The following is a 57,287-nucleotide window of genomic DNA, read 5'->3' as shown; positions in this document are numbered from 1 at the left end:
GGCAGCGGCACCTATCTCAAGCAGAAACTGGTGCCGTTCGGCGAGTACGTACCGCTGCAGGATCTGCTGCGCGGCCTGATCGCCTTCTTCGACCTGCCGATGTCCGACTTCGCCCGCGGCGAATCCGGCCAACCACTGTTGCAGGCGAAGGGCCTGCAGATCGCGCCATACATCTGCTACGAGGTGGTCTACCCGGAGTTCGCCGCAGGGCTCGCGGCGCAGAGCGATCTGCTGCTGACGGTGAGCAACGATGCCTGGTTCGGCCGCTCCATCGGTCCGCTGCAACACCTGCAGATGGCGCAGATGCGCGCTCTGGAAGCCGGGCGCTGGATGATCCGCGCGACGAACAACGGCATCACCGTGCTGATCGACCCCTACGGGCAGATCACCGAGCAGATTCCGCAGTTCGAACAGGCCGTGCTGTATGGCGAGGTAACTCCGATGCAGGGGCTGACGCCGTATCTACGCTGGCGCTCCTGGCCGCTGATCGCGGTATGCGTGCTGTTGCTCGGCTGGGCGCTGGTGAGGCGCGAGGCATAGTCCGATAGCTTTTTCGAAGGCAGGGCGCCGGCGTCGGGCCGCTGCCAGCCGGTGCCTCGCTCACGCCAGGCCAAGCAAACGTCACAAGCGTCAGTCGGCCGCAGAGCGGTAAACCAGCGGATAGACTGCCATCCCGACCACTTCGTTGAGCAGCAGGCCGTTCTGCCAGAAGGCCTTGGATTCCGGCAGCCATCCATTGAGCGGACGCGCGCTGTGCCCGCTCATGAAGCCCACCGGCGCAGCGATCACCTCGATCCCGTTCTGCTCGAAACACCAGCGCGAGCGCGGCATGTGCGAGGCGGATGTCACCAGCACCACCCGCTCGATGCCAGCGGCACGCAGCATCTCGGCGCTGTAAACCGCGTTTGCCCAGGTTGTCCGGCTACGCTCCTCGAGCCAGCGCGTGGCGACACCAAAGTCGCGCTGCAACACCTCCGCACCGAGCATCGCCTCGCTGGGTGGCTGGCCATAGTGCAAGCCACCGCTGGTGAGAATCGGCAACTCCGTCACCTTGGCCAGGCGAGCGGCATAGCGCAGGCGCTCCAGTGCGGTGTAGCCGGGCTGATCGCCGCCCCATGCCGGATCGTGCTGCTCGCGCCCGGCCCCCAGCACCACGATGGCGCCGGCCTGCTCCGGCAATTGCGCCCACTGCGACTCGATCAGCGCCGGCTCGCGCTCGACCAGTCGCGCTGTCCACTCGACGACCACCGGCAGACTCATCAACCAGAGCCCGACCAGCCCGACACCAAAGCACAGCGCCGCGAGCCTTGGCGCACGTCGGCGTAACCACCAGCCGAGCAGCAGCAGGAGCAGCAGCCCGCCCGGCGGCAAGAGCATCTGCTTGAAGAAATAGCGAATCGGCATCCGACCTCCGCGACAAAGGCAGACACTCTAGCCGCAGCCGCGGCGTTTGTCGGCCATCGCAGCGGTCAATGTCGCGGATAGGTATGCAGACGCTGCCGTGCGCGTAGCAGTTGAGACCCGCACACATGACAGGCAGCGGGTCCGGCGCCCTCCGGCCAGCTCACCTCGGCGTTACACAGCGCGCAACTGAGAGTCTGTTGCAATGCCAGCGGCGCATGACGGCCGTGCGTAGCATGCCGCGGCCGAGCACTGCGTACAGCCGGTCGCAACGCCTGACGTGACAGATGAGCCTGCTCCTCGGCGGCGGCATGCCAACCGGAAAGCCACTGTGAATCACGCTGCAGATACGCACGGATCAGCTCGAATTCCGCCGGCGTCAAACCGCGCACTTCCAGCTCGCCAGCACCGTCCGCATCAGCGGACGTAGCACGTTCGGCCTCCTGCAGGGCCGAGCTCAGTCGCTGCAACACCCTTGCATAAAGACTACTGTCCTCAGATCGTGGCTCTCGGTCCATCAACCTCACCTCACATTCGTCCCGCCCCTGGATCAAGCGTAGCTCAGCCTGACGCGCTCAAGCCGCGCACGACGGACGGAGCTCTGGAGCAGCGGCAAATGGGGTTTCCCTAGGCCGCGGGGGGTCATGTATGCTACGGCGCTTCCATGCCTCCGCCCGCAGCCCGCCGGGTCGCGTTAGCGCCAGGTCCGCCGGATCTGCCAACGTGCCCGCGACAACGCATTCGCGGAGAGCCAGCCACCATCCCAACGCCAGTAGCCATGCACGAACAGTATCAGCCCCGCGAAATCGAAGCCGCCGCGCAATCCCATTGGGACGCGCAGAAATCCTTTGAAGTGAGCGAACAGCCAGGCAAGGACACCTTCTATTGCCTGTCGATGTTCCCCTACCCCAGCGGCAAGCTGCACATGGGTCACGTGCGCAACTACACCATCGGCGACGTGATCGCGCGCTATCAGCGCATGCAGGGCAAGAATGTCCTGCAACCCATGGGCTGGGACGCGTTCGGCATGCCGGCGGAAAACGCCGCGATGAAGAATCAGGTGGCACCGGCGAAGTGGACCTACGAAAACATCGCCTACATGAAGGCCCAGCTGAAAAGCCTCGGCCTGGCGGTCGACTGGACGCGTGAAGTCACCACCTGCAAGCCGGATTACTACCGCTGGGAGCAGTGGCTGTTTACCCGCCTGTACGAAAAGGGCGTGATCTACCGCAAGAACGGCACCGTCAACTGGGACCCGGTCGACCAGACCGTACTGGCCAACGAGCAGGTCATCGACGGCCGTGGCTGGCGTTCCGGCGCGTTGATCGAGAAGCGCGAAATCCCGATGTACTACTTCAAGATCACCGCCTACGCGGATGAGCTGCTGGAGAGCCTGGACGAACTGGATGGCTGGCCGGAACAGGTCAAGACCATGCAGCGCAACTGGATCGGCAAGTCGCGCGGCATGGAGATCAGCTTCCCCTACGACGTGGCTAGCATCGGCAGCGAAGGCGTGATGAAGGTCTTCACCACCCGTCCCGATACGCTGATGGGTGCAACTTACGTCGCGGTGGCCGCCGAGCACCCGCTGGCCACGCTCGCCGCGCAGAACAATCCCGAGCTGCAGGCCTTCATCGATGAATGCAAGCGTGGCGGCGTCGCCGAAGCCGACATCGCCACCCAGGTGAAGAAGGGCCTCGCCACTTCACTGCGCGTGCAGCATCCGCTGACTGGCGAGTTGCTGCCGGTGTGGGTCGCCAACTACGTGCTGATGAACTACGGCGAAGGTGCGGTCATGGCCGTCCCGGCGCACGACGAGCGCGACTTCGAGTTCGCCAGTAAGTACGACCTGCCGATCAAGCCGGTGGTACGCACCAGCGCCGGCGACCAGACCCCGGCACCCTGGCAGGACGCCTACGGCGAACACGGCGAGCTGATCAATTCAGACATCTTCGACGGCCTCGACTTCGACGGCGCGTTCGATGCCATCGAAGTGGCGCTGCAGAAGAAAGGCCTCGGCCAGGCACGCACCCAATTCCGCCTGCGCGACTGGGGCATCAGCCGTCAGCGCTACTGGGGCTGCCCGATCCCGATCATCCACTGCGACAGCTGCGGCGACGCCGCGGTCCCCGAAGACCAGCTGCCGGTCGTGCTGCCGGAAGACGTGGTACCGGACGGCGCCGGCAGCCCGCTGGCGCGCATGCCGGAGTTCTACGAATGCAGCTGCCCGAAGTGCGGCGCGCCGGCCAAGCGTGAAACCGACACCATGGACACCTTCGTCGAGTCGTCCTGGTATTTCGCCCGCTACGCCAGCCCGAACTACGAACAGGGCATGGTCGACCCGGCCGCGGCCAACCACTGGCTGCCGGTGGATCAGTATATCGGCGGCATCGAGCACGCCATCCTGCACCTGCTCTACGCGCGCTTCTTCCACAAGCTGATGCGTGACGAAGGCCTGGTCAGCTCCAACGAGCCGTTCAAGAATCTGCTGACCCAGGGCATGGTGGTCGCCGACACCTACTACCGCACCCTGGAAAACGGCGGCAAGGACTGGTTCAACCCGGCCGACGTGATCGTCGAGCGTGACGCCAAGGCCAAGATCATCGGCGCGAAGCTGGCCAGCGATGGTCTGCCGGTCGAAATCGGCGGCACCGAGAAGATGTCCAAGTCGAAGAACAACGGCGTCGACCCGCAGGCCATGATCGATGCATACGGCGCAGATACCTGCCGCCTATTCATGATGTTCGCCTCGCCGCCGGACATGAGCCTGGAGTGGTCCGACTCCGGCGTCGAGGGCGCCAGCCGCTTCCTGCGTCGCGTCTGGCGTCTGGCTCATGCACATGTCAGCGCTGGCGTCGCAGGCACGCTGGACACCGCCAGCCTGAGCGACGAGCAGAAGGCCGTACGCCGCGCGATCCATCTCGCCATCAAGCAGGCCAGCGTCGATGTCGGCCAGCATCACAAATTCAACACCGCCATCGCCCAGGTGATGACGCTGATGAACGCGCTGGAGAAAGCCGCGACCGCCAGCGAGCAGGATCGCGCGCTGTTGCAGGAGGGCCTGGAAACGGTCGCCCTGCTGCTCGCACCGATCACACCGCACATCTCTCACGAACTCTGGCAGCGACTCGGCAAACAGGGCGCGATCATTGACGCGCAATGGCCGAAGGTCGACGAGTCCGCCCTGGTGCAGGACAGCCTGACTCTGGTGGTACAGGTCAACGGCAAGCTGCGCGGGCAGATCGAAGTACCGGCCGCGGCAAGCCGCGAGGAGGTCGAGGCTGCTGCCCGTGGCAATGAGAACGTGCTGCGCTTCACCGAGGGCCTGACGATCCGCAAGGTCATCGTGGTGCCGGGCAAGCTGGTCAACATCGTCGCTAACTGATTCGGCCCCGGCGCATGCGCCGGGCCTGCAAGGGGATAACAAGATGAACAAACGGAATCTGGTGGTGCTGGGCCTGACACTGCTGCTGAGCGCTTGCGGCTTCCAGCTGCGCGGCACCGGTGACGTGGAGTTCGGTCTCAAGGAGATCGACCTGCAGGCCCGCAACAGCTACGGCGAAACGGTGCAACAGCTCGAAGGCCTGCTCAAGAGCAATGGCGTGCGGGTTTACCCGGGCGCCAAGTACAGCCTGAACCTTGCCCGCGAGCAGACCCGCCAGCGCACCGCCAGCTACACCAGCTCGGCACGCAGCGCCGAGTATGAGCTGACCAGCACCCTCGATTACGAATTCCTCGGCCCGCAGAACATGCTGCTGCTCGAGGACAGCATCGAAGTGCAGAAGGTCTACGTGCACGACAGCAACAACCTGATCGGCTCGTCCCAGGAAGGTGATCAGCTGCGCCAGGAAATGCGCCGCGAGCTGCTGCAGCAGCTGACCCTGCGTATCCAGCGCATCACCCCGGCGCAGCTCGACCGCCTGCAACAGGAAGCCGAAGCCAAGGCCCGCGCCGAGGCTGAAGCCATGGAAGCTGCCCGTCGTGCCCAGGACGCGCAGCCGCAACAGTCGCCCATCCAGCTGCCCATCCAGTAACAGGTAACGGGGGCCTCAAGGCCCCCGTCTTCGCACCATGAAGCTTTCTCCCGCTCAGCTCGGCAAACACCTGCAAGGCCCGCTGGCGCCCGTGTACGTCGTCTGTGGCGACGAGCACCTGCTGTGCCAGGAAGCCTGCGATGCGATCCGCGCAGCGACCCGAGCGCAGGGCTTCAGTGAGCGTCAGGTCTTTCACGTGGAGACCGGCTTCGACTGGAGCCAGCTGATCGAAGCCGGTGCGAGTCTTTCGCTGTTCGCCGAGAAGCGCCTGCTCGAACTGCGCATCCCCAACGGCAAGCCCGGTGACAAGGGTGCCGCGGCGCTGCTGGAATATCTGGCCCGCCCCGCCGAGGACACCGTGCTGCTGGTCAGTCTGCCCAAGCTCGACGGCAGCACCCAGAAGACCAAGTGGGCCAAGGCGCTGATCGATGGCAAGGACGTGCAGTTCCTGCAGATCTGGCCAGTGGATGCCGCGCAGCTGCCGCAGTGGATACGTCAGCGGCTGGCCCAGGCGGGCCTGTCCGCGGACCAGGAAGCCGTCGAGCTGATCAGCGCCCGGGTCGAAGGTAACCTGTTGGCCGCGGCGCAGGAAATCGAAAAGCTCAAGCTGCTGGCCGAAGCCGGACAGGTCACCGCGGAAACCGTCCAGGCCGCGGTGGCTGATAGCGCCCGTTACGATGTATTCGGCCTGATCGACGCAGCCCTGCACGGCCAGGCGGCCCATGCGCTGCACATGCTGGAGGGCCTGCGCGGTGAGGGCGTCGAGGCGCCGGTGATCCTCTGGGCGCTGGCCCGCGAACTGCGCCTGCTGGCCAATATTGCGCAACAATATGCCCAGGGCACTCCGCTCGAGCGTGCCTTCAGCCAGGCCCGCCCGCCGGTCTGGGATAAGCGTCGCCCGCTGGTTTCCAAAGCACTGCAAAGGCATGACGCGGCCGGCTGGAACCAGTTGCTGAGAGACGCGCAACGCATCGACGAGCAGATCAAGGGCCAGGCCGCCGGGGATCCCTGGATCGGTCTGGCGGACATTTGCCTGCAACTGAGTGGCCGCCGGATCGGTACCTGACAAGCGAATCGCGGAGAGCGAATTCACGCCGCGGCGCACTGGACATTTTTTGTACAAGGCCTATGATTCCCTCGCCCGATAGCGGGCCATTTGAGGGAGTCGAAAAATGAGCACACGCAAGAAACGGCCGAACAAGGCCAAGCACCTGGTTGCGCAACCCCTGTTCCGCCTCCGCCAGGAAACGCCGAAAAAAGGCAAAGGCAGCTACCGCCGCGAAGCCTCCCAGTCCACCAACTGGGAGGCTTCGGTCCTTCTGGCAGCCTGAAAACCCAACACCGCCAAAGCGTGATAATGTCTGCGGCCGACGACACGTTTCGAGAGCGGTGCATGTATCACACCTTCGTTCCCGTTCTGCTGCTACGTACCCTGGTTGCCGCTTCGGCGATGAGCCTGGTCGTTGCCTGTGCAGCCGAACCCCTCGCGCAGTCCACTCTGGTCAGCAACGTCCCCGCCGCCAGCCAGCCTAGCGACGCCACCATCGCCGATGTCCGTTCGGAAGCCACTCACCTGAGCTTCAGCCAGTGGCGCGAGCAGTTCCGCGCTGAAGCCCTTGCGGCCGGTATCTCCGCCGCGACCTTCGACCAGGCCTTCGCCGGCGTCCAGCCCGATCCAGCGGTGATCGAGGCGGACCGTAGCCAGCCCGAGTTCACCCGGCCCGTCTGGCAGTACCTGGAAGGCGCCATTTCGCCACAGCGCGTGCGCAGCGGCCGCCGCTTGCTTAGCGAGCACGCCACCACACTGGATCAGATCGAGGCCCGCTACGGCGTCGATCGCGAAACCCTGGTTGCCGTCTGGGGACTGGAAAGCAGCTTCGGCCAGATCATGGGCGACAAATCGGTGATTCGTTCCCTTGCGACCCTCGCCCACGAGGGTCGCCGTCCGGCATTCGCCAAGAGTCAGCTGATTGCAGCGCTGGACATCCTCCAGCACGGCGACGTCGCGCCACAGCGCATGCGCGGCTCCTGGGCTGGTGCCATGGGGCAGACGCAGTTCATTCCGACCACTTACAACACCCATGCCGTGGATTTCGATGGCGACGGCAAGCGCGATATCTGGAATAGCTCGGCAGACGCCCTTGCCTCCGCCGCGCATTACCTTCAGGCATCCGGCTGGAAACAGGGTAAGGCCTGGGGCTTCGAGGTAGAGCTACCCGAAGGGTTCGACTACGCCTTGGCCGACACCGAGATTCGCAAGCCGCTGGCCGAATGGCGCCGCCTCGGCCTGCGCAACCTGCCCGGCGACCAGGAAGAAGCCAGCGCCAGCCTGCTGCTGCCTGCCGGCCATCGTGGCCCGGCATTCCTCATCATGGACAATTTCCGCGCCATCCTGCGCTACAACAACTCCTCGGCATATGCCCTGGCGATCGGCCTGCTGGCAGAGAATTTCCAGGGCAAAGGCGAGGTCGCGGGCAGCTGGCCACGCGGCGAACAGCCACTCAGCCGCTCCGAGCGCCTTGAACTGCAAGAACGTCTAGTCGCTCAGGGCTTCGACCCGGGCACCCCGGACGGCATCATTGGCGCCAATACCCGCAAGGCTATCCGCGGCTTCCAGCAACGCCTGGGTTGGCCGGCCGATGGCCATCCCACTCAGGAGCTGCTCGGGCGACTGCGCGCCCACAACTGATCGAGTTGGGCTTGGCGCCATACACAAAAGCCCCGGCAGACTGCCGGGGCTTTTTTTTATCCCTGCAACAGGGTCAGTGTTTGATGGCTACTTCGTAGAGGTAGTCCGGCAGCGGGTCGATGATTACCTGCTGCCCTTGATAGTGGGCCTTCACTGCCTCGCGCGCGACCACGCCATGTGGCACGCGCTGATCACCACCAAGGCGCTGGCGTGCGCGGTAGTCGATCACGCAGCCGTCGGTCTCGACCCAGAAGTGCGGTGAAACCACCTTACCGTCCAGTTCGACCTGCCCCAACATCGCTCGGTATGGAATGTGCTGCTTGGCCAGCCGCGTCACCACCAAGCGGCTCATCGCGTCGCACTCGACCTTCGCGGCATCCAGATCGTCAAGCAAGTCCTTCAATTGGGGTTCGTTCATCTGCAGTGGCCCTCGGTTGGCCTCATGGTGTAAACGAACGCCACTATAGACCAAAGTCTAATGCGGCGTAATGCCGCAATTTTCTTGCCAACCGCTTGGCAGTTCCCGCGCCATGCGCTTTCGCAAGGCGCATGGCGGACGGAAAAGAAAAAACCGCGCAGACAGCCTGGACTGTCTGCGCGGTCTTCAAGAGCCGCAATAACTTTACGGTTTCAGTCTTTTTTGGCTCCGTGCGCCTGCTGATCGGCATGGTACGACGAGCGCACCAGCGGACCTGAGGCGATGTTCTTGAAGCCCATCTTCATCCCCTCTTCGGCAAACCAGGCGAAGGTGTCGGGATGAACGAAGCGCTGCACCGGGAGGTGGTTACGCGAAGGCTGCAGGTACTGACCCAGGGTCAGCATGTCGATATCGTGCTCGCGCATGCGGTGCATGACCTCGATGACCTCCTCGTCGGTCTCGCCGAGGCCGAGCATCAGTCCCGACTTGGTCGGCACGCCCGGCACGCGCTGCTTGAACTTCTCCAGAAGATCCAGTGACCACTCGAAATCCGAGCCCGGCCGCGACGACTTGTATAGCCGCGGTACGGTCTCCAGATTGTGGTTGAACACATCCGGCGGCTCGCTGGCGGTGATATCCAAAGCGATATCCATGCGCCCACGGTAGTCGGGCACCAGGGTTTCCAGCTGGATCGACGGCGACAGCTTGCGAATCTCGCGCAGGCAATCGGCAAAGTGCTGGGCGCCACCGTCGCGCAGATCGTCGCGATCCACCGAGGTGATGACCACGTACTTCAGGCGCATGTCGGCGATGGCCTGGGCCAGGTTCTTCGGCTCATCCGGGTCCAGCGCATTCGGCCGGCCGTGGCCGACGTCGCAGAACGGGCAGCGACGGGTGCAGATGTCGCCCATGATCATGAAGGTCGCGGTTCCGCTGGAGAAGCACTCGCCCAGGTTGGGGCAGGAGGCTTCCTCGCAGACGCTGTGCAGTTTGTGCTTGCGCAGGGTCTGCTTGATCTGGTCGACCTCCGGGGAAACCGGAATGCGCACGCGAATCCAGTCCGGCTTCTTCGGCAGCTCATCGGTGGGGATGATCTTCACCGGAATCCGCGCAACCTTCTCGGCACCACGCAGTTTGACGCCAGCCTCTACCTTGGCCGGGCGCTTGCCTGCCGTTTCTACACTACTCATATGCTTCGATTCCGCCCGCGAGGGTCTTCTGTTGCGCGTATCCGAGCTGCCGGACCAGATGACCACGCAGTCGATCGGCCACTTCAGAGATGTCGATCGGCCCGATCAGGTCACGCAGCTGGGTCATGGGCAGCCCTGCATAACCGCAGGGGTTGATGCGCCGGAAAGGTTCGAGATCCATGTCCACGTTCAGCGCCAGGCCGTGGAAGGAACGGCCATTGCGAATGCGCAGGCCCAGAGACGCGATCTTCGCACCGTTGACGTAAACGCCCGGCGCATCCGCTTTGGCAGCCGCCTCGATGCCATAGCTGGCGAGCAGATCGATCAGGCTCTGCTCGATACGACTCACCAGCTCGCGCACACCGATACCGAGTCGGCGCACATCGAGCAACAGATAACCAACCAGTTGGCCGGGCCCGTGATAGGTCACCTGACCGCCTCGATCCACCTGCACTACCGGAATTTCGCCAGGGAACAGCAGGTGCTCGGCCTTACCGGCCTGGCCCTGAGTGAATACGGGCGGGTGCTGCAGCAGCCAGATTTCGTCGCCACTGTCTGCATCGCGCGTGTTGGTGAAGTGCTGCATGGCCTGCCAGGCAGTCCGGTACTCGATCTGGCCGAGCTCACGCACGCCCACTTCGAGGGTCATCACAGCACCATGTGAACACGGCCAGTGGCGCGCAGGTCGACGTGAATGGCCTGCAGCTGCTCTACGCCGGTGGCGGTGATCAGCACCTGCAGCGAAAGGAATCGCCCGTTGCGGCTGTCGCGGGTGACGACGGTGGTTTCGTCGAAATCCGGCGCGTGGCGCTGGATGACTTCGATCACGACCTCACGGAAGCCTTCGCCAGCGTCGCCGATCACCTTGATCGGGTAGCGCTCGCAGGGGAAGTCAATCTTGGGTGCTGCGACATCTTGGTTATCGGTCATGGGCGTAACGGACTCGTGATCCGCACGTGCGCCGCGGCGGGATCAGCCGCGGTGCACTCGCGCGTGGTCAGTTGAACAGGCTGTAGAAGAAGAGGCGAATGCTATCCCAAAACCGGCGGAACAGCCCACCCTCTTCGATGGTTTCCAGCGCCACCAGATCGGTGCTGCGGACGACCTTGTCCTCCAGCTTGACCTCGACCTTGCCGATGACGTCACCCTGCTGGATCGGTGCGGTGAGTGTGCCGTTGAAGCTCATGACCGCTTGCAGCTTCTCTGCCTGACCACGCGGCAGGGTCATGGTCAGGTCCTGTGCCAGGCCCGCCTTAAGCTTGTCCTGCTGGCCTTTCCACACCTGCGCCTGAGCCAGCTCGGTGCCCTTCTGGTAGAAGGTGCGGGTCTCGAAGAAGCGGAAGCCATAGGTCAGCAGCTTCTGGGTCTCTGCCGCGCGGGCCTGCTCGCTGTCGGTACCGAACACCACCGAGATCAGGCGCATGTTGTCACGCACGGCAGAGGCCACCAGGCAGTAGCCGGCCTCTTCGGTATGACCGGTTTTCAGGCCGTCGACGGTCTTGTCGCGCCACAGCAACAGGTTGCGGTTGGGCTGCTTGATGTTGTTCCAGAAGAACTCTTTCTGCGCGTAGATGGCGTAGTGCGCCGGGTCTTCGTAGATGATCGCGCGAGCCAGCTTGGCCATGTCGTTGGCCGAGGAATAATGATCCGGGTCCGGCAGGCCGGTGGCATTCATGAAATGGCTGTTGGTCATGCCCAGGCGCTGAGCCGTGCTGTTCATCAGGTCGGCAAAGGCCTCTTCGCTGCCGGCGATGTGCTCGGCCATGGCGACGCTGGCGTCGTTGCCCGACTGAATGATGATGCCATGCAGCAGATCGTCGACCGAGACCTGCGTGTTGACCTGGATGAACATCCGCGAGCCGCCGGTACGCCAGGCCTTCTCGCTCACCGTGACCATGTCGCTGTCGCTGATCTGACCCTTCTGGATTTCCAGGGTGGCGATGTAGGCGGTCATCAGCTTGGTCAGGCTCGCTGGCGGCAGGCGCTCGTCACCGTTGTGCTCGACCAGTACCTCGCCGCTGGCCGCGTCCATCAGCATGTAGGACTTGGCCGCCAGCTGCGGGGCGGACGGTACGATCTGCGCTGCCCAGACGGTCGGGGTGACCGTCAGCACTGCCAGGACTATGAAGCGTTGCACGAGGCTGGTGATGTTCATCCGAATCTCAAATTAGTCAGGTAAAACGAAGGCAAGGTTTGCAGCGATCAGTCAGCGGCAACGCGCCGCGGCTGTCCGAGGTTGGCCAGGCGTACGCTCTCTTCGAGCTGCATGGCCTCATCCGGTGTGTCGATGGGTCCCAGGCGCACGCGGTGCAGGGTCTGCTGGTTGTGTACCACCGAGCTGATGAACACCGGGGCAGAGACCACGCCGCTCAGCTTGTCCTTGAGCAACTGCGCTGCATCCGGATTGGCGAAGGCGCCAACCTGGAGAAACAGGCCAGAGGCTGCGGGCGAAGCGTTTTTTTTTGCATCGACTTCCAGCGGCACCGTGGCCGCAGCGTGCTGCTGGGGCGGCGGCGTGTACTGTTCGATCGGCTGCGCGACATTGCTGGCGGGCTTGCTCGTAACCATCTCCGGCTGCGCCATCATCGTCGGCACCGGTCGGCCCTGGTCGGCCCACCATTGCTGAGGGTCGATGCCTTCGACCTTTACCCGCGCCGTTCCGCTCTCGGCATAGCCGAGCTTCTTCGCCGCGGCGAAAGACAGATCGATGATCCGATCGGAGTAGAACGGACCACGGTCATTGACGCGCAAGACCACGGTGCGCCCGTTATCCAGATTGGTGACCTTGACGTAAGTGGGCAAGGGCAGCGTCTTGTGCGCCGCGCTCATGCCATAAAGGTCGTACTTCTCGCCGTTGGCGGTGGGCTGGCCGTGAAACTTGGTGCCATACCAGGATGCCGTCCCGGTAGCCGAATAACGTCGACCATCGCTGATTGGAAAGTAGGTCTTGCCCAGCACCGTATAGGGATTGGCCTTGTAACGGCCGTAATGTGGCATCGGCGTGGCGTCGGGGATCTGCGAAACGTCGACGTCCCACCAGGGCGCGCCGTCCTTGTGCGGACGGCTGTAGTCGCCGGGACCACTGATACCGGTACTCTTGCTTGGTGCACTGCTCGGTGTCGGCGTCGATGAGCAGCTCGCCAGCAGCGCCCCGGCGACACCCAGCGCGACCAGCCTTGTCCAGATCACGGTCATTGTTCGCCTCGCGCTTCGGCCAGCAGCTGGGACAGCTGATGCACGGCCATCGCATACATCACGCTACGGTTGTAGCGGGTAATGACATAGAAATTTGGCAGGCCCAGCCAGTACTCATCACCCTCTGCGCCATCCAGGCGGAAGGCGGTAATGGCCGTACCGTCGGCCACCGACTTGTCGAACTGCCAGCCCAGGCTACGCATTTCGCCGGCATTTTTTTGCGACTCCAGGCCGACGGTCAGCCCTTCCTCATAGCGCTCGCCGCCTACCTTGGCCCGCGCCACCACCGGCTCACCCGCAGCCCAGCCATGTTGCTTGAAGTAACTGGCCGCACTGCCGATGGCATCGGTGGGGTTGTTCCAGATATCGATGTGCCCGTCGCCGTCGAAATCCACCGCGTAGGCGCGGAAGCTGCTCGGCATGAACTGCGGCAGTCCCATCGCACCCGCGTAGGAGCCCTTGAGCGTAAGCGGGTCGACCTGCTCCTCACGGGTCAGCAGCAGGAACTCCTTGAGCTGCTGACGGAAAAACGGCTGACGCGGAGGGTAATCGAAGCCCAGCGTCGACAGCGCATCGATCACCCGATGGCTACCGGTATTGCGGCCGTAGAAGGTTTCCACGCCGATGATCGCGACGATGATTTCCGCCGGCACGCCGTATTCGGTTTCCGCACGAGTCAGCGCGGCTTCGTTCTCCCGCCAGAAATCGACGCCCTGGGCGATGCGCGAGTCGGTGAGGAAGATAGGTCGGTATTCCTTCCACGGCTTGACCCGCTCCGCAGGACGCGAAATGGCATCGAGAATCGCCTGCTTGCGCTCGGCCTGCTTGAACAGATCACGCAGCTGCTCGTCGGCAAATCCATAGTCGCGGGTCATCTCCGCGATGAACTCGTCCACGTTGGCGCCGGTGTAATCGGCCGCCTGCAGCGGCAGGCTTCCCAGCACAGCGCCGGCCAAAGCCACGCCCCCTAGCATCCGCGCCATCCAGCCACGCCGTAATGAAGTCAACAAATTCACTCTCGTCAAACCTGCGCGATCCACTTGCGATGGGTGTGGATCGACATCAAAACCCCGAACCCTGACAGCAGGGTCACCAATGAAGTTCCGCCATAACTAATGAAGGGCAATGGCACCCCCACCACCGGCAACAGCCCACTGACCATACCGATATTGACGAAAACGTAAACAAAGAAGGTCATCGTCAGCGCACCGGCCAGCAGTTTTCCAAACAGCGTTTGCGCCTGCACGGTGATAACAAGGCCGCGGGTGATCAGCAGACCATACACCAGCAGCAGCAGGCAGACGCCGACCAGGCCGAACTCTTCAGCGAGCACGGCGATGATAAAGTCCGTGTGGCTTTCCGGCAAAAAATCCAGGTGCGACTGCGTGCCTGCCAGCCAGCCCTTGCCGAACACCCCACCCGAACCGATCGCCGCCTTCGACTGGATGATGTTCCAGCCAGTGCCCAGCGGATCGCTTTCCGGATCGAGAAACGTCAGTACTCGCTGCTTCTGGTAGTTGTGCAGTACGAAGTACCACATCGCCACAGCGATGGGCACGATCGCCGTGACCGCGCCAATGATCCAGCGCCAACGCAGGCCGCCGATGAACAGGACGAATGCGCCGGAGGCGAGAATCAGCAGCGACGTGCCCAGATCCGGCTGTTTGAGGATCAGCACGAAGGGCACGAGGATCAGCGACAGACTGATCGCAGTGTGCTTGATGCTCGGCGGCAGGCTGCGCGAGGACAGATACCAGGCGATGGTCATCGGCATGATGATCTTCATGAACTCCGACGGCTGGAAGCGGATCACCCCCGGAATGTTGATCCAGCGGGTGGCGCCCATCGCTGTATGGCCGACGACCTCGACCGCCACCAACAGCGCTACCACAGCGAGATAGCCCAGCGGTACCCAGCGCGCCATGAAGCGCGGCTCGAACTGTGCAATGACCAGCATTGCACCCAGGCCGAGGCCGAAAGACGTCGCCTGCTTGATGACCAGATCCCAGTTCTTGCCGCTGGCCGAATAGAGAATGAACAGGCTGCCCGCCGCCAGCATCAGCAGCAGCACCAGCAGCAGCCCGTCGATATGCAGGCGCTGCAACAGGCTGGCGCGACGCCGCAGCACGTCCTCGCGCGACAGGGTTCGGTCGAAATTGCCGCTCATGGCTTCTTCCCTTCGGCGGTCAGCGGCGGGGCGAACTCGGGCTTGAGCACGCCCTCCTCGTTCAGCAGCCAGGCGTCCATGACCTGCTTGGCCACCGGCGCGGCGACGCCCGAACCGGATTCGCCGTTCTCGACCATAACCGCCACGGCGATCTGCGGGTCATGCACCGGGGCGAAGGCGACGAACAGCGCATGGTCCCGATGGCGTTCGGCCAGCTTGGCGCTGTCGTATTTCTCGCCCTGGCGGATCGCGACCACCTGGGCGGTACCGCTCTTGCCGGCAATACGATACGCCGCGCTGTCACCGACCTTCCTTGCCGTACCCCGCGCGCCATGCAGAACCTGCTCCATACCGTGGGTCGCGTAGTCCCAGAAGCGCGGATCGCGAAGCTGGATGTCCGGAACCGGATCATGGTCCACCGGCGCTTCACTACCGACGCTGCGCGCCAGATGCGGCCGAATCCACTTGCCGCGGGTCGCCACTAGCGCCGTGGCCTGGGCCAGCTGCAGCGGCGTGGCCTGCATGTAACCCTGGCCGATACCGAGAATCACTGTTTCACCGGGATACCAGGGCTGGCGATAGCGCGCCCGTTTCCAGTCGCGCGACGGCATCAGGCCCGCCGTCTCCTCGTGCATGTCCAGGGATACGCGCTGCCCCAGGCCGAAGCGGGTCATGTATTCGTGCATGCGATCGACGCCCAGCTTGTGGGCCATGTCGTAGAAGTAGGTGTCGTTGGAGCGGGCGATGGCCAGGTCCAGGTCCACCCAGCCGTCGCCGTTGCGGTTCCAGTTGCGGTACTTGTGCTTCACGTTCGGCAGTTGGAAAAAGCCCGGATCGAACACGCGACTGCTCGGCGTGATCACGCCAGCATCGAGGCCGGCAACGGCCATCATTGGCTTGATGGTCGAGCCGGGCGGGTATAGGCCGCGCAGCACACGGTTGAACAACGGACGATCAATAGAGTCGCGCAGTTCACCGTAATCCTTGAAGCTGATGCCGGTAACGAAGAGATTGGGGTTGAAGCTCGGCTGACTGACCATCGCCACCACCTCGCCGGTGCTCGGCAGCAGCGCGACGATTGCACCGCGACGACCACCGAGCGCCGCTTCTGCGGCCTCCTGCAGGTCGAGATCGAGCGACAGCGTGATGTCCTTGCCCGGTATCGGATCGGTACGCTTGAGCACGCGCAAGACCCTGCCGCGGGCATTGGTTTCGACCTCTTCGTAGCCGACCTGGCCGTGCAGCTCGTCCTCGTAGAATTTCTCGATACCGGTCTTGCCGACATGGTGCGTGCCGCTGTAATTGACCGGGTCGAGCTGCTTGAGCTCTTGCTCGTTGATTCGCCCGACATAGCCTACCGAGTGCGCGAAGTGCGGACCCTGCGGGTAATGCCGGACCAGCTGCGCCGCCACCTCGACCCCAGGCAGGCGGAACTGATTCACGGCAATGCGCGCAATCTGCTCCTCGGACAGCTCATACATGATCGGTACCGGCTCGAATGGCCGACGCCCCTGCAACACGCGTTTCTCGAACAGCCCGCGCTCTTCCTCGCTGAGCTCCAGCACCTCGACCACGCCATCGAGCACAGTCTTCCAGTCGCCGGCGCGTTCGCGGGTGACGGTCAGGCTGAAACTGGGGCGGTTGTCGGCGATGACCCGGCCCTTGCGGTCGAAGATCAAGCCACGATTGGGCGGGATCGGCTGCACGTGGACGCGGTTGTTCTCCGACAGCGTCGAATGGTGCTCGAACTGCACCACCTGCAGGTAGTACATCCGCGACACCAGCACACCGATCAACAGCAACACGAACGCAAGGCCGACGATGACGCGCCGGCGCACCAGCACGGCGTCCTTCTCGTGATCCTTGAGTTGAATCGGTTGCGGCATCTTGAAGGGGTTCGCGGACTACTTGTGATAGGGATGACCGGACAGCAGCGTCCAGGCGCGGTAGATCTGTTCGCCGATCAGGATTCGCACCAGCGGATGAGGCAGGGTCAGCGGCGACAGCGACCAGCGCTGCTCGCTGCGCGCACAAACCTCGGGTGCCAGCCCTTCCGGACCGCCGACCATGAGGTTGACGTTGCGTGCATCGAGCCGCCAGCGCTCGATTTCCGCCGCCAGCTGCTCGGTGCTCCACGGCTTGCCATGTACTTCGAGCGTGACAATGCGCTCGCCTGGCTGAACCTTGCCCAGCATGGCCTCGCCTTCCTGGCGAATCAACCGCGCCACGTCGGCGTTCTTGCCACGGGTATTGAGCGCGATCTCATGCAGCTCCAGCGGTAGTTCGGACGGCAGGCGCTTGGCATATTCCTGCCAACCATCCTCGACCCAGCGTGGCATCTTCGAGCCGACCGCAATCAGCTTGATACGCACGGCTTATTCCGGGTCGTGAGCGTGCTGCGCGCGGCTCTGCTCGGCGCCCTGCCAGAGACGTTCCAGATCGTAGAACTGACGGGGCGGCACCTGCATCACATGGACGACGACATCGCCCAGGTCGAGCAACGCCCACTCACCGCCTTCGAGACCCTCGCTGCCAAGCGGGCGAACGCCCTGCTCCTTGACCTGCTCCAGCACGTTTTCGACGAGCGACTTGACGTGCCGGCTGGAACTGCCGCTGGCGATGATCATGTAATCGGTGACACTGGTCTTGCCGCGCACATCGATGGTGGTGATGTCCTGGCCTTTCAGATCTTCCAGGGCGGCAACCGCCAGCTGGACCAACTCTTCAGTTTGCATAACGTGAAAACAACCTCAGTTCGACGCCCGGTACAGTCCGTGCGCGTTGATATAAGCCAGTACGGCATCGGGAACCAGGAATCGGACCGACTTGCCGCTGGCCAGCAATTGGCGAATCTGTGTGGCAGACACTTCCAACGGTGTCTGCCAGACGAAGGCAATCTGCCCGCTGCCCCCGCAAAGCACCTGGGGATCGGGCACGCTGCGTGCGGCGAGCAGATCGCGCAGCACCTGCGGCGCCTCGCTGCCGGCATCCGGGCGTTGCAGGACGAGGATATGGCAATAGTCGAGCAGCTCTTCCCAGCGATGCCAGGTTGGCAGGCCGCAGAAGGCATCCCAGCCCACCACCAGCAACAACTGATCCTCCTCGCCCAGCTCGGCGCGCAGGGAAATCAGCGTGTCGATGGTGTAGGACGGCTTCTCCCGCTCCAACTCACGAGCGTCCACACAAAGTGGCGGCAGGTCTTGCACCGCCAGGCGAACCATTGCCAGGCGATCCTGCGCCGAGCAATTGGGGGTGTCACGGTGCGGCGGACGCGCGTTGGGAATCAGCCGCAGCTCGTCGAGATCGAACATCTCGGCCACTTCCAGCGCCCCGCGCAAGTGACCGATGTGTACCGGATCGAAGGTGCCGCCGAGTATACCGATGCGCCGGGCGCCGCTGCCTTGGCTCATCAGGTACGGACGTGGCCGTCGCCAAACACCACGTACTTCTCGCTGGTCAGCCCTTCCAGACCGACCGGACCACGGGCATGAAGCTTGTCAGTGGAGATGCCGATCTCCGCGCCCAGGCCATACTCGAAGCCATCGGCGAAACGCGTCGAGGCGTTGACCATCACCGAAGCGGAGTCCACCTCGGTGAGGAAGCGCCGGGCATCGGTGAAATTCTCGGTGACGATCGCGTCGGTGTGTTGCGAGCCGTAGCGATTGATGTGCTCGATGGCGGCATCCAGCGAATCGACGATGCGGATCGACAAGATCGGTGCGTTGTATTCGGTGGACCAGTCTTCTTCGCTGGCCTCCAGCACATCGCCGCCAAGCAGCGCCTGGGTTCGCGCACAGCCACGCAACTCAACGCCCTTCTCGCGATAAATGGCCGCCAGTGGCGGCAGCACCCGATCGGCGATGCCCTGATGAACCAGCAGCGTCTCCATGGTGTTGCACGGCGCAAAGCGCTGGGTCTTGGCGTTGTCGGCGACGCGAACGGCCTTGTCCACGTCCGCCGCCACGTCGATGTAGACATGGCAGATGCCGTCCAGGTGCTTGATCACCGGTACCCGGGCGTCGCGACTGATGCGTTCTATCAGACCCTTGCCGCCGCGCGGCACGATCACATCGACGTATTCCGGCATGCTGATCAGCGCGCCGACCGCAGCCCGGTCAGTGGTCTCCACGACCTGCACCGCCGCTGCCGGCAGCCCGGCTTCGGCCAGGCCAAGCTGGATGCAGCGGGCAATGGCCTGATTGGAATGGATCGCCTCGGAACCACCGCGCAGGATGGTCGCATTGCCCGACTTCAGGCACAGGCTGGCGGCGTCGATGGTCACGTTCGGCCGCGACTCGTAGATGATCCCGACCACGCCCAGCGGCACGCGCATCTTGCCGACCTGAATGCCCGAAGGCATGTAGCGCATGTCGCGGATCTCGCCGATTGGGTCCGGCAGCGCGGCGACCTGGCGCAGCCCTTCGATCATGCCGTCGATCACCTTGGGCGTCAGCGCAAGACGATCGAGCATCGCCGCGTCCAGACCGTTGGCGCGGCCACCGGCAAGGTCCCGCTCGTTGGCGCTGACCAACTCGTCGCGGGCTGCGTCGAGCGCGGCGGCGGCGGCCTGCAGGGCACGGTTCTTCTGCGCCGTGCTGGCGCGCGCAAGCACCCGCGAGGCCTCGCGCGCGGCGCGGCCCAGGCGGTTCATGTAATCGAGTACGGACTCGGTCATGGATCTAGCTGGCCTGACTGAAGGGAAAGCGGCTGATTATAGCCACCCCGACCGCCCGCGCACAGCGGCGCCGGGCGAAAGGCGCTCGAATGCATGCTCGGACAGCGCTACGAACCAACCAGCACGGCGCAGTATCCTTGCGCCGAGGAAACCCACCACCCTTTCGTCAGGTCGAAAGGCGATCTCGATTCAAGGAAATCCGCATGGGCCAGTGGCTCGAAACCCTAACCCAATGGCTCGCCGGGCATCCGCAATGGCTGGGCCTCGCGCTGCTGATCGTCGCCTGCATGGAGTGTCTGGCCGTAGTCGGACTGATCATCCCGGGCACGGTGCTGGTATTCGCCATTGCTGTACTCGCTGGCAGCGGAGTGCTGAGCCTGGGGGAAACCCTTTTGCTGGGCTTTATCGGCGGATTGATCGGCGACCTGCTTTCCTATGCCCTCGGTCGACGCTATCACCAGGGCATTCGCAGCTTGCGAGGCCTGCGCGACCATCCCGAGTGGCTGGTGCAGGCCGAGCACTACTTTCAGCGCTACGGCGTAGCCAGCCTGCTGGTAGGCCGCTTCATCGGCCCGCTGCGTCCCATGCTGCCGATGACCGCCGGCATGCTCGACATGCCGTTCGGACGCTTCCTGCTGGTCAGCCTGTGTGCTGCCGCCGGCTGGTCGATGGCCTATCTGCTGCCCGGCTGGAGCGCCGGAGCCGCCATCCGCCTGCCGCTGGAGGAGGGTTTCTGGAGCGAAGCCGGGATAGTGGTCGGCGCGCTGCTGACGCTGATCGCGGCAACTGCATTCGGCAGCCTGCGCGGCTTGCGTTGGGTCAGCGCACTGTCGGCCGGCCTCGGCGTTGCCATCCTGCTCGGTCTGTTCTTCGGCTGGCCGCACCTGAAGGAACTCGACGAAGGCCTGCTGGCAGTGATCCAGGGCGCACGCAGCACCACCTTCGACCGCATCATGGTGATCGTCACCCGCGCCGGGGACTTTCACACCCAACTGTGGGCCGCGGTATTGCTATGTTTGCTGCTTCTGGTCGCACGCCAATGGCGCGCCGCCCTGTTCGCCATTCTCACGCTGCTGGGCACGGCCCTGGCCAACGGCGCCCTGAAGGCCACCTTTGCTCGCGTTCGCCCGGAAGTACTGATGGAGCCGCTGAGCAGCTACAGCTTTCCCAGCGGGCACAGCTCAGCGGCGTTTGCCTTCTTCCTCACCCTCGGCGTGCTCGCCGGTCGCGGCCAGCCACCGCGCCTGCGCCTTGCCTGGCTGGTCCTCGCCAGCCTCCCGGCGACGGCGATCGCACTCTCGCGGGTCTATCTCGGTGTGCACTGGACCACCGACGTCACGGCTGGCGCCCTGTTGGCCGCAAGCATCTGCGCCGCCAGCCTGACCCTGGTGCAATGGCGCAGCCCGCTGCACGCAATGGCACCGAGAGTCTGGTGGCTGATCCTGCCGGCCTGTCTGGGCCTGCTCGGCGCATTCAGCGTCTGGGCCCTGCCGACAGCGATGCAGATGTATCGGTATCAGTGATTGCTCCCTCAAGCGTGTGATCCGAAATTTTTTTCTGGTGCGAAACAGGAATGTGCGAGGCGTCGTTGCGTATATCGCGCCACCAGCGGAAAGTCCGCACCTTGGCAGAGCAGCCTTCCGCCGTTGAGTTTCGGATAACTCAATAACTGTCCAGGGACCAGGATATTCCGATGCGCGAGTCACGCCTTCTAACTTTCAGCACCCACGATGCCGTAGAGCTTTCCTACCGCCATTGGCCCGCGCTTTCGTCCACAGGGCCTACAAGGCGGGCCGTCGTCATGTTCCATCGCGGACATGAGCATTCCGGCCGGCTGGCCCACCTCGTTGATGAGCTCGACCTTCCTGACTGCGATTTCTTTGCCTGGGATGCGCGCGGGCACGGTCTGTCGCCTGGCACCCGTGGAGACAGCCCGAGCTTCGCGACGAGCGTACGAGACGTGCAGACGTTCATTGATCACATCGGCTCTATGCACTGCATCAAAGAGGAAGACCTGGCAATTGTTGCGCAAAGTGTAGGGGCGGTAGTTATTGCGACATGGGCCCACGACTATGCGCCCAAAGCTCGGGCGCTGGTGCTGGCGTCACCGGCGTTCAAGGTAAAGCTGTATGTACCATTCGCACGGACAGGTCTAAGGCTAATACGAGCGTTTCGCGGCAACTTCTTCGTCGACAGCTACGTCAAGGCCCGCTTCCTGACGCACGATCCCGCGCGGATTCAGAGCTATCAGCAGGATCCGCTTATCACCAAGGCCATTTCCGTCAATATGCTCCTTGGGCTGCATGAAGCGGCGCGGCGCGTGGTTGCAGATGCGCAGGCGATCCAGATCCCAACTCAGCTTTTTATCTCAGGCGCAGACTTCGTCGTAGAACACAAACCACAAGTAACTTTTTTCGAAAGACTTGGCAGCTTACGAAAAGAAAAACACGTTCTGCCGGGTTTCTTTCACGACACGCTCGGCGAGCGAGAGCGTAATCGGGCAGTAAGCCAGGCCCGCCGTTTCATTCGTCATAATTTCGATATGCCAATGGCGCCCCCGTCGCTCCTCGATGCGGACCGAATAGGCCCGATGTGTGCGGAAGCAGAAGCACTGGCTGCCCCTGTAGCTCCGAACTCCATGGAAGGATGTTATTGGCGCGCCATGCGTGCGGGAATGCGCCTTGGCGCCCGGCTTTCTCATGGGCTGAAGCTCGGATTCGAGGCGGGTTTCGATTCCGGCAGCACGCTCGATTATGTCTACAGAAACGAACCAGCAGGGCTGACTGCGCTGGGGCGCAAGATTGACCAGCTTTATTTGAACTCCATAGGCTGGCGTGCAATACGTCCTAGAAAAAGGCATGTAGAAGAGCTGTTACGTGGGGCGATGAACCGCCTGCGAAGCGCCGATCAGCCGGTACATATCGTGGACATTGCCGCCGGCCATGGCCGCTACATTCTCGAGGCAATACAGGACCTCGGAGAACGCCCTGCCTCGATTCTCCTGCGCGACTACAGCGATATCAATGTACGCGACGGCAGTGCGCTGATCCGGGCAAAGGGTTTCGAAGAGGTCGCTCGATTCATCAAGGCAGACGCATTCGATCAGGCGGATCTGGCCGCACTCTCGCCGCGCCCCACGCTTGTAGTGGTATCGGGTCTCTACGAGTTGTTCGGCGACAACCAGATGATCGGCCGCTCTCTTGCCGGCGTCGCCGAAGCGCTGCAACCGGGCGGCTACATCGTATACACCGGACAACCCTGGCACCCACAGCTGAAGCTCATAGCCCGAGCGCTGACCAGTCACCGAGATGGGCAGGCATGGGTGATGCGGCGGCGTACCCAAGCGGAGATTGACCAACTGGTAGCAGCGGCAGGTTTGGTAAAAATCACGCAGCGTATCGACGACTGGGGGATCTTTACGGTGTCGTTGGCACAAAAACCCTACTGACGACCTTCTCTAGCGACACCAAGGTTGGCCGCTGCGGCGCCAGGTCACGCTGGCGAACACACTGGGCGACACGCCTTACGCCCCGTCCTGCAATTGCTCGAGCAGGCTTTGAATCTGCTCGAGCTGCGACGCTGGCTCGTCCAGCCCCAGCAATTCGATCTTCTGCTCCGCATCGAATGGCAACAGGTAGGCCAGCTGACTGGCCAGAGCTGCCTGATCGCTCACCGCGCCGCCCAGCCCCAGGGTTTTCACCATCGGATGCTGACCCAGCGCGGCGAGCAGTACGACGAGGTCGGCGTGCTGCTCGGCCAGTGGCTGGCTGTCGGCTTCGCTGCGCCAGGCGACCTGGGCGACGGCCAGCTGGTCACGCAGTACTTCGAACGATTGCACATCGAAGCGCCGCCCGCCTTCGACCCGGATACCCAACAGGCCGTTGGGCAGCTGTTGCCAGTCGCGAATCAGCGCTTCGCAACCGATATGAGAGAACGCCGCCGGTGCTGCGCCAACCTCCTTGCCATCCAGGATATGCACCACGCCAAAGCCATGCCCGGCCTTGAGGCACTGGCTGACCATGTCGAGATAGCGTGCCTCGAATATCTGCAGGTCGAGAAAACAACCGGGGAACAGCACGGTATCCAGCGGGAACAACGGCAATCTCATGGCGACTCCATCACAGCAGCAAGGCAACCACCAGCGGCAACAGCACCGCAGTCATTACCCCCATCAGGCTCATGGCCAGGGCCGCGAACGCACCGCATTCGTCGCTTTCCTGCAGCGCCTGAGCGGTGCCCACGGCGTGGGCGGTCAGCCCCAGCGCAATGCCGCGGGCCGCAGGATGCTGAACGCCAAACCGGCGCAACAGTTCCGGACCGAAAATCGCGCCGAGCACGCCGGTGATCATCACGAACACCGCCGCAAGCGCCACCACACCGCCGATCTGCTCGGCCACCAGCATGGCGATCGGCGAAGTGACCGACTTCGGCGCCAGGGTCATCAGGATCATGTCATCCGCGCCGAAAGCCCAGGCCAGGGCCATGCCCAGCGCCGTGGCAAACACACCGGCGACCAGCAAAGTGATCACGATCGGGCCGAACAACTCGCGAATCCGCCGCAGGTTCAGGTACAGCGGCACGGCCAGCGCAACCGTGGCCGGACCCAGCAACAGCGTCAGCCACTGCGCACTGATGCGGTATTCGTCATAGTCGATACCACATAGCAGGAGGATGCCGACGATCAGCGTCATCGACACTAGAACCGGCTGCAGGAATACCCAGCGGGTCTTCTCATACGCCGCATACGCCAGCTGGAAGACAGCCAGGGTAATAGCCACACCGAACAGCGGATGATGGATCAGCGCCTCCCAGGCGGCCTGCCAGTGCAGTTCGATCATGCGTCCTCCTGCTGACGCTGCTTGCGCCGGATCAGCGTCTGCATCAGCCAGCCGGTGAAGACCAGCGAGACCAGCAGCGAAATTACCAGCACGCCGACGATGGCCCAGAAGTCATCAAGGATCGCCTCCGTATAGGCCATCACCCCAACCGCCGGCGGTACCAGCAGCAGCGGCAGGTAGCGCAACAGGCTGCTCGCCGCCAGCTGCAGCGATTCGCTGGCCCGGCCCCGCGCCAGCAGGCCGGCGAACAGCAGCACCATGCCGATGATGGGGCCCGGCAGCATGGGCAGAAACAGCACATTGAGGACGGTGCCGAGCAACTGGAATGCGACCAGCCAGGTCAGGCCTCTGAGCAGCATGGGAGCCTCCCGCAAAATTGCGACAGTATAAAGGGCAACGCCGGCAGGCGCCCGCGCTGCGCTATGACGGGCCATTCGCGGTGCCGATGCTGGTTTGCCGCGACGCCTGCCCGTGCTGATCTAGAGCTGTAAATGACGCAGAGCCAGTCGGCCGCTTCGGGCCCGGCACTGCCCCTCTCTAGTCAGACTGCACATCGCTGCAGCCATACAAGAACAATCAGGAGGACACATGCCACAGGTACCCGTCGCACAGCTCAAGGATTACATCGGCAAGGAACTGGGCCACTCCGAGTGGCTGACCGTCGATCAGCAGCGCGTCAATCAGTTCGCCGACTGCACCGGCGATCACCAGTTCATCCACATCGATGCCGAAAAAGCCGCGCAAACACCGTTCGGTGGCACCATCGCCCATGGTTTCCTGTCGCTGTCGTTGCTGCCGATGTTGTCTGGCGACCTTATGGTCGTGCCGGAAGGCACGCGGATGGGCGTCAACTATGGGCTGGACAGCCTGCGCTTCATCCAGCCGGTGAGGGTCGGCTCGCGGGTGCGTTTGGGACTGACGTTGATCGATGCCTACGAGAAGAATCCCGGGCAATGGCTGCTCAAGGCGCGCGCGGTGATGGAGATCGAAGGCTCGGAAAAACCGGCCTATATCGCCGAAACCCTGGCGCTGTGCGTCCTCTGAGCGGCAACTCTGCGCGATTGTCGCAGCCCGCTCGGTTTGCGGCATACTGCGGACGTCCTGCCTGAGCGGATGTCCGCATGCTGCGTCTTCTTCCCTTCCTGTTACTTGGTCTGCTCACCGCCTGCGGCGAGGGCGAGCCTCTCACCCCTGCCGATGGAGTGCTGCCGGACGGCGGCCGCTATCGCGGCGAAATCGTCGACGGCTTGCTGCAGGGCAGCGGTCGTATCGACTACCCGAACGGCAGCTACTACCTCGGCCAATTCAAGGACGGCCAGTGGCATGGCCTGGGCACCTGGCAAAGCGCAACAGGCGATCGCTACGAGGGGGAGTTCAGGCACGGCTTGTTCGACGGCCTGGGCCGTTTCAGCTATGTCGAGGGTGGCGTCTACGAAGGCGAATTCCAGGCCGGACGCATGCATGGCCACGGGCGCTTCAGCCAGGACGGCACGGTCTACGAAGGCGAGTTTCGCAACAACCTCTACCACGGCCAGGGCAGCCTGGAATATGCCGACGGCTTCAGTCATCGAGGGCAGTTCAGCAAAGGCCAGCCGGATGGACCGGGCACCCGCAGCGACGCCAATGGTCAACTCAGCGGGCATTTCAACGCGGGCAACCTGAACGGCGAAGGCAGCTTTTCGACCGAACATGGCGAGCGCTACAGCGGCCACTTCGAGAACGATCAGTTTCATGGCCAGGGACGCTACGAGGACAGCGAGGGCAACGCCTGGAACGGCACCTTCGTCCACGGCGAACTGAGCGGCACCGGCACTTATGTCGCCAGCGATGGCAGCCGCTACAGCGGGCAGTTTCGCAACTGGCGCTACCACGGCCAGGGCCGTCTCGATCGCGCAGACGGCAGCTTCTATACCGGCGGTTTCCGCCACGGACACTTCGCCGGCGAGGGCGTACTGACCCAGGCCGACGGCACCGAGCTGCGCGGCAGCTGGCGTAATGACCGACGCGTCCGCGACGAGCAGGCACACGCGCTATCGGACCCGCTCGAGCTCGCCCTGCTGGAACAAGGCTCACTGCTCGAGCGTGCGATCAGTGCGCTACCGCCATCCAGCCCTGCCCAGGACCTCTATACGCTGACCGTGGCCGGCGATGGCCGGCAGAGCGTGTTCATGCGCGAAACCGATTACGTACAGAAGCTGCTCGCCGAGCGTTTCGCCGCCCATGGCCAACTCAGCCTGGTCAACCACCGCGACCATCTCGTCGACCGGCCGCTGGCGACCCGGGAGAACCTGACCCGAGCGATTCGCGCGCTGGCCGAACGCAGTGGCGAGGAAGACCTGATCTTTCTCTATTTCACCAGCCACGGTTCGGCGGACCACGAACTGGTGCTGAACCAGCCGCGTCTTTCGCTGGACGACCTGCCGGCAGCGGATCTGGCGCAACTGCTCGCGCCGCTCGCCAAGCGCAAGGTCATCCTGGTGATCTCGGCCTGCTATTCCGGCGGTTTCATCGAGCCACTGAAGAACGAGCAGACGCTGATCATGACCGCCGCCCGCGCCGACCGGGTGTCCTTCGGCTGCTCCGAGCAGAGCGACTTCACCTACTTCGGCCGCGCGCTGTTCGCCGAAGCGCTGCAGGAAACCGACGATATCGTGCAGGCCTTCACGCTGGCCGCAGCAAAAGTTGCCGAACGCGAGCAGGCCGACGACTATCAGGCATCGGAACCGCAAATTTGGGCGCCGGAAGCGGTCGTCCAACGCTGGCAGGAGCTGCGGCAGCGGCGTGCCACCCAATGATCGCCACAGGAGCAAGACCATGTATTTGACGCCACAGCGCATTCTGCTTGCCGGCGCCACCGGACTCACTGGCGAGCACCTGCTCGATCGCCTGCTCAACGAACCCACCGTCGAACGCGTGCTGGCGCCCACACGCAGGCCATTGGCGGCCCATCAGCGCCTGGAAAACCCGGTCGGAGAGCTGCTGGCGTTGCTGCCAACGCTGGGCGGCGAGATCGACACGGCCTTCTGCTGCCTGGGCAGCACGCTAAAGCAGGCCGGTGGCCAGGAGGCGTTCCGCGCCATCGATCATGATCTGGTGCTGGCGTTTGCCCGCCGGGCTAAGGAGATGGGCGCGCGTCACCTGCTGGTGATCAGCTCGCTGGGGGCCAACCCGGACAGTTCGATCTTCTACCTCAAGGTCAAAGGCGAAATGGAGGCGGCATTGCAGCAGCAGGACTGGCCACAGCTGACCATCGCCCGCCCCTCTCAACTGATCGGCCCACGCCTGGAGCCGCGGTTGAGCGAACGCATCGCGGCGCCCCTGTCGCAGCTGCTGCCGGGCAAGTACCACGGCATCGAGACCTGCACCTTGGCCCGCGCGCTGTGGCGACTGGCGCTGGAGGAAGGCGACGGCATGCGCATCGTCGAATCGGACGAGCTGCGCAAGCTGGGGAAATAACTGTCGGCGCCTCGCCAAAAGGCGCCGATTGACCACTGGATGCACGACGCTGCGGCCTCACTCTCACGATGATCATCAGTGACGTAGGGTGGATGTCGCTTTTTACATCCACCTGGCCTCGTCGGTGGATCGGTGAAGCGTGATCCACCCTACGATCCGCAAACGCGTCAGGCGTTAACGCCCCTTTCAGACCTTGATGAAATGCTCGCGGTAATGCCGCAGCTCGGCGATGGAATCACGGATGTCGTCGAGCGCCAGGTGCGTGCCGCTCTTCTTGAAGCCTTCCATGATCTGCGGCGCCCAACGTGCCGCCAGCTCCTTGAGCGTCGACACGTCCAGATTGCGGTAGTGGAAGTAGGCCTCGAGCTTCGGCATCTGCCGGTAGAGGAATCGTCGGTCCTGGCAGATGCTGTTGCCGCAGATCGGCGACTTGCCCTTGGGTACCCACTGCTCGAGGAAGGCCAGCGTCGCCTGCTCGGCCTCGGCGGTGGAAATCCTGCTCTCACGCACGCGCTGTGTCAGGCCCGAGCCGCCGTGCTGACGGGTGTTCCACTCATCCATGCGCGCCAGTGTTTCATCGCTCTGGTGTACCGCGATCACCGGCCCCTCGGCCAGCACGTTGAGCTGACTGTCGGTGACGATGGTCGCCATCTCGATGATGACGTCGTTATCCGGATCCAGACCGGTCATTTCCAGGTCGATCCAGATCAGGTTCTGCGGGTTCTGCATGGCGGGCTCCTTGGCTGTGCGGCGCAGTTTAGCCGCTCGTATCGACGCCGTCAGGTGTCGCGCCACCGGGGTACCAGATCAGCAGCCGCGAGCGGCGCCAGTCATTCAATTGCTGCACTTCAACCGGCTCGACCCCTGGCACCGCGAAGCTGTTGCTGATCAACAGCGCGCCGGGACGCATCTCGGCGTGCGCCTTGTCCCACAGGGCGGCCATGGGTGCCGGTGAGAGGAAGCAATAGACCACGTCGTACTCGGCGAGATCGACCCGCCACAGACTGAGCAGGCGAATATGGCAGTTGCGCCGCGGCAGGCAGCGCAGCCAGGACAGTGCGAAGGTCAGCGGCGCGGTTTCCACGCCAATGAACTCCGCCGCCGGAAAGTCCCGTGCCAGGCGCGACAACGTGCCGGCCAGGCCGCTGCCCAGGTCGATATAGCGGAAACCCGCCGGCAGCTCGCTCAGCCGGTTGCGCAACTGGCGCTCGGCTTCACGACCGGTCAGGTAGAGCGGCACGCGCTCGGTGAAGGCATTCCAGTTCAACAGCAACAACAACGTGAATGCGCCCAGCGGCAACCAGCCCGGCACGTCGAAATCACGCAGCAACGCCAGGCCAGGAACGAACATCAGATTGATCGCCAGCCACCAGGCCGACAGCCCGAGCCGGGCCCCGATCAGCGCCGCCAGACAGCCCTGCGCGACTGCCACAAGGATGAGACCGGGACGCACACCCAGCACGCCGACCAGTCCGAGCAACAGCAGCCAGACCACCAGCAGCGCCAACAGCTGGGCCAGCAGCGCACGCAGGATGGGCAGGCGAGTAACGACAGAAGCAGGCATGACCGACAATCGAACGGGTGAAGGAGCACCAGTCTAACCCTCCGGCTTCAGCGCGATACAGGCCGAAGTGGGCGGGTTGCAGCATGCTAGACTCGCTCACCAACCTCAGAGACAACCGAATTCATGGCCAAACGCCAACTCAACCGCCGGCAGAACTGGCGTATCGAGAAAATCCAGGAAGAGCGCGCCGCCCGCGCCGCGCGGCGCGAAAGTCGTGCACTCGAAGAACTCGAAGGCGGCGATCTCGGCCCGGAGCAGACCGGACTCGTCATCGCGCATTTCGGCGTGCAGGTCGAGGTGGAAGCACTGGAAGGCGAACACAGCGGGCAGGTCGTTCGCTGCCACCTGCGCGCCAACCTGCCGGCGCTGGTCACCGGCGATCGTGTGGTCTGGCGCCCGGGCAACCAGGGCATCGGCGTCATCGTTGCGCAGCTGCCGCGACATTCGGAACTCTGCCGCCCGGATACCCGTGGCCAGCTCAAGCCCGTGGCGGCGAACGTCGACCTGATCGTCATCGTCTTCGCGCCGCTACCGGAGCCCCACGCCAACCTGATCGACCGCTATCTGGTCGCCGCGGAGCACGCCGGCATCACGCCATTGCTGCTGTTGAACAAGGTCGACCTGATCGACGAGCAGAACGAAGCCGCGCTGAATCGCCTGCTGGAAGTCTATCGGCAGCTGAACTATCCGCTGCTGGAAGTCTCGGCCCACGGTGGTGGCGGCATGGAAGCGCTCAAGGCGCGGCTCGACGGCCACGTCAGCGTCTTCGTCGGGCAATCCGGGGTAGGCAAGTCTTCGCTGGTGAACAGCCTGTTGCCGGGCGTCGACACCCGCGTCGGGGCGCTGTCGGAAATGACCGGCAAGGGCACCCACACCACCACCACGGCACGCCTGTTCCACTTTCCCGGTGGCGGCGAACTGATCGACTCCCCCGGCATCCGCGAATTCGGCTTAGGCCACGTCAGTCGCGCCGACGTCGAAGCGGGCTTCATCGAATTCCAGGATCTGCTCGGGCACTGCCGCTTCCGCGACTGCAAGCATGATCGCGAGCCCGGCTGCGCCCTGCTCCAGGCGCTGGAGGACGGGCGCATCCAGCCGCAGCGCATGAGCAGTTACCGACACATTCTCAGCAGCCTGCCAGAACCGGATTACTGATCTGGCGCTCAGCCCTCGCCGGGCTGACTGAACTGCAGCACGCCATCTTCGAAGATGTTCAACCGCTCCCGCAGTTGCTCCGGCTGTAACGGCTCCTCCCCAGCCGGCACCGCGCCGCCAGATGGCGCGACTTCGCCTTCGGCAGCACCGGTCGAATCCGTGGCAGCGGGCTGCTCACCCTCGATCGAACGCTGCGCCTTCTTGGTCAGCACCAGAATATCGATGCGTCGGTTGACCGGATTGAGCGGGTCCTTGCGATCGAACAGCGCGGACGAGGCGTAGCCCACTACCCGCGCGATCTGATCCTCCGGGTAACCACCGATCACCAGCGTGCGGCGTGCAGCGTTGGCACGCCCGGCCGAAAGCTCCCAGTTGCCGAAGTCGCTGCGCCCCGAGAAAGGCTTGGCATCGGTGTGGCCGCTGACGCTGATCTTGTTCGGCACCGCGGCGATGGTGTCGACCAGCGCCAGCAGGATGTCTTCGAAGTAGGGCTGCAACTGGGCGCTACCGAGGGCGAACATGGGCCGGTTCTCGGCATCCATGATCTGGATGCGCAGGCCGTCCTGGGTGATTTCGAAAAGGATCTGGTCCTTGAACTTCTGCAGCTCGGGATTCTCGTCGACCTTGTTCTGCAGCTCCTGCAACAGCAGCTCGAGGCGCTCGCGCTCCAGCTGTTCGGCGAAGGTTTCCACCTGATCGCTATCGATCTGCGCTTCGCTCTGCGCCGGCTCCAGCTCTGGATTGAGGGTGCGGTCCGGCGAGGGTGTCGGCGTCCCCCCCAGGTCGATGACGTGCGGGCTGGCGCTTTCGGTGAAGCCGATCGGATCCTGGAAGTAGCCGGAGATCAGTTTCTTCTGCTCTGGCGTCGCCGAACTCATCAACCACATCACCAGAAAGAACGCCATCATCGCGGTAGCAAAGTCGGCGAAGGCGATCTTCCACGCGCCGCCATGGTGGCCGCCCGCAACCTTCTTGACCCGTTTGACGATGATCGGTTGAGTGTTGTCCATGACGAGCCTTTAGCTGCCGCGCATGGCTTGCTCGAGCTCGGCAAAGCTCGGGCGATGCGCCGGATAAAGGACCTTGCGCCCGAACTCGACAGCCAGCGTCGGCGGCATGCCCGAGGCCGAGGCGACCAGCGTGGCCTTGATCGCCTCGTACACGTTCAGCTCTTCCTTGGCATCGTGCTCCAGTGCCGCGGCCAGTGGCCCGAAGAAGCCATAGGAGGCAAGAATACCGAGGAAAGTACCGACCAGCGCCGAGCCAACCTTGTAACCGATCATTGCGTTATCCGCCTCGGCGAGGATCGACATGGTGATCACGATGCCCAGTACCGCCGCGACGATACCCATCGCCGGCAGGCCGTCCGCCACCTTGGCGACCGCATGGGATGGATGTTCAAGTTCTTCCTTCAGGCTGTTCAGTTCCATGTCGAACAGGCCTTCGAGTTCGTGCGGCGCCATGTTGCCGGACGACATGATGCGCAGGTAATCGCAGGTGAAGGCGGTCATGCGCTCGTCCTGCAGGAAGCCCGGGTACTTGCTGAACAGCGGACTGGCGGCGGGATCTTCCAGGTCAGCTTCAATGGCCATCATCCCTTCACGACGACTCTTGTTGAGGATCGAGTAGAGCAGGCTGAGCACTTCCAGATAATAGGTGTGGGTAAAACGGGTGCTGAACATCTTCAGCGATTTTTTGAACACCAGCATGGTGGTGCTGGCGGGGTTGGCCTGCAGAAAACCGCCCAGCGCCGCACCACCGATGATCATCACCTCGAACGGATGGATGAGCGCGCCGATCTTGCCGCCAGAGAGCACGAACCCGCCCAGCACGCTGGCGAACACGACGATAATCCCGATTATTTTGACCATAGGAGGTACGTCTAAAACCTGGTTACGAGCCGTCCGGATCAAGGGCAAATAAACGCCCAGAATCGCCACCAGACGACCTTGCGAAAGGAATGTTGGAAGAATTGTTCTGGTTATCGGAACTTTTGCGCCAGACTAAAGGTCATCCCGATGAAAAGCTAGTTCGGCCATGACCACCACACCTCCGCTGCCACGCACGATACCCGCCTGGATCAAGGCTCTCGACGATGCACCCCTTCCCGCGTTTGCCGGCGTCCATGGCAAGGTGCGACTGGCGCTGCGCGACAGCAGCAAGTCGATGCGGCAGATCGCCGAGCTTATTCAGAACAGCCCCGTGCTGGCGCTGCGTTTCATCCAGGAGGCCAATCGAGGCATCGGCGACAGCCAGCCGGCCGAGAGCCTGGAGGTCGCGCTCAGCCGCATCGGCCTGCAGCGCGCCGAAGCGCTGCTGGCGCGCATTCCGGCCATGGAGGCCGCCGACATGCCGCAGCCACTGCGGCAACTGGTATTAATCAGCCGCCACGCCAGCCAGCAGGCCAACGGACTGTTCGCCGCCCGCCTCGCACGACTGTGGCAGGACATTCACTGGGGCAGCCTGCTGTTCCTGTCTCCCGCCTGGGCGCTGATAGGCGCCTATCCGCATCTGCTCGACAGTTGGGAGCAGCGGGTACTGGTCAAGGGCGAGCCGGCCGGCAGGGTCGAGCGCGAACTGCTCGGCGTATCCCTGCTGGAGCTGTGCCTAAGGCTTGCTGAGCATTGGCGGCTGCCGGACTGGATCATTCAGGGTTATCGCCTGCTGGGCACCGATCGGCGGCGCCTGATCAAGGCCCTGCATATTGCCCACGACAACGAGCACCCGCTGCATCAGCAGCAGATGCTCGACGCCGACCCCGACCTGCGCCGCTGGCTGACGCTGCCGAGCAACACCATCGTGCTGGCCAACGGCCTGGCACTGTCCTCGCACCATAGCTGGAGCGGCGTACACAGCCTGCGCTGGCAGCGCCTGGCCGGTTTGTATCTGCAGGTGTCGCTCGCCGATCTGCAGCAGATGGTGCACCAGCAGGCGGCGACCAGCGCCCGGGAGATCGGCCGGACCGATCTCTGGCATCCGGCTCAAGGCCTGCTGTGGCCTACCGGTACCCGTTTTCAGGTGTTGCGTGCTGCGCCGGTAGCAAGCGACGCCGATCTGGCCGAATGGCGCGAGCACTGTCGCCGCCTGCTCAGTGAACCGACGCCGTTCAGCAACGTCTTGCAGCTGACCGCTACCACCAGCCAAGCCCTTGCCTGCGCGGGCATGCAGCGCACACTGGTGTTGCTGTTCGACCGAAAGCAGAACCGCCTGGTCGCCCAGCAATCGGCCGGCCTGCCAAGCGATGCTGCGCGACTTACCCTCATCCCCGAGCAGAGTCAGATCGTGCGCCGTCTGCTGGAAAAGCCGGCACAGCTGCGCCTGCAGCCGGCCAACATGGCACAGTTCTCGGCCTTGCTGCCCGGCAGCCTGAAAGCGCTTTTCAGCGGCGAACATCTGCTGTTGCGCTCGCTGGGCATCGACGGGCGCGTGCTGATGCTGGTGGTTTCCGACCAGAACGGCGCGCCCTTCTCCGACACTACCCTGCAAACATTCGCTAAAACAACGCAGTGCATCGAGCGCGCATTGGCTACCTTCAGCAGGCGCGGGGTCTGAGCTTTTTCGCTAGACTTCGCCCCTTCTACGACTAGATGAGGGCTGCCGTGTCTGCCTTTTCCAACCTGCCGCTGGTGATCGAGCCAGCCGACCTGGCCGCACGCCTGGAGGCGCCGGAGCTGATTCTGGTCGACCTGACCAGCGCCGCCCGTTATGCCGAAGGCCACCTGCCGGGCGCTCGCTTCGTCGATCCCAAACAGACCCAGCTCGGCCAGCCGCCAGCGCCGGGATTGCTTCCGGATATTGCGCAACTGCAGCGATTGTTCGGCGCACTGGGTCATCGGCACGACGCGGTGTACGTGGTGTATGACGACGAAGGCGGCGGCTGGGCCGGTCGTTTCATCTGGCTGCTCGACGTGATCGGCCATCACCACTACCACTACCTGAACGGCGGGCTGCACGCCTGGCTCGGCGAGGCGCGACCGCTGACCCAGCAGATACCCGAGGCGGCGCCCGGCCTGCCGAACCTGACGCTGGACCCCGCCCCAATCGCGACCCGCAGCTACATCGAAAGCCGCCTCGGCGCAGACGATCTGGTGATCTGGGACGCGCGCTCGCCGGCCGAATTCCGTGGCGAAAAACTCTTTGCCGCGCGGGGCGGCCACATACCCGGGGCAATCAACTTCGAGTGGACCGCCGCCATGGACCGTGCTCGCGACCTCCGAATCCGCGAGGACATCGCCGAGCAATTGGAGGCACTGGGCATCGTCCCGGAAAAGGAAGTCGTAACCCACTGCCACACCCATCATCGCTCCGGCCTCACCTACCTCCTGGCCAAGGCACTCGGCTACCCACGCGTCAAGGGCTATGCCGGCTCCTGGTCCGAATGGGGCAACCTGCCTGATACACCGGTGCAGCAATGAAAAGGACCCACATGAAAGATCGCCTGTTCGTCATCAGCCAGTACGTGCTGCCCCATCACCTCATCTCCCGCCTGGCTGGCTGCCTGGCCGAGTGCCGGCTGCCGTGGGTGAAGAACACCTTCATCAAGTGGTTCGTCCGGCATTTTCAGGTCGACATGCGCGAGGCCCAGGTCGAGGAGCCCACGGCCTACGAGCACTTCAATGCCTTCTTCACCCGCGCATTGAGAGACGGTGCCCGCCCGCTGGATCAGACTCCGGGCGCCATCCTCAACCCCTGCGACGGCGCCATCAGCCAGTTGGGCCGGATAGAACAAGGCCGTATCTTCCAGGCCAAGGGCCACAGCTACAGCGCCATGGAGCTGCTTGGCGGCGATCACGAACGCGCTGCTCCGTTCATGGGCGGCGCGTTCGCCACGGTCTACCTCTCGCCCAAGGATTATCACCGCGTGCATATGCCGGTCAGCGGCACGCTGCGGGAAATGGTCTACGTGCCGGGGCGCATCTTCTCGGTCAACACGGTCACCGCGCAGGGCGTGCCGGAGCTGTTCGCGCGCAACGAGCGGGTGGTCTGCCTGTTCGATACCGAGCACGGGCCGATGGCCATGGTGCTGGTCGGCGCGATGATCGTCGCCAGCATTGAGACCGTCTGGGCCGGTCTGGTCACACCACCCAAGCGTACCTTGAAGACCTTCCGGTACGACGAAGCGGCGCGTGCTTCCATCCACCTTGAGAAAGGCGCCGAGATGGGCCGTTTCAAGCTGGGTTCGACGGTGATTCTGCTGTTCGGGCCGGAACAGGTGCGCTGGGCTGAACAACTGGGGCCGCTGAGCCCCGTGTGCATGGGCGAAGCGCTGGGCCAGGCGACGCTCAGCCCAACCGTCGCCGACCCGCTCGAAACCCTCTGATTCCCGCCACAGCGACGTTCGGCAGCCCATAACTGCCGAACGTCGGCTAATATCATGAAGCCATCATTCAGTCCTGCCCGCTGCGGCAGATATTGATAGAGTTCTCATTAATTATGCCCTGACCGCCGCGGAGCCAACCGTTTGGATAGACAGAGCCATCATCTGCTGTTGCGCGTACCAGCGCCCACCCGGCAGACCCTGTCCTTCTGCGACGCCAGCGTGCGCGGTGTAACCGGCTGGCTCGCCGGCCTGCCGAAAGCCAACATAGGCGAAACCGCGCGCCAGCTTTACCAGGCGCTGATCGAACTCAACCAACTGCGCATCGCCACGGAAACCCGCCTGCAGATGCTGGAACTGCTGCGGCCGGACGTGCATTTCGTTTGCAACCAGCTGGAAAAGCACTTCGTCAACCAGCCCATCGTGCTCAGCGAGCGACCACGCAAAGTCGCCGGTCTCTGCCAGGCGCTGCAGAATCACCTCGCGGTTGGCTACAAGCTGATCGTGGTGCGTGTGGTTTCCCAACCCGAGCGCGATCGTCACCAACTGTTGTCGATCGCGCTGCAACGCGCCATTCACAGCCTCGGCGCGTTGCTGATCCGCTCCACCCAGCTCTACAGCCCGGCTGCTGCCGGGTTGTGGCTCGAACTGCACCAGCTCTATCAGCTGGCAGTCGAGCATGGCACCGAGCGCCTGCTGCTGCGCGATCCGCTGGCGCGATACTCCAAGGATCTCACCGCTGAGCAGAGCTACCTCGCAGCGCTGCTGCTCGGTTGCGCGCGCTGCAATCAGTTGCGTCAGCAAAGCATCGTCAAGCTGGCCGCGGCACTGGAGGCCTGGGGCGCAATGGCGCAGATCCAGGCAGCCAGCGCCGCCAGCAGCCTTTTCCTCCTGTCTCCGCTGGTGGACGGGCCGCCGCGCTACCGTTCGCTGTTTCCCGACAGAAATCAGCAGAACCTGCTCGGCATCGATACCCGGATGCTGGTCGGCATGATCGATGAGCACCTGCGCCTGGCGCCCGACAACCGCCGGCTGAGCCGTCTGCCAGCCGCCGCAGGACTGGACGACGATCTGCTGCGCCACCTGAACTCGGCCTGGGGCGCCATCTCCGAACGAACCTTCCAGCGCACGCCGGCAAAGGGCACGCTGGCGCTGTGCATCGGCATGACCGCGCTGCACTATCAGCTCGCCGGTCAGCGCGCCTTCAACGAAGTGCTCGAACTGCCCGGCACCTCGAATCGAGCCGTGTTCAAGCTGCACAACGGCGCCGCAGATGTCTGGGCCAACGCATTCGATGCACAGAGCAACAGCATCGAACGCCTGCCGGACAGCGACCACATCGAGTTCGTCAGACCCGATGTTTCACGCGCAGCGCCAGCGACCAGAGCAGCCGCGTCTGCATCGACGAAAGGTAAGTCCACCAGCAACGAAGATCATCCGATCTATCAGGTCCAGCTGGTGGACCATAGCCCCGGCGGTTACTGCCTGGCCTGGGAAGGCGAGGTGCCCAGCCTGCTGCAGACCGGCGAGCTGTTGGGACTGCGCGAAGACACCGGGCAAACCTGGAGCATCGCCGTGGTGCGCTGGATTCGCCAGGTACGCGGCGGCAGCACGCAGCTGGGCATCGAACTGATCGCACCGCAGGCCAAGCCCTGTGGTCTGCGCCTGCTGCGCAAGGTCGACCAGGGCAGTGAGTACCTGCGCGCCCTGCTGTTGCCGGAGATCGCCGCGATCTCCCAGCCGGCAACGCTGATCGCGCCACGCCTGCCTTTCCAGGAGGGGCACAAGGTTCAGATCAACCGTAACGGCGAGGAAGAGCGCGCCGTGCTGAACCAACGCCGTGCGGCTACCGGCAACTACAATCAGTTCGAATACCGCTCCCTGGGACAGGTCGCACCGGAGCGAGAGACGCCTGTCACAGGCTGGAAAACCCACACTGCGGGCGGGGATGAAGATTTTGACTCACTCTGGAAGTCGCTGTAGATTGCCGACTCTCGCATTCCTGCCTGCCCGCGCCGCTTTGGCGCGCACTTAAGCTGTTGCCATGGCCCTGCAAAAGAAAACCATCCGCCTGCTGATTCTCGAAGACTCGCAGAACGAGGCCGAGCGTCTGGTCAGCCTCTTCCGCAATGCCGGACAGGCGACCCGGGTGCATCGGCTGACCTCCAGCGACGATCTGGCCGAAGCCCTGAAACAGACCTGGGATCTGCTGATCAACGCACCGCAGAGCGAGAATCTCGACCCCAGCGAGGCAATCAGCGCCATTCGCCGGCAGGCCAAGGACATCCCGATCCTCCAGCTAACCGCAGGCAACGACGCCGAAGCGATCACCGAAGCGCTGATGCTCGGTGCCCAGGATGCCCTGCCGCAGGGCGAGGACGAGTGGCTGCTGCTGGTGGCCAATCGCGAACTGGCCAATCTCGAAGAGCGCCGCGCGCGCCGTTCAGCCGAAGTGGCCCTGCGTGAAGCGGAAAAGCGCTGCCAGCTCTTGCTCGACAGTTCGGTGGACGCCATTGCCTACGTGCACGACGGCATGCACATCTACGCCAACCGCGCCTACCTCGAACTGTTCGGCTACGACGACGTGGAGGATCTGGAAGGCATGCCGATGATCGATCTGATCAGCGGCACCGACCAGAGCCGTTTCAAGACCTTCCTGAAGAACTACCAGAGCATGGAAGGCAGCGCCGAACTGGGCTGTGGCGGCGTGCGCGCCGATGGCGACACGCTCAAGACGCGCATGCACTTCTCGCCGGCGGCCTATGACGGCGAGCCCTGCATTCAGGTGGTGATCCGCGCCGAGAACGACAGTGCCGAACTGCAGAAGCTGCGCGAGATCAGCAGCCAGGACCCGGTAACCGGCCTGCTCAACCGCAACAGCTTCCTCGAAGTGATTGACGCCGCGGTAGAGCGCGCGATCAATGCCGGTCAGCCCGCCAGCCTCGCCTACATTCGCGTCGATCGCTTCGCCGCGCTGCAGGCAGACATCGGCCTGACCGACTCCGACCAGCTGCTCAACCAGCTCGCCACCCTGTTGCGGGGCCACTTCCCCGGCGAAGCCCAGCTGGCTCGCTTCGCCGATGACGTCTTTGCGGTCCTGCAACCCGGCGTCATTCCGCAGCAGGCCGAACCGGAGCTGCGCAAGCTGCTGACCAAGGTCGAAGGCCAACTGCTCGATGTCGGCGGTCGCACGGTGCAAACCACCCTCAGCATCGGCGTTGCCGGCCTCGACGAGAAGACCGCCAAGGCTCAAGACGCGATCGAGCGCGCGCACCGCTGTGCCGATGAGCTGAGCGACGGCAATGCGCTGAAGCTCTACAACCCGGCCGACGAACTGGCGGCAGCAGCCAACCGCGGCGACATCGTCGCGATGCTCAAGCAGGCGCTGGAAAGCAACAGCTTCCGCCTGCTGTTCCAGCCGATCATCAGCCTGCGCGGCGACAGCTTCGAGCATTACGAAGTGCTGCTGCGGCTACTCGATCCGCAGGGCGTGGAAGTCCCGCCGAACGAGTTCCTCAGTACCGCGGCCGACGCCGGCCTGGCTGCCAAGATCGACCGCTGGGTCATTCTCAATTCCATCAAACTGCTTGCCGAGCACCGCGCCAAGGGCCATCGCACGCGACTGTTCCTGCACCTGTCCGCCGCCAGTATCCAGGACCCCAGCCTGCTGCCCTGGCTCGGCGTCGTGCTCAAGGCTTCGCGTCTGCCAGGCGATTCGCTGGCCTTCGAGTTCGGTGAAGCCGATGCCGTGGCCTATCTCAAACCGGCCAAGGCGCTGGCCCAGGGACTCAACGGCCTCGGATGCCGCACCGCGCTCGCCCAGTTCGGCTGCGTGCTCAACCCATTCAATACGCTCAAGCATCTGGATGCCGAGTTCATCAAGGTCGATGGCTCCTACACCCAGGATCTGACCCGCCAGGAAAACCAGGAAGCGCTCAAGGCCCTGCTCGCCGAACTGCACGAGCAGCAGAAGCAGAGCATCGTACCGTTCGTCGAAAGCGCGACCGTACTCGCTACGCTGTGGCAAGCCGGCGTCAGCTACATCCAGGGCCATTATCTGCAGGGCCCGAGCCAGTCGATGGACTACGACTTCGCCTCCGACGAAGAGTGAAGCGCCGCCGGGCTGGCAGCCTCCCCGCCAGCCCCAACGCCACCAGACAATCCACCTCAGCTTGACTACGATCACTGGCCAGCCGCAGCGCTGAGCTAGAGTGTCCGGACGCCTTCAACTCGAAGAGGAGCCGCACCATGGTCATGATGAAAGCTGCCGTGTTCGTCGAACCGGGCCGCATCGAACTGCAGGACAAGCCCATCCCCGAGATCGGCCCCAACGATGCCCTGCTACGCATCACCACAACCACCATCTGCGGCACCGACGTGCACATTCTCAAGGGTGAGTATCCGGTCGCGCCTGGCCTGACCATCGGCCACGAGCCGGTAGGCGTCATCGAAAAGCTGGGCAGCAACGTCAAGGGCTACCAGGAAGGTCAGCGCGTCATCGCCGGCGCCATCTGCCCGAGCTTTACCTCCTACGCCTGTCAGGACGGCCTCCCCTCGCAGGACGGCGGCTGCTCCTGCCATGGTTACAAGCCCATGGGCGGCTGGCGTTTCGGCAACAGCATCGACGGCACCCAGGCCGAGTACGTACTGGTACCCGACGCCATGGCCAACCTGGCGCCCGTACCGGACAGCCTGACCGACGAACAGGTGCTGATGTGCCCGGACATCATGTCCACCGGGTTCGCCGGCGCCGAGGCGGCCAATATCAAGATCGGCGACATCGTGGTGATCTTCGCCCAGGGGCCCATCGGCCTCTGTGCCACCGCTGGCGCCAGGCTCCGCGGTGCGGGCACCATCATCGCCGTGGACGGTGTGGATGCGCGGCTGGATATCGCCCGGAAGATGGGAGCGGACGTGACGCTCAACTTCCGCAATGTCGATGTGGTGGAAGAGGTTCTCAAGCTAACCGGCGGCCGCGGCGTCGACGCTTCCATCGAGGCGCTGGGCCTGCAATCGACGTTCGAGAGCGCATTGCGAGTACTCAAGCCGGGCGGAACGCTGTCCAGCCTGGGCGTCTATTCCAGTGACCTGACCATTCCGCTCGGCGCTTTCCATGCGGGGCTTGGCGACAACAAGATCGTCACCTCGCTCTGCCCGGGCGGCAAGGAACGCATGCGTCGACTGCTCAATGTGGTCGCTTCGGGCCGGGTCGATCTCGGCCCGCTGGTCACCCATCAATATGCGCTGGACGACATCACCGACGCCTACGACCTGTTTGCCAATCAGCGCGATGGCGTGCTGAAGGTGGCGATCAAACCCTGAAGGCACTGCAAGGCATGAGTGACAAAACTAGAGCCCCGGATCGATTGATCCGGGGCTTTGCGTTGTTCGAGCCTGCAGCCGCGTTTTATTCCGTGCCGTCGCGATCGCGGAAACCCAGCAGGTAGAGAATCCCGTCCAGACCCAGGGTTGAAATCGCCTGCTTGGCCGACTGCTTGACCAGCGGTTTGGCGCGGAAGGCAACGCCCAGGCCGGCCAGACCCAGCATCGGCAGGTCGTTGGCGCCATCCCCCACGGCGATGGTCTGCTCCAGACACAGCCCTTCCTGCTCGGCCAGCTGGCGCAGCAGATCGGCCTTGCGCTGGGCATCGACGATCGGCTCGACCGCCACGCCGGTGACCTTGCCGTTCTCGATCTGCAATTCATTGGCGAACACGTAGTCGATGCCGAGCTTGGCCTGCAGCTGCTTGGCGAAATAGCTGAAGCCGCCGGACAGGATCGCTGTCTTGTAGCCCAGGCGCTTGAGTTCGGCGAACAGCACTTCGGCACCCTCGGTCAAGCGCAGGCTGGCACCGATGTCCGCCAGCACGTCTTCCGACAAGCCTTCCAGCAGCGCCAGGCGCTCCTTGAAGCTGGCGCGGAAATCCAGCTCGCCGCGCATCGCCCGCTCGGTGATCTCCGACACCTGCTCGCCAACACCGGCGGCCTTGGCCAGCTCGTCGATGACCTCGGCCTCGATCAGCGTCGAGTCCATGTCGAACACAGCCAGCCGGCGGTTGCGCCGGTAGACCGAATCGCGCTGGAAGGCGATATCGACATTGAGCTCCTGCGCCACGCTGAGAAATTCGGCGCGCAGCGCCGCGGTATCGGCCGGCTCGCCGCGCACCGAAAACTCGATGCAGCCCTTGCCCAGTTCTTCCGGCATGTCCAGCGGCATGCGTCCGGACAGGCGGTCGATATGGTCGATGTTGAGCCCGTACTTCGCCGTGATCGAGCTGACCCGCTGCAATTGCTCGGCGGTGACCTTGCGCGTCAGCAGGGTGACGATGTGCCGGGACTTGCCCTGCCCGGCCACCCAGTGCTGGTAGTCGGCCTCGGCCACCGGGGTGAAGCGCACCTGCTGGTCATGCTTGTAGCCCATGAACAGGACGTCCTTGAGTACCGACGAGGCGCGCTCGTTATCCGGAATCTCGATCAGGATGCCGAACGACAGAGTGTCATGGATCACCGCCTGGCCGATGTCGAGAATGTTCACGCCACCCTGGGCGAGCACGCCGGTGATGGCCGCGGTGAGGCCCGGTCGATCTTCACCGGTGATATTGATCAGGACGATTTCGCGCAAGGCGCAGCTCCCATGGCAGGCAACGAAGGCGGGCATTCTACATCAGCTGACCAGCGCGCTGGACAGGCCCCGCGGCAGGCACATCGCGCTCCACCACGATGACCCTGGACGCAATTCGTCAGCTTACCGTCGCAGACCTTCAGCGCCCCCCGTGCTTTCCGTATACTGCTCGGCAATTTCCCGACGAGAAGAGCCGCGCTCTGTGAACCGGCCCGCATCCGTAAAGCCAGACAACTTCTTCCTCATGCTCTATCGCGCAGTACGCCAGCATCGCGTGCCGCTGGTGTTGCGTATTGCCAGCCATACGCTGCTGCTGGTGGCGCTGGCGCTGATCATCTACGCGTGGGTGATCGGCATGCAGTTCAAGCATGCCATGGAGCAGCAGGCCGATGCCCTCGGCCAGAGCCTGGTCACCCAGACGGCCGCCTCGGCCACCGATCTGCTGGTGGCCAACGACATCCTCAGCCTCAACGTGCTGCTGAGCAATCTGGTGAAGAATCCGCTGGTCGCTCACGCAGCGATCTACAGCGTGGACAATCGCGTGCTCGCCGAGTCCGGAACCCGGCCTCAGCAGGGCCTGCTCGGGGACGATAACGGGCTTTACTCGACACCAATCAGCTTTCAGGAAGTGATTGCCGGGCATCTGCGCGTGAGCCTGGACATGCAGCAGTTTCAGCAGCCGATGACCATCAGCCTGCAGAGCATGGGACTGCTCAGCCTGATCCTGCTGGCGTTGACGCTGATGCTGAGCCTGCGCCTGGGCCGGCAATTGGCGACGCCCTTGATGCAGCTGCGCCTGTGGCTGCGCGACCCGGACGACCCCGCCCCGGGTGCCGGACGGCAGGACGAGATTGGCGACCTTGCGCGCCAACTGCAGTCACGCCTGGTGCCGGAGAAGCCTGAGGCGGAGCTTGACCTGAGCGATACGCTGGACGACGACTATTTCGACCAGAGTGACGAACACAGCATTGACTCACGATCCCCCGCAGCGCAACCGGAGCGCTTCGATATCGAGCTGGACGACGAGTCACATCGCCCACGCGGCTTTTCCGCGAACGCTGATGACGACGTGCAGCAGCTGGACGACGACGTCCCGTTCGAGCTCCCGTCACTGGGTACCCCGAGCGTACAACCTCCTACCCCGCCGCAACCTACTCGCAGCGCCGTGCTGGCCATCCAGCTCGGCGGGCAGGAACAATTGCGCCGCTTGCCGCGGCCGCGCCTGACCGAACTGCTGCAACGCTATCGAGACTGCCTGCAACAAGCCGCGACGCTTTACCAGGCCGAGCTGCACACGCTCAACGATGGCAGCAGCCTGATGTTGTTTCATAGCCAGGACGACGAGCAGAACTACCTCACCCACGCGATCTGCTGCGGCGAACTGATGCGTGCGCTGGGCCATGCCTTGCAGATCGACGTCGCCGACAGCGGCATCACGCTGCAACTGCAGCTCGCCCTGACCCAGGGCGATGGCCTGTTCGACCTGAGCCAGGGCGACCTGCTGCTCAGCCAGCCGGCGCAGGCTGCGCTGGATATGTCGCTGCACAGCCGCAACCTGCTGCTGGTAGAGGGCAGCATCAGCGAGGACCGGCTGATTCAGCAGCGCGCGCGTATCCGCCCGATTGCCAGCCCGGAAGGCGCCTGCTGCGTCGAGCGCCTGCTGGACCCATACCCCTCGCTGTTGGAACGCCAGCTGACGCGCATGCACGAACTACGCAGCCGCACCCACTGACGCAAGCCGTACGGTCGCTATCAAACGACCGTTGACCTTTGACCTTTGGTCGAGCCCGCAGTCGCAACCAGCCCGAGAAAACGAAAAAGCCCGACCAGATCACTGGCCGGGCTTTTCAATGCGCTGGCTGCAACAGCAGCCGCGACAGAGTCAGAAGCGGAACACTTCCATATCCGTACGAATGGGTTCGGCGGCCGGGATGCGCGGTGCCGGCGCCTCGGCAGACTTGCTTACCTGTGGCTTGGCAGGGGCAACCTTGGGTGCGGTCTTGGCTACCAGGGTAGGTTCGACCGCATCGGCGACCATCTCGCTCAGGCGCTGCAGCAGAACGCTCTGCGCCCGCACTTGGTCGCTCGCGCTGCCCTGGTGCTCCTCCTGCAGGCGCACCAGTCGACTGCCCAGGTGCTTGCCCGCCTTGTCGCGCAGACGCCATTGCGCCTCGAGTACCGCCGGGAATTCGGGGCCGGAATCAAGGCGCGTGATGGACAGCTCGATCTGCACTTCTGGCGTAAAGCCTTCGTCGGCCGGGCCAAGCACCAGGCTCTGCGTATCCAGACGCCAGGCCAGCTGGCGCAGCAACACCTGCTCGACGTCGGCCTTCAGGCTGCCCGCCCAGTGGGCGCGCTGACCGTCGACGGCCAGGCTGCCGTCAGCCAGACGCTGAAGCAAGGCGTCACGCTGCAGATAATCGGCAAGCGTCACCGGTGCCAGCAGCACGGCGGCGCCATCGGTTCGCTCAGGCACTTCAGTCGTACCGCTGTCCAGTCGGTACATTGGTGCAGGCTGCAGGCCGATGCAGCCTGTCAGCCCCATGCTGGCCAGCAGCAAAACAGTCGGAACACGCAGCAAATTCTTCATTACCGTCATAACACCAGAGTTCAGGCCGCTCGCGACCATCAGATCGCCAATGCCTCGTGCATATGTCTCGCCGGACAATCGACTCCGCCGACGCGAAAGAAAGCACCGGGCAACATGCCGCAGGCTGGAAAGGCCGCTATCTTCCGTGAAAGCGGCCTTCGATTCCAGCGCCAATACGTTTGGTCATGCTTCGACCAGCAAGCCTTCGACGCGCTGGAAGCCTCGTGGCAGCTTGTTGCCGCGCCTGCCACGTTCGCCTTTGTAGTGCTCCAAATCCTCGGCCTTGAGCGACAGCGTGCGCTTGCCCGCCTGCAACACCAGTGTCGCACCGGTCGGCAACACGGCGAGATCGACCAGATACTCCTCGCGGCTCGCGACCCGCTCGCCGGGGATGCCGATGATCTTGTTGCCCTTGCCCTTGCCCAGCTGCGGCAGATCCCGCACCGGGAACACCAGTAGACGGCCCTCGGTCGTCACTGCAGCCAGCCAATCCTCCTCGCGACTGGCCAGCGGCCGCGGCGCGACGACCTTGGCGCCTTTCGGCAGCGAGAGCAGCACCTTGCCCGCCTTGTTCTTGGCCTGCAGGTCTTCGCCTTTGACCACGAAACCGTAGCCGGCGTCCGAGGCGATCACGTAGAGCGCCTCATCATCGGGCAGCATCACGCATTCGAAACTCGCGCCTGGCGGTGGCGTCAGCCGGCCGGTGAGCGGCTCGCCCTGGCCTCGCGCCGAAGGCAGCGAGTGCGCCGCCAGCGAATAGCTGCGCCCAGTGGAGTCGATGAACACCGCATATTGATTCGAGCGCCCGGCCGCAGCTGCCTTGAAGCCATCTCCGGCCTTGTAGGACAGCCCGCTGGCATCGACATCGTGGCCCTTGGCGCAGCGCGCCCAGCCTTTATCGGAGATCACCACGGTCACCGGCTCGGACGGCAGCAGCTCGTTTTCCGACAACGCCCGCGCCTCGGCACGCTCGACGATCGGCGAGCGGCGATCGTCGCCGTAGGTTTCCGCGTCCTCGATCAGCTCCTTGCGCACCAGTTTCTTCAGCTTGGTTTCACTACCCAGCAGCGCCAGCAGCTTCTCGCGCTCCTTGGCCAGCTCGTCCTGCTCGCCGCGGATCTTCATCTCTTCCAGCCGCGCCAGCTGACGCAGGCGGGTGTCGAGGATGTAGTCGGCCTGCAGCTCGGAGAGCTCGAAGCGCGCCATCAGCACCGGTTTGGGCTGATCTTCGGTACGGATGATGTGGATCACTTCATCCAGATTGAGGAAGGCCACCAGCAAGCCTTCCAACAGGTGCAGACGCCTCTCGACCTTGTCCAGGCGGAACTGCAGGCGACGGCGTACCGTACCGATGCGATAGGTCAGCCACTCGCTGAGCAGGGTGCGCAGGTTCTTCACCTGTGGGCGACCATCGAGCCCGATCACGTTGGTGTTGACCCGGTAGCTGGACTCCAGATCGGTGGTGGCGAACAGGTGCTGCATCAGCGCTTCGACATCGACCCGGTTGGAGCGCGGGATGATGACGATGCGACAGGGGTTCTCATGATCCGACTCATCGCGCAGGTCGGCGACCATCGGCAGCTTCTTGGCCTGCATCTGCCCGGCGATCTGCTCGAGCACCTTGGAGCCGGACACCTGGTGCGGCAGCGCGGTGACCACGACGTCGCCGTCTTCGACACGGTAGACGGCCCGCATGCGAACGGAACCTCGACCTGTCTCATAGATCTTCAGCAGGTCCGCACGCGGCGTGATGATCTCCGCCTCGGTTGGGAAATCCGGCCCCAGCACATGCTCGCAGAGCTGCTCGACACTGGCGCTCGGCTCGTCGAGCAGACGTATGCAGGCGCTCGCCACTTCACGCAGGTTGTGCGGCGGCACATCGGTGGCCATGCCCACGGCGATGCCGGTGGTGCCGTTGAGCAAAAGGTTGGGCAGGCGCGCCGGTAGCGTCGCCGGCTCGTCGAGGGTGCCATCGAAGTTCGGCACCCACTCCACCGTACCCTGCCCCAGCTCGCTAAGCAGCACCTCGGAATAACGCGACAGCCGGGCCTCGGTGTAACGCATGGCGGCAAAGGACTTGGGATCGTCCGGCGCACCCCAGTTGCCCTGACCATCGACCAGCGTGTAGCGATAACTGAACGGCTGCGCCATCAGCACCATGGCTTCGTAGCAGGCACTGTCGCCATGCGGATGAAACTTTCCGAGCACGTCACCGACGGTACGTGCAGACTTCTTGTGCTTGGCGTCGGCGCCCAGGCCGAGTTCGCTCATGGCATAGATGATGCGCCGCTGCACCGGCTTCAAACCGTCGCCAATATGCGGCAGTGCGCGATCCATGATCACGTACATGGAGTAGTTGAGGTAGGCCTGCTCGGTGAAATCGGCGAGGGAGCGACGCTCCACGCCGTCCAGGCTCAGGTCGAGGGATTCGCTCATCAGCAATTTTCTTCAGCAAAGGATGGATGACTCACGGCTGGTTGCTCGCCGAACTTGAGCAAGTTGCCGTGGGCGTCGATGACATAAAGTTCTTGCATGCCCCAGGGCTGCATAACGGGCGCGTCCAGGACCAGGCCACGCTGACAGAACTCCCGGTACAGCGCCTGGCAATCGCCGGTACGTATGTAGCAGGAGGTGTTCTCGGCAACGTGGCGCTCCGTGCAAAGCCAGAAATGCAGCTGCGCACCGTCGCGCTCCACGATCAGGTAGTCAGTGGCCTGCAGCACGACCTGGAAACCCAGATAGGTCGTGTAGAAGCCGCGGCTTTCATCGAGATTCAACGAAGCCAGGACAGGCACCGTGGACTGTATGAGCGCCCTCATCGGTCTTGCCCCTGAGGTAGTTGCTGGCGCAGCACCAGGGTGCCGGCACGCTGGGTGAATTCAAGCTGCTTCAGTGCGCTCATACCGAGCAGCACCTGTTCGCTGCGAAAGCCGGGGGCGACGATGGCACGCACGTCGTGCAGGCGGATGTCTCCCAGATCGAGGCTCGACAGCACGGTGCGATAGCCGGTGGTCTGGCCATTGGCGGTGTGCAGCATCACCGGCGCGCCGCGCTCCAGTCCCAGCCGTTCGGCCAGCTCGGCCGGCACCGCGACATCGGTAGCACCGGTATCCAGCAGAAAAGTGACCGGCTCACCATTGATCCGCCCACTGGCAACGAAATGGCCTTGCACATTGCCGGCCAGCTGCACTTCGATCTGCTCGCCCTGCAGCTGCGAAACCGGCTGCCGATTGGGGTTTAGCCGATCCTCCTCCCAAGCGGCGAAAAAGCGGGTAGCCAGGAACAGTCCGACGCCCCAGGCGAGCACCAGCATCACGCGCCCGGCACGCCGCCCGGCGGCCTGGCTCACGGCTTCGCACCCCAGCCGCCATCAGGCGCGGCAAAACGCCAGACGATCGGGCGCTTTTCGCCATCACCACGGGCCTTACCGTTGTTGTCGACCCCGATCCACGCGCCTTCGGCATCGATCCACAGCGCCTCGGCGTTGCCAAAGGGCTCAGCGTAGCGGCGATCCTCGGTCAAGGCCTCCTCGGCGAATGACCAGCAACGCTCCACCGCGCCAGTGGCCGGACTGCGACGACAGACGCGGTAGGCCGAGGGCTCGAGCACGAAAAGCTTGTCGGCGAAGAACGCCACCGCCGAGAAGCTCTTTGGCAGCGGCGCATCGCCCAGCGCAGCGGGCGGCAGCTGATCGCCCCCCTCGGCCATCAGCACGCAACCGCCCGTGCACTGCCAGCTGCTCTGCTGACGATGCAGCACCAGAAGACCGAGGCGCTCGCGTTCGGCCGCAATCCACATGCGCTCGGCCTTCGGATCGACGGCGATCCCTTCGAACAGCGCGTTGAAGTGCCATAGCATGCCGCTGGCCCGCGCCTGTCGTACCAGCGTATCGGGCAGGCGCAGCCATTCCGCCGAACCCGCTGGGCTGACCCGCAGCACGCCGACATGGGCCTCACTGACCACGTAGCGGTTGCCCAGGCTGTCACAACTCAGACCTTCGAAATCCAGCTGACCACCCCGCACCTGGCCACTGACCCAGGCGCGCATGCGCATGCCCCAGGGCAAGCCGCTGTCCGGTGGCGGGGCCGCCTCGAAACGCTCGGGCTCCGCCTGCCAGGGCGAGACGCTGGTATCCAGACGATAGAGAACGTCGTCCTCGCGATCGGAAACGGCCCACAAGGCATCGCCGCACCAGGCCATTCCGGACAGGTTGCCACCGGTTATTCCGGCCACCGGGTGCTCGCCGAGCAATTTCAGTTCGGGCGCCGGCTCGCTGGCCCAGAGCGGTGCCGAAGCCAGACTCAGCAACGCCAGCCAACGGCGGATCAAACCAGCACCTCGGCCAGATTGCCCTTGGACTCGAGCCAGCTCTTGCGGTCGCCGGCGCGCTTCTTGGCCAGCAGCATGTCCATGATCTCGCGGGTGCCCTCGAAATCATCCAGGGTCAGCTGTACCAATCGACGCGTGTTGGGGTCCATGGTGGTCTCGCGCAGTTGCGGCGGATTCATCTCACCGAGGCCCTTGAATCGGGTGACCTGAGGCTTGCCGCGGCGCTTCTCGGCGACCAAGCGCTCGAGGATGCCGTCCCGCTCGGCCTCGTCCAGCGCGTAGAAAATGTCCTTGCCCAGATCGATGCGGTACAGCGGCGGCATGGCGACATAGACATGGCCGGCCTCGACCAGAGGGCGGAAATGCTGAACGAACAGGGCGCAGAGCAACGTGGCGATGTGCAGGCCGTCTGAGTCGGCGTCGGCGAGGATGCAGATCTTGCCGTAACGCAGCTGGCCCAGATCGGCCGCGCCCGGATCGACGCCGATGGCGACGGCGATGTCGTGGACTTCCTGGCTGGCCAGCACTTCGCCGCCGTCGACTTCCCAGGTGTTCAGGATCTTGCCGCGCAGCGGCATGATCGCCTGGAACTCCTTGTCCCGCGCCTGCTTGGCCGAGCCGCCGGCCGAGTCACCCTCGACCAGGAACAGCTCGGCGCGCATCGGGTCCTGCCCGGCGCAGTCGGCCAGCTTGCCCGGCAGCGCCGGGCCCTGGGTGATCTTCTTGCGTTCGACCTTCTTGCCGGCCTTGAGGCGGCGCCCGGCGTTGCTGATCGCCAGCTCGGCCAGTTGCATGCCCAGCTCCGGGTGGGCATTGAGCCAGAGGCTGAAAGCATCCTTGACCACACCGGAGACGAATGCCGCGGCCTCGCGGGACGACAGGCGCTCCTTGGTCTGCCCGGAGAACTGCGGCTCCTGCATCTTCATCGAGAGGACGAAGGCGATGCGCTCCCAGATGTCTTCCGGTGCCAGCTTCAGCCCGCGCGGCAGCAGGTTGCGGAATTCGCAGAACTCGCGCATGGCATCCAGCAAGCCCTGGCGCAGGCCGTTGACATGGGTGCCGCCCTGGGCCGTTGGAATCAGGTTGACGTAGCTCTCCTGGACACTCTCGCCACCTTCCGGCAGCCACAGCAGCGCCCAGTCCACCGCCTCGGTGTTGCCCGTCAGGGTGCCGACGAAGGGCTCGTCGGGCAGGCGCAGGTAATCGCTGACCGAGTCGACCAGGTACGAACGCAGGCCGTCCTCGTAGTGCCACTCGACCTTCTCGCCGCTGCCCTTGTCCTCGAAGCTGACGCTCAGCCCCGGGCAGAGCACAGCCTTCGCCTTGAGCACATGCTTGAGGCGGCTGATGGAGAATTTGGGGGAATCGAAGTATTTCGGATCGGCCCAGAAGCGCACGCTGGTACCGGTGTTGCGCTTGCCGACGCTGCCGATGACTTCCAGGTCAGTGGCCTTGAAGCCATCGGCGAAGCTCATGCGGTACTCGCTGCCGTCGCGCTTGACGGTCACTTCGACCCGCGTCGACAGGGCGTTGACCACCGAGATGCCGACCCCGTGCAGACCACCGGAGAACTGGTAGTTCTTGTTGGAGAACTTGCCGCCGGCGTGAAGCTTGGTGAGGATCAGCTCGACGCCCGGCACACCCTCTTCCGGGTGGATGTCCACCGGCATGCCACGGCCGTCGTCGATCACTTCCAGCGAATTGTCTTGATGCAGGATCACCTGAACCGAGCGGGCATGGCCGGCGAGGGCTTCGTCGACGCTGTTGTCGATGACTTCCTGGGCCAGGTGGTTGGGCCGCGAGGTATCGGTGTACATGCCCGGGCGCTTGCGCACCGGGTCGAGGCCGGAAAGAACCTCGATGGCTTCTGCGGTATAAGACATCTGTCTGGCACTGTCCTTATGTTCTGAATGAATCAGCCCTTGCGGGCAGCGAAAGTCTGCGCAACGCCGGAATGAAATGGCCGGTCCGCGTTCGCGAAACCACCCTGACCGCCGACCAGCCGCGCTAACGTTGCGCCGCGCATCAGCATCCCTTCAGAGCCGATCAAGCCATGCCTGCGGCTCGAAGCCGGCAAAGGCCAGCAGCGCCGGCAGACGCTCGGCAAATCCCTGGAAGCCATGGTCGCCACCGGCCTGAATGCGCAGTGCACAGCCACGATAGAACTGCGCGGCGTCACGGTAATCCAGCGTCTCGTCGCCCGTCTGCAGCCAGACCTGATAGCGCTCGGCATCCTGTGGTGGCGCGGTTTCCAGTTCCGCCAAGGCGGTTACATGATCGTCGGTGAGGTCCCAGACTTCCCCGCTATACAGATTGGTCTGCGGTCCAAGATAACCGTCGAACCGGCGGTGCGGTGTCACGGCCGGATTGATGAGCAATGCCTTGAGGCCATGGCACTCGGCGAGGTGCGTCGCATAGTAGCCGCCAAGCGAGCTGCCGACCAGCAACGGCCGGCCAAGCTCGGCCAGGCATGCTTCGAGTTGGGCGATGGCCTGACGCGGATGATGGTGCAGCGCGGGGACCCGCAAGCGTTCGGCCATGCCCAGTTTCTCCAGCGCAGCGGACAACTGGCTGGCCTTCTGCGAGACCGGTGAGCTGTTGAGACCGTGGATATAGAGAATCGAAGGTGAATAGCTGGACATGGATACAGTTCGTAGGAAAACCGCAAGGCTACAAGGCACCTGCCGCCGTCTGCAAGCAGGCCGGCGGCATGATGGGGTGGACTCGGGGTATCTGCTGGCAAGTACCGCCAGCGCGTGTCACTGCGCGCAGAGCCGCGTTAGTAGCCCTTGACGCTGTAGTCGATCTCGAACTCGATACCGCTGACCCGGGAAACTCCGGTTTCCAGCTGCCCATCGGCATATAGCCGCAGCCAGCGATAACCCGGCGCGACGTTGTCGACCTGAAAGTCTTCGCTCTGCGGGGCGAACTGCACGCCGGTCGATGGCGACGCCAGCAGGCGTACGTCGTTACGCCAGCTATCGAACTCCTGGTGGATATGACCCCAGAGCAATGCACGCACGTTGCGGTGACGATCCAGCACCTCGAACAGGGCGTCAGGATTGCGCAGCCCGATGGTATCCATCCAGCGGCTGCCGATGGACACCGGATGATGGTGCAGACAGATCAGGTGGTGATGGTCCGGCGCCTCACTCAGTGCACGCTCGAGCAGCTCCAGCTGATCGTTGCGCAGCATGCCGAACACCGAGCCCGCCACCAGCGTATCGAGCATCACCACACGCCAGCCGCCGATCTCCAGCACCGGCTCCATCAGCGCACTGCCACGGCAGGCCTCACGCATTGCTGCCAGCTCGTCGTGGTTCCCCGGACACCAGCGCGCTGGTGCTTCGATGCGTTCGGCAAGCCGGCGGAACCGCTGGTAGGACGCTACCGAGCCATCCTGCGACAGGTCGCCGGTGGCAAGGATCAGGTCGATGCGCGGCTGCTCGTCGATGGCCAGCTCGACCACCTGCTCCAGGCTGTCACAGGTATTCATGCCCAGCAGCTTGCCGTCCGCTTCGGCAAACAGATGGCTGTCGGTAAGCTGCACCAGCAGAACCGAATCTTCAACAGTCAGGGACGCACCAGGCAATGCCCTTCTCCTTGAGCTAAATCGCAACGGAATTATGGTAGGTGCCCGGCAGGGGGGTAAACCTCGGGATGTGGGCTTGGATCACAGAATAGCGCTGCGCATCCAGGGCGGATCAAGCGCAGTATCAGGCTATCAATGCATGGCGCAACGGGTCAGAGCACCGGTTCCAGCTCGTGCCCGCAGGCCAGACAGTGGCCCAGCCATTCGCCGAGGAACAGATTGAGCTGGTTCTTCTCGTCCGGCTGGTGCATCTGCGCGTTGGGGTAGTGGTAAATGCCACGAAAGCGCCGCGCGTTTTCGGCACGAACCACTTCGGCCATGCGCGCGTCGTGGTAGACGCGCACTTCCATCTTCGGCACCGGCAACCAGCTCAGGCAATGCTCCTGGCTCACCCGCACGGTGGTGGTATAGGGGCAGCTCTCCAGTACCTCGAGCACCAAGACGCCGAGCAACAGGTCACCCTGGCTGATCGCGATGCGCCGCGCCTCGCTACCGCTACGCATGCCCGGCAGCAGGCGCATCAGGCGCAGGTAATTGGCCTCGCAGGCCGACTGCAGCTCGAGCAGGTCGACTCGGTATCGCTCGCGCGTCTTTCTCATGTCCACGCCCCCCGCACCTGCTCTCGATTCAAGGCCAGCCACTGCAGTGCAATGATGCTGGCCGCGTTGTCGATACGACCCTCGTTGACCGCGCGGAGTGCCTGCTGCAGCGGCCAGACATGCACGCGGATATCCTCGCCTTCCTCGGCCAGACCGAAGACGCCTTGTGCGCCTTCGCTGTCGCAGCGACCGATGTAGAGATGCACCTGTTCATCGCTGCCGCCCGGGGACGGGAAGTACCGGGTGATCGGCCACAGCTCGCCCAACTCCAGACCGGCTTCTTCGACCGCCTCGCGCCGGGCCACCGCGTCAGGTGACTCGTCCTTGTCGATCAGCCCCGCCACCAGCTCGATCAGCCAAGGGTTCTCGACCTTGCCCAGCGCACCCACGCGGAACTGCTCGATAAGCACCACCTGATCGCGCTGCGGATCGTAGGGCAGCACGCACACGGCGTCATGCCGCACGAACAGCTCGCGACTCAACTCCGCGCCCATGGCGCCGCTGAACTGGCGATGACGCAGGTGCAGGCGTTCCAGCCGGTAAAAACCGCTGAAGCATTGCTCTCGTCGGAGGATCTGGACATCATCCGGTCCGGGCTTGAAGGTCTCGCTCATCGGGTACTACTCATATCGGTTTGAACCGCGCCTTACGTGACGGCGGGCGACTGCAACCGTCACAACGTGAGCGGCTTCGTCGCCATCCTAACGCGGCATCGTCGCTGGCGCAGCCCTTTGCAGACCACCGTAGCCGAAGAAAGCTCCACCTGCAGCGCCGCACGAACTTCAGGTGTCTTCGGCAATCGAAAGCGCACTGCCATGCCTGGACCAACCATGAATCGAACCGCCTCCATCCGCACTCTGATCCTGCTGAGCAGCCTTGCCGTGCTGCTGAGCGGCTGTCAGCACCTCGCCTCCGAAAGCCCGGTGGAGGTGCGCCAGAACCTCACCGAGCAACGCCCGCAGGGCTGCCAGGGCGAAGACTGCCCGCTGGTGAACATCGACACCCTGACCTTCACCGACGAACCCGAACTGAACAGCCTGATCGACGCGCGCCTGCGCCGGATGACCATCAATGGTCCGGATGATCGCCTGCCGGATTCGCTCAAGGGTTATCAGCAGCAGTTTCTACGCACTGCCGAGCCGGGCTGGAGCAGCTACCTGCAGGCCAAGCTGCGCGAGCAGCACGGCGACATCCTGGTCGTCGAGCTGTCCAGCTATCTGTATATCGGTGGCGCCCACGGTATGCCCGGTCGCGGCTTCATCAACTACGACCGAGAGGCCGATCGGGAATTACGTCTCGAAGATCTGCTGATCCCCGGGCAGGAGGGCAGCTTCTGGCGCGTTGCGCGCCAGGCCCATCAACGCTGGCTGGTGGAGAACGGCCACGCCCAGGACGCCGAGTTCACCGGCTTCTGGCCCTTCCAGCAGACCGCAAACATCGCGCTGCTGAAAGACAGCGTGTTGCTCAAGTACGACGTGTACAGCATTGCGCCGTACTCGAGCGGGCACCCTGAACTGTTCATCCCCCATGAACAGCTGGAAGGCATTCTGAAGCCGGAATATCTCTGAGGATACGAAGCGGGCCGGTAGATGCCAGCCCGCTTCGGGTCGTCTACAGCCAGTCGATCACACCTCGCCGGTCACACCTGTTTGTAGATCACCGAGCCTTCGTCCTTGAAACGCGAGGACTGCTCGGCGAAGCCCGCCTCGATGGCCTTCTGCTCGTCGGTCAGGCCGTGCTCAGCGGCGTATTCGCGCACTTCCTGGGTAATCTTCATCGAACAGAACTTCGGTCCGCACATGGAGCAGAAGTGCGCCACCTTGGCCGATTCCTTCGGCAGCGTCTCGTCGTGGAAGGCACGCGCGGTGTCCGGGTCGAGGCCGAGGTTGAACTGGTCTTCCCAGCGGAACTCGAAGCGCGCCTTGGACAGGGCGTTGTCGCGAATCTGCGCGCCCGGATGACCCTTGGCGAGGTCGGCGGCGTGCGCGGCGATCTTGTAGGTGATGATGCCGGTCTTCACGTCATCCTTGTTCGGCAGGCCGAGGTGCTCCTTCGGCGTGACGTAGCAGAGCATGGCGCAGCCAAACCAGCCGATCATCGCCGCACCGATGCCACTGGTGATGTGGTCGTAGCCAGGGGCGATGTCGGTGGTCAGCGGGCCCAGGGTGTAGAACGGCGCCTCGTCGCAGCACTCCAGCTGCTTGTCCATGTTCTCCTTGATCATGTGCATCGGCACGTGACCCGGGCCTTCGATCATGCACTGCACATCGTGTTTCCAGGCGATCTTGGTCAGCTCGCCGAGGGTTTCCAGCTCACCGAACTGCGCGGCGTCGTTGGCGTCGGCAATCGAGCCCGGGCGCAGGCCGTCGCCCAGCGAGAAGCTGACGTCGTAGGCCTTCATGATTTCGCAGATCTCTTCGAAATGCGTGTAGAGGAAGTTTTCCTTGTGATGCGCCAGGCACCACTTGGCCATGATCGAGCCGCCGCGGCTGACGATGCCGGTCACGCGCTTGGCCGTCAGCGGCACGTAGCGCAGCAGCACCCCGGCGTGGATGGTGAAGTAGTCCACGCCCTGTTCAGCCTGCTCGATCAGCGTGTCGCGGAACAGCTCCCAGGTCAGGTCTTCGGCGACACCGTTGACCTTCTCCAGCGCTTGATAAATGGGCACGGTGCCGATCGGCACGGGCGAGTTGCGGATGATCCATTCGCGGGTTTCGTGGATGTGCTTGCCGGTGGACAGGTCCATCACGGTGTCCGAACCCCAGCGGATGCCCCAGGTCAGCTTGGCCACTTCCTCTTCGATCGAAGAACCCAGCGCCGAGTTGCCGATGTTGCCGTTGATCTTCACCAGGAAATTGCGGCCGATGATCATCGGCTCGAGTTCGGTGTGGTTGATGTTGGCCGGGATGATGGCGCGACCGCGGGCCACTTCGTCACGCACGAATTCCGGCGTGATCTCCTTGGGGATCGAGGCGCCGAAGCTATGCCCGGCGTGCTGATCCTTCAGCAGTCCAGCCTCGCGTGCTTCGGTCAGCTTCATGTTCTCGCGGATGGCAACGTATTCCATCTCGGGCGTGATGATGCCCTTGCGCGCATAGTGCATCTGGCTGACGTTATGCCCGGCCTTGGCCCGCCGCGGATGGCGTACATGGGCAAAACGCATGGCGGTCAGCTCCGCGTCGTTGAGGCGACGCTGGCCGAACTCGGAGGTCAGCCCCGGCAGCTTCTCGGTATCGCCGCGCTCCTCGATCCAGGCACTGCGCACATCGGCCAGGCCCTTGCGTACGTCGATCTGCACGTTCGGATCGGTATAGGGGCCGGAGGTGTCGTAGACGGTAACCGGGGCGTTGATCTCGCCGCCGAAGTCCGTGGGCGTCACGTCCAGGCTGATCTCGCGCATCGGTACGCGGATATCCGGACGCGAACCCTGCACATAGATTTTCTGCGAACGCGGGA

At 63.8% G+C, this 57,287-nt stretch carries 54 protein-coding genes (2 of these 54 cut by a window edge); 20 read left to right on the top strand and 34 right to left on the bottom strand.

Annotated elements, in window-relative coordinates:
* Positions 1–540, top strand: the end of a protein-coding gene (lnt, locus tag LLJ08_RS02560; protein ID WP_228208138.1) for an apolipoprotein N-acyltransferase. The gene continues 969 nt to the left of window position 1, outside the view; the window shows 540 of its 1,509 coding nt (coding positions 970–1,509); the start codon falls outside the window, past its left edge; it ends in the stop codon at positions 538–540.
* A 90-nt stretch (positions 541–630) separates the two neighbouring features.
* Here lnt and LLJ08_RS02555 read toward each other — a convergent pair whose 3' ends face one another.
* Both LLJ08_RS02555 and LLJ08_RS02550 read right to left on the bottom strand, forming a co-directional pair.
* Positions 631–1,404, bottom strand: a complete 774-nt coding sequence (locus LLJ08_RS02555; RefSeq protein ID WP_228208137.1) for a YdcF family protein — start codon at positions 1,402–1,404, stop codon at positions 631–633.
* A gap of 65 nt (positions 1,405–1,469) precedes the next feature.
* Positions 1,470–1,874, bottom strand: coding sequence for a hypothetical protein (locus tag LLJ08_RS02550; RefSeq protein ID WP_228208136.1), 405 nt, complete (start codon positions 1,872–1,874; stop codon positions 1,470–1,472).
* Positions 1,875–2,179: 305 nt separating this feature from the next.
* Between LLJ08_RS02550 and leuS the strand changes: the two genes are divergently transcribed.
* From leuS to LLJ08_RS02525, 5 genes are all read left to right on the top strand, one after another.
* The gene (gene leuS, locus LLJ08_RS02545; RefSeq protein ID WP_228208135.1) at positions 2,180–4,786 is read left to right on the top strand and encodes a leucine--tRNA ligase; all 2,607 of its coding nucleotides are present in this window, start codon (positions 2,180–2,182) and stop codon (positions 4,784–4,786) included.
* 43 nt (positions 4,787–4,829) lie between these two features.
* Positions 4,830–5,435: an LPS-assembly lipoprotein LptE gene (locus LLJ08_RS02540; protein ID WP_179485601.1), complete on the top strand. Its 606-nt coding sequence runs from the start codon at positions 4,830–4,832 to the stop codon at positions 5,433–5,435.
* Between the two features lie 37 nt (positions 5,436–5,472).
* Positions 5,473–6,501, top strand: coding sequence for a DNA polymerase III subunit delta (holA, locus tag LLJ08_RS02535; protein ID WP_023444926.1), 1,029 nt, complete (start codon positions 5,473–5,475; stop codon positions 6,499–6,501).
* A gap of 106 nt (positions 6,502–6,607) precedes the next feature.
* Positions 6,608–6,766, top strand: a complete 159-nt coding sequence (arfA, locus tag LLJ08_RS02530) for an alternative ribosome rescue factor ArfA (protein ID WP_003285150.1) — start codon at positions 6,608–6,610, stop codon at positions 6,764–6,766.
* A gap of 62 nt (positions 6,767–6,828) precedes the next feature.
* Positions 6,829–8,124, top strand: a complete 1,296-nt coding sequence (locus tag LLJ08_RS02525; RefSeq protein WP_041015899.1) for a lytic murein transglycosylase — start codon at positions 6,829–6,831, stop codon at positions 8,122–8,124.
* Positions 8,125–8,197: 73 nt separating this feature from the next.
* On the opposite strand, the gene LLJ08_RS02520 is transcribed toward LLJ08_RS02525, so the two are convergent.
* The 13 genes from LLJ08_RS02520 to LLJ08_RS02460 all read right to left on the bottom strand — a co-directional run bounded on the left by LLJ08_RS02520 (position 8,198) and on the right by LLJ08_RS02460 (position 19,769).
* Positions 8,198–8,542 carry a hypothetical protein gene (locus LLJ08_RS02520; RefSeq protein ID WP_003301712.1) on the bottom strand — a complete coding sequence of 115 codons (345 nt, stop codon included), beginning with the start codon at positions 8,540–8,542 and terminating at the stop codon, positions 8,198–8,200.
* A gap of 212 nt (positions 8,543–8,754) precedes the next feature.
* Positions 8,755–9,732 carry a lipoyl synthase gene (gene lipA / locus LLJ08_RS02515; RefSeq protein WP_041015898.1) on the bottom strand — a complete coding sequence of 326 codons (978 nt, stop codon included), beginning with the start codon at positions 9,730–9,732 and terminating at the stop codon, positions 8,755–8,757.
* Positions 9,725–10,381, bottom strand: coding sequence for a lipoyl(octanoyl) transferase LipB (gene lipB / locus LLJ08_RS02510; RefSeq protein WP_041015897.1), 657 nt, complete (start codon positions 10,379–10,381; stop codon positions 9,725–9,727). Before lipB ends, lipA begins: the two co-directional genes overlap by 8 nt.
* Positions 10,381–10,662 carry a DUF493 domain-containing protein gene (locus tag LLJ08_RS02505; RefSeq protein WP_041015896.1) on the bottom strand — a complete coding sequence of 94 codons (282 nt, stop codon included), beginning with the start codon at positions 10,660–10,662 and terminating at the stop codon, positions 10,381–10,383. Before LLJ08_RS02505 ends, lipB begins: the two co-directional genes overlap by 1 nt.
* A 67-nt stretch (positions 10,663–10,729) precedes the next feature.
* Positions 10,730–11,887: a D-alanyl-D-alanine carboxypeptidase family protein gene (locus tag LLJ08_RS02500; protein ID WP_014818959.1), complete on the bottom strand. Its 1,158-nt coding sequence runs from the start codon at positions 11,885–11,887 to the stop codon at positions 10,730–10,732.
* Between the two features lie 47 nt (positions 11,888–11,934).
* Positions 11,935–12,927 (bottom strand): septal ring lytic transglycosylase RlpA family protein, encoded by a 993-nt coding sequence (locus tag LLJ08_RS02495; RefSeq protein ID WP_041015895.1) that lies wholly within the window; start codon positions 12,925–12,927, stop codon positions 11,935–11,937.
* A complete protein-coding gene (mltB, locus tag LLJ08_RS02490; RefSeq protein ID WP_228208892.1) occupies positions 12,924–13,901 on the bottom strand; it encodes a lytic murein transglycosylase B in 978 nt (325 codons plus the stop codon). Before mltB ends, LLJ08_RS02495 begins: the two co-directional genes overlap by 4 nt.
* A gap of 47 nt (positions 13,902–13,948) precedes the next feature.
* Entirely contained in the window at positions 13,949–15,094 is a 1,146-nt protein-coding gene (rodA, locus tag LLJ08_RS02485) for a rod shape-determining protein RodA (RefSeq protein ID WP_023444920.1), read from the bottom strand.
* On the bottom strand, positions 15,091–16,980 hold the full coding sequence (gene mrdA, locus LLJ08_RS02480; RefSeq protein WP_090521079.1) for a penicillin-binding protein 2: 1,890 nt from the start codon (positions 16,978–16,980) through the stop codon (positions 15,091–15,093). The genes rodA and mrdA overlap by 4 nt, the downstream gene beginning before the upstream one ends.
* An 18-nt stretch (positions 16,981–16,998) precedes the next feature.
* Positions 16,999–17,466 carry a 23S rRNA (pseudouridine(1915)-N(3))-methyltransferase RlmH gene (gene rlmH, locus LLJ08_RS02475; RefSeq protein ID WP_014818954.1) on the bottom strand — a complete coding sequence of 156 codons (468 nt, stop codon included), beginning with the start codon at positions 17,464–17,466 and terminating at the stop codon, positions 16,999–17,001.
* Positions 17,467–17,469: 3 nt separating this feature from the next.
* Positions 17,470–17,829: a ribosome silencing factor gene (gene rsfS, locus LLJ08_RS02470; RefSeq protein WP_228208134.1), complete on the bottom strand. Its 360-nt coding sequence runs from the start codon at positions 17,827–17,829 to the stop codon at positions 17,470–17,472.
* 15 nt (positions 17,830–17,844) lie between these two features.
* Positions 17,845–18,504 carry a nicotinate-nucleotide adenylyltransferase gene (gene nadD, locus LLJ08_RS02465; RefSeq protein WP_014818952.1) on the bottom strand — a complete coding sequence of 220 codons (660 nt, stop codon included), beginning with the start codon at positions 18,502–18,504 and terminating at the stop codon, positions 17,845–17,847.
* A complete protein-coding gene (locus LLJ08_RS02460) occupies positions 18,504–19,769 on the bottom strand; it encodes a glutamate-5-semialdehyde dehydrogenase (RefSeq protein WP_191121461.1) in 1,266 nt (421 codons plus the stop codon). The genes nadD and LLJ08_RS02460 overlap by 1 nt, the downstream gene beginning before the upstream one ends.
* Before the next feature lie 203 nt (positions 19,770–19,972).
* Between LLJ08_RS02460 and LLJ08_RS02455 the strand changes: the two genes are divergently transcribed.
* Together LLJ08_RS02455 and LLJ08_RS02450 are read left to right on the top strand one after the other, a co-directional pair.
* A complete protein-coding gene (locus LLJ08_RS02455) occupies positions 19,973–21,292 on the top strand; it encodes a bifunctional DedA family/phosphatase PAP2 family protein (RefSeq protein WP_228208133.1) in 1,320 nt (439 codons plus the stop codon).
* Positions 21,293–21,462: 170 nt separating this feature from the next.
* Positions 21,463–23,217, top strand: coding sequence for a bifunctional alpha/beta hydrolase/class I SAM-dependent methyltransferase (locus LLJ08_RS02450; protein ID WP_228208132.1), 1,755 nt, complete (start codon positions 21,463–21,465; stop codon positions 23,215–23,217).
* A 75-nt stretch (positions 23,218–23,292) separates the two neighbouring features.
* Here the strand turns inward: LLJ08_RS02450 and LLJ08_RS02445 are convergent, their stop codons facing one another.
* Genes LLJ08_RS02445 through LLJ08_RS02435 form a run of 3 tightly spaced genes read right to left on the bottom strand, consistent with a single transcriptional unit; the run spans position 23,293 to position 24,966 of the window.
* Positions 23,293–23,877, bottom strand: coding sequence for an LON peptidase substrate-binding domain-containing protein (locus tag LLJ08_RS02445; RefSeq protein ID WP_041015888.1), 585 nt, complete (start codon positions 23,875–23,877; stop codon positions 23,293–23,295).
* Positions 23,878–23,887: 10 nt separating this feature from the next.
* Positions 23,888–24,607, bottom strand: a complete 720-nt coding sequence (locus LLJ08_RS02440) for an LrgB family protein (protein ID WP_014818947.1) — start codon at positions 24,605–24,607, stop codon at positions 23,888–23,890.
* A complete protein-coding gene (locus LLJ08_RS02435; protein WP_228208131.1) occupies positions 24,604–24,966 on the bottom strand; it encodes a CidA/LrgA family protein in 363 nt (120 codons plus the stop codon). The genes LLJ08_RS02440 and LLJ08_RS02435 overlap by 4 nt, the downstream gene beginning before the upstream one ends.
* 229 nt (positions 24,967–25,195) lie before the next feature.
* Here LLJ08_RS02435 and LLJ08_RS02430 point away from each other — a divergent pair, with 229 nt between their 5' ends.
* From LLJ08_RS02430 to LLJ08_RS02420, 3 genes are all read left to right on the top strand, one after another.
* Positions 25,196–25,651 (top strand): MaoC family dehydratase, encoded by a 456-nt coding sequence (locus LLJ08_RS02430; RefSeq protein ID WP_003301687.1) that lies wholly within the window; start codon positions 25,196–25,198, stop codon positions 25,649–25,651.
* 77 nt (positions 25,652–25,728) lie between these two features.
* Positions 25,729–27,402 carry a C13 family peptidase gene (locus LLJ08_RS02425; RefSeq protein ID WP_228208130.1) on the top strand — a complete coding sequence of 558 codons (1,674 nt, stop codon included), beginning with the start codon at positions 25,729–25,731 and terminating at the stop codon, positions 27,400–27,402.
* Between the two features lie 19 nt (positions 27,403–27,421).
* Positions 27,422–28,063, top strand: a complete 642-nt coding sequence (locus LLJ08_RS02420) for an oxidoreductase (protein ID WP_014818943.1) — start codon at positions 27,422–27,424, stop codon at positions 28,061–28,063.
* 186 nt (positions 28,064–28,249) lie between these two features.
* Here LLJ08_RS02420 and orn read toward each other — a convergent pair whose 3' ends face one another.
* A complete protein-coding gene (gene orn, locus LLJ08_RS02415; RefSeq protein WP_003301682.1) occupies positions 28,250–28,792 on the bottom strand; it encodes an oligoribonuclease in 543 nt (180 codons plus the stop codon).
* A 28-nt stretch (positions 28,793–28,820) separates the two neighbouring features.
* On the bottom strand, positions 28,821–29,627 hold the full coding sequence (locus LLJ08_RS02410; protein WP_228208129.1) for a class I SAM-dependent methyltransferase: 807 nt from the start codon (positions 29,625–29,627) through the stop codon (positions 28,821–28,823).
* Between the two features lie 123 nt (positions 29,628–29,750).
* On the opposite strand from LLJ08_RS02410, the gene rsgA reads away from it, so the two are divergent.
* Positions 29,751–30,782, top strand: coding sequence for a small ribosomal subunit biogenesis GTPase RsgA (gene rsgA / locus LLJ08_RS02405; protein WP_228208128.1), 1,032 nt, complete (start codon positions 29,751–29,753; stop codon positions 30,780–30,782).
* 8 nt (positions 30,783–30,790) lie between these two features.
* Here rsgA and motB read toward each other — a convergent pair whose 3' ends face one another.
* Positions 30,791–31,792 (bottom strand): flagellar motor protein MotB, encoded by a 1,002-nt coding sequence (gene motB / locus LLJ08_RS02400; protein WP_228208127.1) that lies wholly within the window; start codon positions 31,790–31,792, stop codon positions 30,791–30,793.
* Positions 31,793–31,801: 9 nt separating this feature from the next.
* Positions 31,802–32,653: a flagellar motor stator protein MotA gene (gene motA / locus LLJ08_RS02395; RefSeq protein ID WP_042921826.1), complete on the bottom strand. Its 852-nt coding sequence runs from the start codon at positions 32,651–32,653 to the stop codon at positions 31,802–31,804.
* Between the two features lie 166 nt (positions 32,654–32,819).
* Between motA and LLJ08_RS02390 the strand changes: the two genes are divergently transcribed.
* The 6 genes from LLJ08_RS02390 (at position 32,820) to LLJ08_RS02365 (ending at position 41,421) form a co-directional block, all read left to right on the top strand.
* Entirely contained in the window at positions 32,820–34,334 is a 1,515-nt protein-coding gene (locus tag LLJ08_RS02390; protein WP_228208126.1) for an HDOD domain-containing protein, read from the top strand.
* A 47-nt stretch (positions 34,335–34,381) separates the two neighbouring features.
* Complete coding sequence (locus tag LLJ08_RS02385; protein WP_044314108.1) at positions 34,382–35,197, top strand: rhodanese-like domain-containing protein; 816 nt, start codon at positions 34,382–34,384, stop codon at positions 35,195–35,197.
* 11 nt (positions 35,198–35,208) lie between these two features.
* Entirely contained in the window at positions 35,209–36,102 is an 894-nt protein-coding gene (gene asd / locus LLJ08_RS02380; RefSeq protein ID WP_228208125.1) for an archaetidylserine decarboxylase, read from the top strand.
* Positions 36,103–36,243: 141 nt separating this feature from the next.
* Positions 36,244–38,082 carry a hypothetical protein gene (locus tag LLJ08_RS02375; RefSeq protein ID WP_045666787.1) on the top strand — a complete coding sequence of 613 codons (1,839 nt, stop codon included), beginning with the start codon at positions 36,244–36,246 and terminating at the stop codon, positions 38,080–38,082.
* Positions 38,083–38,143: 61 nt separating this feature from the next.
* Positions 38,144–40,210, top strand: a complete 2,067-nt coding sequence (locus LLJ08_RS02370; protein ID WP_228208124.1) for a GGDEF/EAL domain-containing response regulator — start codon at positions 38,144–38,146, stop codon at positions 40,208–40,210.
* Between the two features lie 137 nt (positions 40,211–40,347).
* The gene (locus LLJ08_RS02365) at positions 40,348–41,421 is read left to right on the top strand and encodes an NAD(P)-dependent alcohol dehydrogenase (RefSeq protein WP_228208123.1); all 1,074 of its coding nucleotides are present in this window, start codon (positions 40,348–40,350) and stop codon (positions 41,419–41,421) included.
* A gap of 85 nt (positions 41,422–41,506) precedes the next feature.
* On the opposite strand, the gene serB is transcribed toward LLJ08_RS02365, so the two are convergent.
* Entirely contained in the window at positions 41,507–42,721 is a 1,215-nt protein-coding gene (gene serB / locus LLJ08_RS02360; RefSeq protein ID WP_023444899.1) for a phosphoserine phosphatase SerB, read from the bottom strand.
* A gap of 202 nt (positions 42,722–42,923) precedes the next feature.
* Here serB and LLJ08_RS02355 point away from each other — a divergent pair, with 202 nt between their 5' ends.
* Entirely contained in the window at positions 42,924–44,453 is a 1,530-nt protein-coding gene (locus LLJ08_RS02355; protein ID WP_228208122.1) for an AhpA/YtjB family protein, read from the top strand.
* 150 nt (positions 44,454–44,603) lie between these two features.
* On the opposite strand, the gene LLJ08_RS02350 is transcribed toward LLJ08_RS02355, so the two are convergent.
* From LLJ08_RS02350 to LLJ08_RS02305, 10 genes are all read right to left on the bottom strand, one after another.
* Entirely contained in the window at positions 44,604–45,311 is a 708-nt protein-coding gene (locus LLJ08_RS02350) for a PqiC family protein (protein ID WP_023444897.1), read from the bottom strand.
* A 183-nt stretch (positions 45,312–45,494) separates the two neighbouring features.
* A complete protein-coding gene (parC, locus tag LLJ08_RS02345) occupies positions 45,495–47,747 on the bottom strand; it encodes a DNA topoisomerase IV subunit A (protein WP_228208121.1) in 2,253 nt (750 codons plus the stop codon).
* Complete coding sequence (locus LLJ08_RS02340) at positions 47,747–48,130, bottom strand: bleomycin resistance protein (RefSeq protein WP_031297512.1); 384 nt, start codon at positions 48,128–48,130, stop codon at positions 47,747–47,749. The genes parC and LLJ08_RS02340 overlap by 1 nt, the downstream gene beginning before the upstream one ends.
* Positions 48,127–48,660 (bottom strand): retropepsin-like aspartic protease family protein, encoded by a 534-nt coding sequence (locus LLJ08_RS02335; RefSeq protein WP_228208120.1) that lies wholly within the window; start codon positions 48,658–48,660, stop codon positions 48,127–48,129. Before LLJ08_RS02335 ends, LLJ08_RS02340 begins: the two co-directional genes overlap by 4 nt.
* Positions 48,657–49,640: an esterase-like activity of phytase family protein gene (locus LLJ08_RS02330; protein WP_228208119.1), complete on the bottom strand. Its 984-nt coding sequence runs from the start codon at positions 49,638–49,640 to the stop codon at positions 48,657–48,659. The genes LLJ08_RS02335 and LLJ08_RS02330 overlap by 4 nt, the downstream gene beginning before the upstream one ends.
* The gene (parE, locus tag LLJ08_RS02325) at positions 49,637–51,523 is read right to left on the bottom strand and encodes a DNA topoisomerase IV subunit B (RefSeq protein WP_228208118.1); all 1,887 of its coding nucleotides are present in this window, start codon (positions 51,521–51,523) and stop codon (positions 49,637–49,639) included. Before parE ends, LLJ08_RS02330 begins: the two co-directional genes overlap by 4 nt.
* 153 nt (positions 51,524–51,676) lie before the next feature.
* On the bottom strand, positions 51,677–52,282 hold the full coding sequence (locus LLJ08_RS02320) for a YqiA/YcfP family alpha/beta fold hydrolase (RefSeq protein ID WP_228208117.1): 606 nt from the start codon (positions 52,280–52,282) through the stop codon (positions 51,677–51,679).
* Positions 52,283–52,419: 137 nt separating this feature from the next.
* Positions 52,420–53,232 (bottom strand): 3',5'-cyclic-AMP phosphodiesterase, encoded by an 813-nt coding sequence (gene cpdA / locus LLJ08_RS02315; RefSeq protein WP_228208116.1) that lies wholly within the window; start codon positions 53,230–53,232, stop codon positions 52,420–52,422.
* 152 nt (positions 53,233–53,384) lie between these two features.
* Positions 53,385–53,831 (bottom strand): DUF1249 domain-containing protein, encoded by a 447-nt coding sequence (locus tag LLJ08_RS02310; protein ID WP_228208115.1) that lies wholly within the window; start codon positions 53,829–53,831, stop codon positions 53,385–53,387.
* Entirely contained in the window at positions 53,828–54,445 is a 618-nt protein-coding gene (locus LLJ08_RS02305; protein WP_003301651.1) for an NUDIX domain-containing protein, read from the bottom strand. Before LLJ08_RS02305 ends, LLJ08_RS02310 begins: the two co-directional genes overlap by 4 nt.
* Before the next feature lie 216 nt (positions 54,446–54,661).
* On the opposite strand from LLJ08_RS02305, the gene LLJ08_RS02300 reads away from it, so the two are divergent.
* Positions 54,662–55,399: an RsiV family protein gene (locus LLJ08_RS02300; protein ID WP_041015872.1), complete on the top strand. Its 738-nt coding sequence runs from the start codon at positions 54,662–54,664 to the stop codon at positions 55,397–55,399.
* Positions 55,400–55,470: 71 nt separating this feature from the next.
* Here LLJ08_RS02300 and thiC read toward each other — a convergent pair whose 3' ends face one another.
* Positions 55,471–57,287, bottom strand: the 3' portion of a protein-coding gene (thiC, locus tag LLJ08_RS02295; protein WP_023444878.1) for a phosphomethylpyrimidine synthase ThiC. Its footprint extends 64 nt past the window's final position; the window shows 1,817 of its 1,881 coding nt (coding positions 65–1,881); the start codon falls outside the window, past its right edge — the gene reads right to left on this strand; the stop codon is at positions 55,471–55,473.

Origin of the sequence: Stutzerimonas chloritidismutans (genome assembly GCF_020783375.1) — a bacterium.
Lineage (GTDB): Bacteria > Pseudomonadota > Gammaproteobacteria > Pseudomonadales > Pseudomonadaceae > Stutzerimonas > Stutzerimonas kunmingensis.
Note: the sequence above shows the minus strand (reverse complement) of the source record. Positions and strands in the feature narration are given on the sequence as shown.

Coding starts and splice junctions, on each gene's coding strand:
- LLJ08_RS02555 (WP_228208137.1), bottom strand. CDS start 1,404: ATGCCGATTCGCTATTTCTTCAAGCAGATGCTCTTGCCGCCGGGCGGG.
- leuS (WP_228208135.1), top strand. CDS start 2,180: ATGCACGAACAGTATCAGCCCCGCGAAATCGAAGCCGCCGCGCAATCC.
- LLJ08_RS02540 (WP_179485601.1), top strand. CDS start 4,830: ATGAACAAACGGAATCTGGTGGTGCTGGGCCTGACACTGCTGCTGAGC.
- holA (WP_023444926.1), top strand. CDS start 5,473: ATGAAGCTTTCTCCCGCTCAGCTCGGCAAACACCTGCAAGGCCCGCTG.
- arfA (WP_003285150.1), top strand. CDS start 6,608: ATGAGCACACGCAAGAAACGGCCGAACAAGGCCAAGCACCTGGTTGCG.
- LLJ08_RS02525 (WP_041015899.1), top strand. CDS start 6,829: ATGTATCACACCTTCGTTCCCGTTCTGCTGCTACGTACCCTGGTTGCC.
- LLJ08_RS02520 (WP_003301712.1), bottom strand. CDS start 8,542: ATGAACGAACCCCAATTGAAGGACTTGCTTGACGATCTGGATGCCGCG.
- lipA (WP_041015898.1), bottom strand. CDS start 9,732: ATGAGTAGTGTAGAAACGGCAGGCAAGCGCCCGGCCAAGGTAGAGGCT.
- lipB (WP_041015897.1), bottom strand. CDS start 10,381: ATGACCCTCGAAGTGGGCGTGCGTGAGCTCGGCCAGATCGAGTACCGG.
- LLJ08_RS02505 (WP_041015896.1), bottom strand. CDS start 10,662: ATGACCGATAACCAAGATGTCGCAGCACCCAAGATTGACTTCCCCTGC.
- LLJ08_RS02500 (WP_014818959.1), bottom strand. CDS start 11,887: ATGAACATCACCAGCCTCGTGCAACGCTTCATAGTCCTGGCAGTGCTG.
- LLJ08_RS02495 (WP_041015895.1), bottom strand. CDS start 12,927: ATGACCGTGATCTGGACAAGGCTGGTCGCGCTGGGTGTCGCCGGGGCG.
- mltB (WP_228208892.1), bottom strand. CDS start 13,901: ATGCTAGGGGGCGTGGCTTTGGCCGGCGCTGTGCTGGGAAGCCTGCCG.
- rodA (WP_023444920.1), bottom strand. CDS start 15,094: ATGAGCGGCAATTTCGACCGAACCCTGTCGCGCGAGGACGTGCTGCGG.
- mrdA (WP_090521079.1), bottom strand. CDS start 16,980: ATGCCGCAACCGATTCAACTCAAGGATCACGAGAAGGACGCCGTGCTG.
- rsfS (WP_228208134.1), bottom strand. CDS start 17,829: ATGCAAACTGAAGAGTTGGTCCAGCTGGCGGTTGCCGCCCTGGAAGAT.
- nadD (WP_014818952.1), bottom strand. CDS start 18,504: ATGAGCCAAGGCAGCGGCGCCCGGCGCATCGGTATACTCGGCGGCACC.
- LLJ08_RS02460 (WP_191121461.1), bottom strand. CDS start 19,769: ATGACCGAGTCCGTACTCGATTACATGAACCGCCTGGGCCGCGCCGCG.
- LLJ08_RS02455 (WP_228208133.1), top strand. CDS start 19,973: ATGGGCCAGTGGCTCGAAACCCTAACCCAATGGCTCGCCGGGCATCCG.
- LLJ08_RS02450 (WP_228208132.1), top strand. CDS start 21,463: ATGCGCGAGTCACGCCTTCTAACTTTCAGCACCCACGATGCCGTAGAG.
- LLJ08_RS02445 (WP_041015888.1), bottom strand. CDS start 23,877: ATGAGATTGCCGTTGTTCCCGCTGGATACCGTGCTGTTCCCCGGTTGT.
- LLJ08_RS02440 (WP_014818947.1), bottom strand. CDS start 24,607: ATGATCGAACTGCACTGGCAGGCCGCCTGGGAGGCGCTGATCCATCAT.
- LLJ08_RS02435 (WP_228208131.1), bottom strand. CDS start 24,966: ATGCTGCTCAGAGGCCTGACCTGGCTGGTCGCATTCCAGTTGCTCGGC.
- LLJ08_RS02430 (WP_003301687.1), top strand. CDS start 25,196: ATGCCACAGGTACCCGTCGCACAGCTCAAGGATTACATCGGCAAGGAA.
- LLJ08_RS02425 (WP_228208130.1), top strand. CDS start 25,729: ATGCTGCGTCTTCTTCCCTTCCTGTTACTTGGTCTGCTCACCGCCTGC.
- LLJ08_RS02420 (WP_014818943.1), top strand. CDS start 27,422: ATGTATTTGACGCCACAGCGCATTCTGCTTGCCGGCGCCACCGGACTC.
- orn (WP_003301682.1), bottom strand. CDS start 28,792: ATGCAGAACCCGCAGAACCTGATCTGGATCGACCTGGAAATGACCGGT.
- LLJ08_RS02410 (WP_228208129.1), bottom strand. CDS start 29,627: ATGCCTGCTTCTGTCGTTACTCGCCTGCCCATCCTGCGTGCGCTGCTG.
- rsgA (WP_228208128.1), top strand. CDS start 29,751: ATGGCCAAACGCCAACTCAACCGCCGGCAGAACTGGCGTATCGAGAAA.
- motB (WP_228208127.1), bottom strand. CDS start 31,792: ATGGACAACACTCAACCGATCATCGTCAAACGGGTCAAGAAGGTTGCG.
- motA (WP_042921826.1), bottom strand. CDS start 32,653: ATGGTCAAAATAATCGGGATTATCGTCGTGTTCGCCAGCGTGCTGGGC.
- LLJ08_RS02390 (WP_228208126.1), top strand. CDS start 32,820: ATGACCACCACACCTCCGCTGCCACGCACGATACCCGCCTGGATCAAG.
- asd (WP_228208125.1), top strand. CDS start 35,209: ATGAAAGATCGCCTGTTCGTCATCAGCCAGTACGTGCTGCCCCATCAC.
- LLJ08_RS02370 (WP_228208124.1), top strand. CDS start 38,144: ATGGCCCTGCAAAAGAAAACCATCCGCCTGCTGATTCTCGAAGACTCG.
- LLJ08_RS02365 (WP_228208123.1), top strand. CDS start 40,348: ATGGTCATGATGAAAGCTGCCGTGTTCGTCGAACCGGGCCGCATCGAA.
- LLJ08_RS02350 (WP_023444897.1), bottom strand. CDS start 45,311: ATGAAGAATTTGCTGCGTGTTCCGACTGTTTTGCTGCTGGCCAGCATG.
- parC (WP_228208121.1), bottom strand. CDS start 47,747: ATGAGCGAATCCCTCGACCTGAGCCTGGACGGCGTGGAGCGTCGCTCC.
- LLJ08_RS02340 (WP_031297512.1), bottom strand. CDS start 48,130: ATGAGGGCGCTCATACAGTCCACGGTGCCTGTCCTGGCTTCGTTGAAT.
- parE (WP_228208118.1), bottom strand. CDS start 51,523: ATGTCTTATACCGCAGAAGCCATCGAGGTTCTTTCCGGCCTCGACCCG.
- LLJ08_RS02320 (WP_228208117.1), bottom strand. CDS start 52,282: ATGTCCAGCTATTCACCTTCGATTCTCTATATCCACGGTCTCAACAGC.
- LLJ08_RS02310 (WP_228208115.1), bottom strand. CDS start 53,831: ATGAGAAAGACGCGCGAGCGATACCGAGTCGACCTGCTCGAGCTGCAG.
- LLJ08_RS02305 (WP_003301651.1), bottom strand. CDS start 54,445: ATGAGCGAGACCTTCAAGCCCGGACCGGATGATGTCCAGATCCTCCGA.
- LLJ08_RS02300 (WP_041015872.1), top strand. CDS start 54,662: ATGAATCGAACCGCCTCCATCCGCACTCTGATCCTGCTGAGCAGCCTT.